This is a genomic window from Hymenobacter terricola, from assembly GCF_017921975.2.
GTDB classification, from domain to species: domain Bacteria; phylum Bacteroidota; class Bacteroidia; order Cytophagales; family Hymenobacteraceae; genus Hymenobacter; species Hymenobacter terricola.
In genome coordinates, this window is the sequence record NZ_JAGEMO020000013.1 from 1 (window position 1) to 57,671 (window position 57,671).

Sequence of the window (57,671 nt, forward strand, 5' to 3'; positions counted from 1 at the left end):
CTACGGCAACTCGGCCGACGAGGTAGCGCAGCGCTAAGCAGCCTGTCGTGGCGAGTGGAGCGCAGCGCTCCACTCGCCACGACAGTTACTTTTTCTCCCACACCTGCTGCCCACCAATCCAGGTTTGCAGTACCTGAGCGCCACGTAGTTTTTCATTTGGTGCGGTAAGCAAGTCAGTGTCCAGCACCACAAAATCGGCCAGCATGCCGGGCTTTATCTGGCCCTTGCGCTTCTCTTCGAAGCCGGCGTGGGCGGCCCAGGTGGTCATGCCGCGCAGGGCATCGGGGCGGCTGATGGCGTTTTCCATCTGGAAACCGCCTTTGGGGAAGTTCTTCGCATCCTGCCGGGCCACAGCCGAGTGGAAGCCGAACAGCGGATTGATGTCTTCCACCGGAAAGTCGGAGCCCAGGGCCAGCTGGCCGTATTGCTTCAACAGCTCGGCGTAGGCGTAGGCCGTTTTCACCCGCTGCGCGCCCAGCCGCTCGCCGGCCCAGTACATATCGGAAGTGGCGTGGGTGGGCTGCACCGAGGGCACGATGCCGAACTGCCCGAACTTGGGCATGTCGGCCGGCGTGATGACCTGGGCGTGCTCGATGCGCCAGCGGCGGTCCTTCTGGCCCTTGAGCGCCTCACCGTAGATGTTGAGGATGATGCGGTTGGCCGAGTCACCGATGGCGTGGGTGTTCATCTGGAACTTCGACGCGGCAATCTGCTTGGCTAAAGCGCGCAGTTGCTTTTCGGTAGAAGTAAGGAAGCCGGTTTCTTTCGGTTTGTCGGCATACGGCTTCACCAGGCAGGCACCACGCGAGCCCAGCGCCCCATCGGCGTATACTTTAAAGGAAGCGATGGTGAGCTGGTCGGTCTGGACAGGGCCTTTTTTCAAGTAATACGCTACATTGGCAGGCGACGCACTTACCATGGCATTGATGCGCAGGTGCAGTTGGCCCTGCTTCTGCAACGAGTCCAGTACGGCGATATCAGTCCTTTGAAGGCCTGCTTCGGCGAGGCTGGTAAGGCCCACGGCGAGACAGTTTTGCTGCGCCTGCAACAGCAGGGGAGTATCTTCAGCGGCGGTGGTGGACGGAGATACGTTGCTCAATAAGCTCTGGGCATTGTCGACCAGCAGACCCGTGAGGCGGCCTTGCGCATCACGTCCAATCACGCCGCCGCTGATGGGGGTGCGAGCCGTGATGCCCGCCAGGTCCAACAGCTTTTGGTTGACGATGCCCGCGTGCCCGTCGACGCGGGCGATGTACACGGGCATGTCTGGAAACAAGAGGTCCAGGGTGTCTTTGGTGGGGAACTGCTTGGTGGGCCAGTCGTTTTGGTCCCACCCCCGGCCAATCAGCCAGCGCGCCTTGGGGTATTTCCGTCGGTTTTCCTGCAGCTTTTGAATGACCTGTGCCCAGGATTTGGTGCCCACCAGATCGGCCTCAGCCAGGCCCATTGCATAATGGTAGAAATGGCAGTGCGCGTCGTAGAAGCCGGGGTAAATGAACTGCCCCTTTGCATCCACCTCTTTCGCGGCCGCATAGCGCGCCTTCAGGTCGGAAGCCGAGCCCACAGCCACAAACTTCCCACCTTTCACCGCGAAGGCTTCGGCCTTGGAAAAGGTCGAATCGACGGTGTAAACGGTGGCGTTGGTGACGAGCAAATCCACCGCCTCGCGCCTGGCCTGGCAGCCGGCCAGCAGCGCCAGGGCCAGGAGCGGCGCGGTTATTTTGGGAAGGAGGAAAGGGGAGAAAAGGGCCATTTGCGAAGTGTAAGCGTTGAGGATAATAACAAAAAGCCCGTCATGCTGAGCGAAGTCGAAGCATGACGGGCTTAAATGCGTCAGATTGGGCGCTGATTACTCGAAGCGCATGTGCTTCACCGACTCGCCCGAAAACTGCAGCTCCTGCAGCGACTCGATGCCGATTTGCAGGTGGCGCTTCACGAAGTCGGTGGTCACTTTCGAGTCCGATTCCGAGGTTTTCACGCCTTCGGGTGTCATCGGGTTGTCGCTCACCAGCAGCAGGGCGCCGTGGGGGATGTCGTTCATGAAGCCGACCACGAAAATGGTGGCCGTTTCCATGTCCACGGCCAGGGCGCGCACCCGGCGCAGGTAGTCTTTGAAGTCTTGGTCGTGCTCCCACACGCGGCGGTTGGTGGTGTACACGGTGCCGGTGTAGTAGTCCAGCTCGTGCTTCTTAATCATGCTGCTCACGGCGCGCTGCAGGCGGAAGGAGGGCAGGGCCGGAATTTCCTTGGGCAGGTAATCGTCGGAAGTACCGTCGCCGCGAATGGCCGCGATGGGCAGCACCAAATCGCCGAGCTTGGTCTTTTTCAGGCCGCCGCACTTGCCCAGAAACAGGGCTGCTTTGGGCTTGATGGCCGAAAGCAAATCCATGACCGTGGCCGCCATCGGCGAGCCCATGCCGAAGTTGATGATGGTGATGCCGTTGGCCGTGGCCGTCTGCATCGGCTTGTCGAGCCCGCGCACTTCCACGCCGAACTGCTCGGCAAACATATACACGTAGTTGCTGAAATTGGTGAGCAGGATGTACTGCCCAAAGTCGGTCAGCGGCACGCCGGTGTAGCGGGGAAGCCAGTTATTAACGATTTCTTCTTTGGTCTTCATAAAGGGTGAATGAGTGGCGGAATGGCTAAGTGAGGGAGTGAGAAAAGGGTGTGCGTTTCGGAGTCACTTAGCCACTCAGCTGCTCAGTCACTCGATACCCGACCCCTACCTTTGGAGGTGATGCAAGCCCTGGACCTGCCGCCTTTCGAGGCCAAACTTACGCAATCGGCCACAAATCAGCCCCTCATCTGGGACGGGCTGCGGCGCAAGCACGTCGTGCTCACGCCCGAGGAGTGGGTGCGCCAGCACGTGGTGCACTACTTAATCGACCACCTGGGCTACCCGCGCGGCCTGCTGGCCCTGGAGCGCGGCCTGCGCTACAACCAGCGCCGGAAGCGCACCGACCTGCTCGCCCTCAACCCCGAGGGCCAGCCCCTGCTGCTGGTGGAATGCAAGGCGCCGTCGGTGGCCATCGACGCGGCCGTGGCCCGGCAGGCCACCACCTACAACCAGACCATCGGCGCGCCGCTGCTGCTGATTACGAATGGCCTGGTACACTACTGCTGGCGGGTTGATTTTGCGACGCGCACCAACGAGCGGCTAGACGAAATTCCGCCGTTTGCCGTGGCCGTGCAGCAGGCCGGCGCCCGCTGAGCGCGGGCTGCCCCACTCAACATAGCGCCGTATAAAACAGGAAGCCCGGCCGCAATTACTTGCGACCAGGCTTCTTTGGGAAAGGAAAACAAGGACCGAGGCCTTAATTTTTCGGCTTCATTTTCATCTTGCCGCGCTTGCCTTTCATCTTGGTGTCGGCCGGCATGGTGGGCGTTTGGGTGACGGTGGTAGTGGCCGGGTCGGTGGTGGTGCTGGTCGACTCCGTAGTGGTAGTAGACGACGGCGTGGGGGTGGTCATCGGCGTAGCGGGCGTGGCCGGCGTCACCGTGGTTTCCTTGGTCGTGGTGGTGTTGGTACTGGTCTGAGCGTTGGCTGAGTAGCCACCCGTAGCAAGTAACAGGGCGAGGAAAAGATGCTGCTTTTTCATGAGCTCAAGGGATTTAGGGTGATGAAAGGGCCAACGTCAATCGGACGCGGCTTTTGAGTTGCCTTTAACGCGGGCAAGGCCAAAAGGGTTGCCAGCTCCTGAATTATGGCTCTTCGCAACCCCTCCAAATTGGAAAATCGGGCGTTCGTTGACTACTTATACAGCCGGTTATCGAGCAAGCCATTCACGTAGAACTGCACGCAGGCGCGCAGCTCATTGCCGTACTGCTGCACCAGCGCGGGGTTGGGGTTGGCCACCGGCTGGTTCGGGATGAAGTGGGTGCGGTAGGGGTAGAGCCGCACCGTGTTGGTATTGGTCAGCTCGGTCACGAAGTCGGAATGCACGAGGTAGTACGAATCGCCGTCGCGGAAAATGGCCCGGCCGGGGCGGGCCGCGTCAAATACCGAGGAGCCGAAGGGCAGCAGCTGGTTTTGCTCCTGGGGCAGCCCCAGCACGTCGAGCACCGTGGCCGGCACATCGGCCTGCTCGGTGATGCGGTGCGGGTTGGCGGGCGGCAGGCCCTGCCCGGGCCGGTACAGCAGCAGCGGCGTTTTGTGGAAGCCCAGCGGGTTCTGGTAGCCGGCCTGGGCTGACTGCGAGGTGTGGTCGGCCGTCAATACAAACAGCGTGTGCGCGTACCACGGCATTTTGCTGGCCGCCTGAAAGAAGCGCCGCAACGCCATATCAGTGTAGCCGATGGTGGGCTGAATGGGCAAGGTGCCCGCCGGAAATTTGCCCTTGTACCGCGCCGGCATCGTGAACGGCTCGTGCGAACTCAGGGTGAACAGCGTGGCAAAAAAGGGCTGCCTGGTAGCGCCCAGCTGCCGATTGAAATACTGGAGGTAAGGCTCATCAAAGATGCCCCAGTGCCCGTCGTAATCGGGGCTGCCGGCGCCGCCGGGGTACTCGTTCAGGCCGTAGTAGTGCTGCATGCCGGCAATGCCGGCAAACATATCGAAGCCCATGGTACCGTTGGTGGCGCCGTGGTACATGGCCGTGGTGTAGCCGTGCAGCCCCAGGATTTCGCCCAGCCCGTGCAGCTCCGCCGTCTGGAAGCTGGAGGTGATGAAGGGCTCATCCATCAGCGACGGCAGGCCCGAAAGCACGGCCGGCAGGGCCTCAATGGAACGCCGGCCGTTGGCGTAGTTCTCGCGCATCAGCAGCGCGCCGGGGCCGGTGGCCAGCGAGTCGAAAAACGGGGTGTAGCCGTGGCCGCCGTTCTCGGTGCCGTTGTATTCCGAGCCAAAGCTTTCCAGCAGCAGCAGCACCACGTTGTCGGGCGTGGGACCAGGGACCCGTTCGGCCGTGGGCATTATGCCCAGTGCGGGCCGCAACGCCGTGGCGGCCCGGAAGTAGTTTTTGCGCTCAATCGGGGCTTCATCCACCGATTTGATGACCGTGAACGTGCTATTCAACGCGAGGTGGCCCAGCACGGCGGGCTGCTGCTCGAAAGCCGTGCCGGTGCGCAGGGGCTTCAGCTGCCAGCCGCCGCGCAGGCCCAGCACCACCACGGCCGCCAGCAGCACAAGCTCAAGTGCCCGCTGCGGCCAGGGGCGCCGGCCCCCTTGCACGGCCAGGTCGGCCCGCGTGGGCATGGGGCACAGCCGCCACAGCAGGTATATCAGGCCCAGCAGCGGAATGGCGAGGTACCAGTACTGCGCCGCAATCTGCCCGGACTGCCGGGCAATGTCGTGGCCAATGGTGCTCCACTCGTTGCTCAGCCGCCGGCCAATAAACTTGTAGTATTCCCAATCAATGATGTTGAGCAGGAAGCCGGGAATGTTCAGCAGCACAAACAGCCCCCGCAGCCACTGCTGCCCGGTGCGGGCCCGCACCGGCACCAGCAGCGACAGCACCACCAGCGGCAGGTTCAGCCAAAGCAAGGCCGATACATCGTAGCGCAGCCCGTGCACAAAAGCCAGCAGCACGGTGCCGGCCCCAATGCCGCTAAACGGCGCCAGGTTGAGCAGGTAAAAGCCCAGTCGCAGCAGCGTGTACACGCCCATCAGCAAGGCAAAGCGGCGCAGCAGCAGGCGAATGGCAGGCGAAGGAAACAAATCAGTTAAAAATTAAAAGTGAAGAGTTAAAACAAAAGCGAGAGCACAACAAAGGAAAGCCTTCCCGACACGTAGTCGGGAAGGCTTTTAACTCATGACTTTTAACTTTTAACTCAGACGGCGGCCAGTTCCAGCACGGTTTCCACGTTCACCAGGGGCAGGCCCCAGGCTTCGGCCACGCCTTTGTACACCACTTCGCCGTGCACCACGTTCAGGCCGAGGCGCAGGGCCTCGTCGCGGCGGCAGGCTTCCTGCCAGCCCTGGTTGGCCAGTTTCACGGCGTAAGGCAGGGTGGCATTGGTGAGGGCCAGCGTGCTGGTGTAAGGCACCGCGCCCGGCATGTTGGCCACGCAGTAGTGCACCACGTCGTCGATGATGAAGGTCGGGTTTTCGTGCGTCGTGGGGTGGCAGGTTTCGATGCAGCCGCCCTGGTCCACGGCCACGTCCACCACCACGGTGCCGGGGCGCATGGTTTTCAGCATGTCGCGGGTGATGAGGTGCGGCGCCTTGGCCCCCGGAATCAGTACCGCGCCCACAATCAAATCGGCCGTGCGCACGGCTTCGCGGATGTTGTACTCGTTCGAATACTGCGTCACCACGTTCTTGGGCATGAAGTCGTCGAGCTCACGCAGGCGGTTCAGGTTGATGTCCATGATGGTGACCTGCGCGCCGAGGCCGGCGGCCACTTTCGCGGCCTGCGTGCCCACAATGCCGGCACCCAGCACCAGTACGTGCGCGGGCTTCACGCCGGGCACGCCGCCCAGCAGAATGCCGCGGCCTTTCAGGGGTTTCTCCAGGTATTTGGCGCCCTCCTGCGGGGCCATGCGGCCGGCCACTTCGCTCATCGGAATGAGCAGGGGCAGGGCGCGGTTGCTGAGCTCCACCGTCTCATAAGCCAGGCAGACGGCCTTGCGCTCAATCATGGCATGCGTCAGCTCTTCGCCGCTGGCGAAGTGGAAGTACGTGAACAGCAGCTGGTTTTCCTTGATGAGCGGGTACTCCTCGGCAATTGGCTCCTTTACTTTGATAATCATTTCGGCCTGTCCGTACACCTCGGCGATGGTGGCGAGCAGCGTAGCGCCGGCTGTTTTATACTCGTCGTCGCTGAAGCCGCTGCCTTCGCCGGCGGTGGCTTGCACCAGCAGGGTGTGGCCGTGCTTGCGCAGCTCGGCTACGCCAGCAGGCGTGAGGCCTACGCGGTTTTCATTGTTTTTAATTTCCTTAGGAACGCCGATTATCATGAGCGGGGTGGTGGAAGTGACGGTTAAACGAAGAGGTAAATTTTCGAGACGCAAAGATAGGGCGGCGCGTTCCGTCAGGCCGCGCAGGATTCCGGCCTTATTGCGGGGCTTCGGCCAGCAGGGCGTTCAGGTCGAGGGCGCGGGTATACATCTGCACCTCGCCATCCGGGCCCAGCGGCCACTGCTCACGGGGCCGGTCCCGGTACAGCTCCACCCCGTTGCCGTCGGGGTCGTCAAGGTAGATGGCCTCCGATACGCCGTGGTCGGCCGCGCCGGTGATGGGGTAGTTGGCGGCCCGCAGCTGCCGCAGCGCGCCGGCCAGCTCGGCCCGCGTGGCGTACAAAATGGCCGTGTGAAACAGCCCCGCGCCCTGCTTGCGGGCGGGCGGGCCACCCAGACTGTTCCAGGTGTTCAGCCCGATGTGGTGGTGGTAGCCGCCGGCCGAAATAAACGCCGCCTGGTTGCCAAACCGCTGCATGACCTGAAAGCCCAGGATGTCGCGGTAAAAGCCCAGGGCTTTGTCAATGTCCGTGACTTGCAGGTGAATGTGGCCGATGCGCGTCTGGGCCGGCACTACATAAGCGGGAACGGGTGCAGGAGTGCTTGCGGTAATTTCCATGATAAATCAGTATTCGATTGCGGAAAGCCATGTACCAACATCAATCCAAAAAAAAGCCCCGCCAAACTGGCAGGGCTTCAAACCTGAATCGACTACAAAATCCGAAAAATCCGTGGTCCTTACTTGAACGGGACGGCCGTGCCGCTTTCCTTCACCATGCTGCTGCCGCTGAGGTCGTGCACGATGGTGGCCTTCAGCGTGATTTTCGCGTCGCCGCTCACGTCATTGGAATTGATGGTCACGGCGTCGCTCACCTGGCCGAGCTGGCGCTGGCTGTACAGCAGCTCGATGACGGCGCTCTGGCCGGGGGCGATGGGCGCGGGGTTGCTCTTGTAGCCCACGCAGTAGCAGCCCGACGTGAGGGCGCCGAGCACCAGCTCGGTTTTGCCCGTGTTGCGGACCGTGAAACGGGCGATGGGCTGCTGGCCGGCTTCCATCTTGCCGAAATCGTGCACGTTGCCGTCGAGCACCAAATGCGGCGACTTAGCCAGCTGGGCCGGCGTAAGGGTCGGCTTAATCTGGTCTTTGGTGAGTACCGTGCCTTTGATGCTGAGGACCTTGCTGGGCTCGGCGGCGTTGCTGGTTACGGTCACCGTTTTGTTGAATATGCCGGGGCGGCCGGCGCTGCTGTACATCGCCTTGATGATGCCGGACTTGCCGGGCATTACCGGCGCTTTGGTCCAGTCCGGGGTGGTGCAGCCGCAGCTGGCCTGCACGTTGGCAATAACCACGGGCTGATTGCCGGTGTTCTTGAACTTGAATTCGTAGGTTGCCATCGTGCCCTCGGGCACGTTGCCGAAGTCGTGGTTGTCGGTTTCGAACTGCATCGCGCCTTGAGCGCGGGCACCGAAGGCAAAGGCCAAAAGGCAAAGAGTGAGAAGTTTTTTCATAATCTGTAAAGCCTGAACTACCGGCCCGGCATCAGCGTAGCTAGGCGGGGGCGGGGTCGAATTAAATAATAAAAACCAGCAGATGAGTCGGCAATGAGGGCCAATAGCGTGCGACCAGCCAAGCCATTGCAGCCCAAATATACGCTCAAACCCCTCGTACCACCCACCCGGCCCCAATTCCGTATTTTTGCACCGCGGCTTCGCCGTTCCGTCCTTCCCGTTCATCCCACCCCTACTTTTTCTTTCGATATGTCCGCCGCTGAAACCGCCGTGTCCGCGCTAGCCGCCCCCCTCACCAAAGCCGATTTCCTCACTGATTACCGCCTGGCGTGGGAAAGCCGCCACGCTTCCTTAGCCGGCCGCAAGGAAGTATTCATGGGCAAGGCCAAGTTTGGCATTTTTGGCGATGGCAAGGAAGTGCCGCAGCTGGCCATGGCCCGCGCCTTTCAGAACGGCGATTTCCGCGCCGGCTACTACCGCGACCAGACGTTTATGGTGGCCATTGGCCAGCTCACCTGGGAGCAGTATTTCTCCCAGCTCTACGCCAACCCCGACGTGGAAGCCGAACCCGCCACCGCCGGCCGCGCCATGAACGGCCACTTCGCCACCCGCATGCTGGACGACGACGGCCTCCTCACCGACCTCACCCAGACCAAGAACTCCTCGGCCGACGTCTCGCCTACGGCCGCCCAGATGCCGCGCCTGCTGGGCATGGCCTACGCCTCCAAGCTGTTCCGCCAAAACCCCGAGCTGCACCAGTTCACGCACCTTTCCAACAACGGCAACGAGGTGGCCTTCGGTACGATTGGCAATGCCAGCACCTCGGAGGGCATGTTTTTCGAGGCCCTGAACGCGGCCGGCGTGCTCCAGGTGCCCATGCTGGTGAGCGTGTGGGACGACCATTACGGCATCTCGGTGCCAGCCGAATACCAGACCACCAAGCAGAGCATTTCGGAAGCCATGGCCGGCCTGCAGCGCGACGGCGAAGGCCAGCCGGGCTTCGAGATTTACGCGGTGCGCGGCTGGGACTACGCCGGGCTGACCGATACCTACCAGCGCGCCGCCGCCGTGTGCCGCGAGCAGCATGTGCCCGTCCTCATCCACGTCACGGAGCTCACACAGCCCCAGGGCCACAGCACCAGCGGCTCGCACGAGCGCTACAAAAGCAAGGACCGCCTGAGCTGGGAAGAGGCCCACGACTGCCTGCACAAGCTGCGCGAGTGGCTGCTGGCCGAGGGCCACGCCACCGAAATGGAACTGGATGAAATTGAAAAGGAAGCCGCCGCCGTCATCAAAACGGCCCGCACGGCTGCCTGGGCCGCCTTCTTCGACCCCATCAAAGCGGAGCGCGACGAGGCCGTGGCCCTGCTCGACCAGCTGGTGGCCGACACCGGCACCGAAAATACGCTCCACGAAATGGTGGAGCAGCTGAAGGTGAACCCCACGCCCATTCGGGCCGATATCGTGCGGACCATGCGCCGCGTGCTGCGCTACGTGCGCAACGAGAAACGCAGCTTTGGCCGCCGCATGGTGCAGCGCCACCTGGAGCAGCTGCTGGCCGAAAACGCCGACCGCTACAACTCCAACCTGTTCAGCCAAAGCGAGCTGGCCGTGGGCAATATCGACGAAGTAGCCGCCACCTTCGCGCCCAATGCGCCGCTGGTGGACGGCCGCGAGGTGCTGCAAGCCTGCTTCGACGCCAACTTCCAGCGCGACCCCGCCATCTTCGCCATTGGCGAGGACGTGGGCAAGATTGGCGACGTGAACCAGGCTTTTGCCGGTTTGCAGGAGAAGTTTGGCGAGCTGCGCGTGACCGATACCGGCATCCGCGAAACCACCATTATCGGGCAGGGCATTGGGGCGGCGCTGCGCGGGCTGCGGCCCATCACCGAAATCCAGTACCTGGATTACATGCTGTACGCCATCCAGATTTTGAGCGACGACCTGGCCTGCCTGCAATACCGCACCAAGGGCGGCCAGAAAGCCCCGCTGATTGTGCGCACCCGCGGGCACCGGCTGGAAGGCATCTGGCATTCGGGCTCGCCCATGAGCATGATTCTGGGCAGCGTGCGCGGCATTCACGTCTGCGTGCCGCGCAACATGACGCAGGCCGCCGGCTTCTACAACACGCTGCTGCGCAGCGATGAGCCCGCCATCGTAGTTGAGTGCCTGAACGGCTACCGCCTAAAGGAAAAAATGCCGGCCAACGTGGGCGAGTTCACGCTGCCCCTGGGCCGCCCCGAGGTGCTGCAAGCCGGCACCGACGTAACGGTGGTGACCTACGGCTCGATGTGCCGCGTCGTGATGGAAGCGGCCAAACAGCTGGCCGAAGTCGGTATTTCCGTGGAAGTAATCGACGTGCAAACCCTGCTGCCTTTCGATGTGGAGCACCTCATTGCCGACAGCCTGCAGAAAACTAACCGCGTGGTGTTTGCCGACGAGGACGTGCCTGGCGGCGGCACCGCCTTCATGATGCAGCACGCCCTGGACGAGCAAGGCGCCTACCGCTTTCTGGATGCGCAGCCGCGCTGCCTGGCCGCCCAGCCGCACCGCCCGGCCTATAGCTCCGACGGCGACTATTTCAGCAAGCCCAACGCCGAAGACGTGTTCGATACCGTGTATGAGCTGATGAGCGAGGCCGAGCCGGGCCGGTTCGCGGAGATTTACTAAGCCCGGAAGGGGCGCTGGCGCTACCGGCCCAGCGTCACTTCCGAGGTGGTGATGACGTTGCTTTGGTGCAGGGCCCGGTCCATGATGCTGATTTCAAACCGCAACCGGTCGCCGGGGTAAAAAGGGGCCCCGTCCACGTTGAGGGGCAAAGTGTATCGCAGCACGCCTTTGAGTGGGGAAGGGCGCGCATCCTTGGCGTCGAGGCGGAAATAGCGGCCATCGTATTCGCCCTGAAAGCCGCCCGCGTTAATGAATTTCACCCAATTAGTGCCATCCCATTTAAACGGCTGAATAAAGTAGTTGTAGGCGTAGCCGCGGTTGTTGTGGCCGCCGGTGGTGGCGTTCCACGGGGCTACCAAAATATCGGCATCGGACAGGCCCAGGTCGCCGTCGCCGTCGCGGAAGTCCAGCGCAAATTTGAGTGAATCGATTTCCGTCTGGCCGGCCGGCCGATTGCGCACCAATTGCAGCGAGTTGAAATCGATGGCTGGCTCAACGGGGTAGTCGGGCGCATTGAGGCAGCTGCTGAGGCCAGTGCCGGCGAGGCAAACAAGGGCGAGGCCGCTCAGGGTACGAAACAGGTTCATAAAGACAGGGAGTGAAAAACAGGAGCACAACGGCCAAATACGGCCCCAAAGTACATTTTTTCCAACGAAAGCAGGGGCTTGTTGGTTCGCCTTGCGTTGCTAACCCCCTGGCCCGGCCATGAGTTTCCGTTCTGATTTCTTGCACCGCCTGCCCCAGGTCACCCCGGCCACGTTTGACGAGGCGGCCCTGGCCCTGTTTCAGCACCAGGCCGCCCACTGCCCGCCCTACGCCGAATACCTGGCGCTGCTGGGCCGCAACCCCGCCGCTGTGACACGTGTGATGGACATTCCGTTTTTGCCCATCGAGTTTTTCAAAACCCACGAGGTGCGTACTTGCCCGCAAGACTGGACGCCGCAGGAGGAATTCCTGAGCAGCGGCACCACCCTGCAACAGCGCAGCCGCCACCTCGTGCGCGAGCCGGCCCTGTACCGTGAAAATGCGGCCCGCATCTTCGAGCAGTATTATGGCCCGCTCACGGGCTGGACGTTTCTGGCGCTGCTGCCGTCGTACCTGGAGCAGGGCAATTCCTCGCTGGTGGCCATGGTGGATTATTTCGCCCGGCAATCGGGCCAAACCCAGCCCGCGTTTTTCCTGCACGACCATACTGCCCTGCGCGCCGCGCTGGCCGATGCGAAGCAAGTAGCCGGCCGCCGTGTCATGCTCATCGGCGTAAGCTATGCCCTGCTGGATTTTGCGGCCGAAACCGGTCCTGTCCCGGAACTGCAAGGCCTCACCGTGCTCGAAACCGGCGGCATGAAGGGCCGCCGCCGCGAGATGATTCGCGAAGAACTGCATGAGGAACTGCAGCGGGCATTTGGCCCGGCCGGCATTCACTCCGAGTACGGCATGACGGAATTGCTCAGCCAGGCCTATTCGCTGGGTGACGGCCGCTTCCACAGCCCTGCGCCGATGCGGGTGCTGCTGCGCGACCCATCGGACCCGTTTTCGATTGGCGATAGAAAGGACGGGGCCATCAATGTGATTGACTTGGCCAATATTGATTCCTGCGCTTTTATTGAGACGAAGGATTTGGCGCGGATGCACCCGGATGGGAGTTTTGAGGTGCTGGGGCGCATGGATAATTCCGACGTGCGGGGGTGTAATCAACTGGTGTAAAGCTATGTTTGCTTTGCCAAACAAGCCTGATTATTGACAGGCAACACGATGAGAACAAAAAGAGCAACAAGAAATGAGGAGCAGATAAAGAGGGGAATTGAAAAAGCCACCTCAGAATTTTCTCAGCATCTTATGTCAAATTCAAAGTGGATTAGGCTTATCAAGAAGCTCGTAGATAATGCCGATAAAGTTTTAAAAATAGAATTCAAGAAAGTTCAACAGAGTGGCATCGGAGTACTATACTTTAATCAGGATACTGAGTTCGGGTTCGATTATTGGCAAAATGGCTTTGAGGGAAATAATTCACTGGGGGGTTGGCTAACTTTTAAAGAAATTGAGTACCTGTTTTTTTCCAAAACGGTTGACTCAGCCAAACATATTGAGCAGGATTTAGAGCAAATTGAGACTTTGATAGAAAGTGTTGGTAAATTCTCTTTAGAAACCGATGAAAAGGGGCTAAAGCTGCTATGTTATAAATAATAAAAGCAGACCAACCATCAGGTGCGGTTTCTAAATTGCACCTGGTGGTTGGCCTGCTTTACTGTACTGCCATAAAGGCGGTCAGTTCTACTTTCCTGCAAACGCCTGCGCGTCGCCTTCCGTAATCGTGTCGTCGCTCATAATGACCAAGCGCTCGACCACGTTGCGCAGCTCGCGGATGTTGCCGCGCCAGTCGAGGCCTTTGAGGTATTCCAGCGCGGCAGTGTCGATTTTCTTGGGCTTGTTGCCGTAGTCGGCGGCGATGTCGTTGAGGAACTTCTGAATCAGCTCGGGGATGTCTTCGCGGCGGTCGTTCAGGGACGGGACCTGGATTAGAATGACCGAGAGGCGGTGGTACAGGTCTTCGCGGAAATTGCGGTCAGCGATTTCCTGCATCAGGTTTTTGTTGGTGGCGGCGAGGACGCGCACGTTCACCGAAATTTCTTTTTCGCCGCCCACGCGGGTGATTTTGTTTTCCTGCAAGGCGCGCAGCACCTTGGCCTGGGCCGAAAGGCTCATGTCGCCGATTTCATCAAGGAACAGCGTGCCGCCGTCGGCCTGCTCAAATTTGCCGATGCGCTGTTTCACGGCCGAGGTAAAGGAGCCTTTTTCGTGGCCGAACAGCTCGCTTTCAATCAACTCGGAGGGGATGGCGGCGCAGTTTACTTCCACCATCGGGCCGTTGGCGCGCTGGCTGAGCTCGTGCAGCCGGCGGGCCACCATCTCCTTGCCCGCGCCGTTGGGGCCGGTGATGAGCACGCGCGCATCGGTGGGGGCAACCTTTTCGATGGCTTTGCGCACGGCGCCGAGGGCGGCCGAGGAGCCCACCATTTCTGAACCCTTGGTAACGGAGAGCTTCTTTTTCAGCGTCTTGGTTTCGGTGACGAGCTTGGTGCGGTCGAGGGCGTTGCGTACCGTCACGAGAAGGCGGTTGAGGTCGGGGGGCTTGGGCAGGAAGTCGTAGGCGCCTTTTTTGGTGGCTTCCACGGCCGTGTCGATGCTGCCGTGGGCCGACACCATGATGAAAGCGGCGTCGGTGCCCATGGCCTGGGCGCGGGTCAGGACTTCGAGGCCGTCCATTTTGGGCATGCGGATGTCGCAGAGCACCACGTCGTACTTCTGCTGGATGAGCATGTCGAGGCCGGCGGGGCCGTCTTCGGCCTGGTCTACTTTGTAGTCTTCAAATTCCAGAATCTCCTTCAGCGTGTTGCGGATGGCTTTTTCGTCGTCGATAATGAGGATGCGGGGCATGGGAACGGGAACGGAAATGGAGGCGAACAGAGTGGCGCGAAGGTAACGAAAAGCGGCGCTTGGAGTTTAAGCGAGTAGAAAACCAATGGGTGGAGCCGCTGGTAATGTAGAGAAGCATATTTGCGTCTCGTCGTCCGTGCCGTTACTGCCGTTGTCATTCAACGATGAGACGCAAGGATGCGTCTCTACACCGGTTTTGAAACTTTACCTTCGTCAATCCAACCCAAATTCCCCTAAATGAAAAACTCGATGACCCGGCCGCTGCTGTTCACGGCCGCCATTGCGGGCAGCCTGTCCCTGTATTCCCTCGTCGGCAAGCCGGTCCTGGCGCCCGACCCCAATAACGCCGGCCTGAAGCTGCCCGCCGGCTTCGGGGCGCTGGTGGTGGCCGAAACCGGCGGCCGCGCCCGGCACCTTACCGTGACGCCCGAAGGCAATATCTACGTGAAGCTGAACCGGCCGAAAGACGGCAAGGGCATCCTCGAGCTGCACCCGGCGGCCACGGGCAAGGCCACGGTCACGGGGGGCTTTGGGGGCTACGGCGGCACCGGCATCTATGCCAAAGACGGCTATCTGTACGCTTCTTCCGACGAGGAGGTGTTTCGCTACAAGCTCGATGCGAAAGGGGAGGTGACCAACCCCGCGCAGCCCGAAAAGATTGTGACGGGCCTGCTGAACCGGGGCGAGCACGAAAGCAAATCCATCGTGCTCGACAACGCGGGCAACCTCTACGTCAACATCGGGGCCTATTCGAACTCCTGCCAGGGCAAGGACCGCCAGAAAGGCTCGATGGGCATTGCCAACTGCCCGCTGCTGGATTCGGCCGGCGGCATCTGGCAGTTCCGGGCCGATAAGGCGGGGCAGACCTACGGCACCGGCACGCGCTTCGCCACCGGCCTGCGCAACGTGGTGGGCCTCGACTGGAATGCGCAGAACAACCAGCTTTTCGTGATGCAGCACGGCCGCGACCAGCTCCACGACATCTTCCCCGAGATGTACGACACCAAGCAGTCGGCCGAGCTGCCCGCCGAGTGCATGTATGCCCTGAGCAAGGGCGCCAACGCCGGCTGGCCCTTCCTGTACTACGACCCCGCCAAGCACGAGAAAATCCTGGCCCCCGAGTACGGCGGCGACGGCCAGAAGCTGGCCGACCCCAAGTACCTGGAGCCCGCCGCCGCCTACCCCGCCCACATGGCCCCCGACGGCCTGCTGTTCTACACCGGCACCATGTTTCCGGAGAAGTACCGCAACGGCGCGTTCATCGCCTTCCACGGCTCCTGGAACCGGGCCCCCGAGCCCCAGAAGGGCTATTACGTGGTGTTTCAGCCCTTCAAGGACGGCAAGCCGAACGGCCAATGGGAGGTATTTGCCGATAACTTCGCCGGCTCGCCCGAGAAGCTGGCTTCGGGCCGGGCCGACCACAAGCCCTGCGGCCTCGCCCAGGGCCCCGATGGCTCGCTCTACGTTTCCGACGACAAGGCCGGGACGATTTATCGCATCATGTACACCAAGAAATAAGGATTTCCGTGAAGCAAACCCTCCTGATTCTCGCCGTGTTGGCCGGGTGTAGCCCGGCTGCTTTCGCCCAGAAAAAGCCCACCCCCAAAGCCACTTCGGCCACTTCCGTCCCCACGGCGGCGGTGCTCAAGGGCAGGGCCGTTTACACCCAATACTGCCTCACCTGCCACCAGGCCGATGGCGGCGGGGTGGACGGCATGAACCCGCCCCTCACCAAAACCGACTACGTGCTGGGCGACAAAACCCGCCTCACCAAAGTGCTGCTCAACGGCCTGCAGGGCCAGGACATCAACGGCGAGGAATACCACAACGTGATGCCCTCGCAGGACTACCTCAACGACCAGCAAATGGCCGACGTGCTGACTTACGTGCGCAACAGCTTCGGCAACAAAGCCAGCGCCGTGACAGCCGCCGAGGTGAAGGCCGTGCGCGCCACCAATAAGAAATAGGTTAGCGTAAGATAAAAAAGACCGTCATGTCGAAAAGACGTTCTGAATACAAAAAGGCCGTCCCGGTACCGGGACGGCCTTTTTGTTTAGCGTGGTGATGGGTCTGTAAGCCGGGTTTTGTCCGCTGCCGAAGCAGCTGCCTCACCATTTATCTAGGCCAGTCCTCGCGGAAAGGCTCCATCAACCTACCCGCTGGCGCCGGACGAGCCGCCCGGTGCCGATGCTTCCGAAGAAGCGCCGGCGTACCAGCTTATTTGGTCTTTCAACCCCTGAGGTTTACCCAGCCGGGACGGTCACCCACCCGCTGGTGCGCTCTTACCGCACCTTTTCACCCTTACCGGCCCCCCGAAGGCGACGTAGGCGGTAATTTTCTGTGGCACTGGCTGTCCTGGGTTGCATGATGCGCGCCAGTCCTTCCCGTTAGGAAGCAGGGTGCTCTGCGTTGCCCGGACTTTCCTCGTCGTCCTTCTTGCGTCGGACGCCGCGGTGAGGCGACCCATCACTGCGGGCAAAGGTACGAGCGGAATGCCGAGGCAAAGCCGCCCGATTAAGCCATGGCCATTTCCGCCGTGGCGGGGCTGATAATGGTGGACACTTCAGCAACGGAATTGGCCGGAAACCCGCCCTGCCGGGCATGCTCGCGGACCATTTCCTCGTTGGCGGCGTTGTAGACGCAGTATATTTTGTCGGCGGTGACGTAGCTGTGGTCCCACTGAATTTCCGGGCCCATGTTGTTCAGCACTCCGCAGGAGGTTTGCGAAATGGCTTTTAGTTGTTCGGGAGTGAGACTTCCGGCGCCGGGAATTTCCCGCTCGATGACGTACTGAGGCATGTTACTACGGGCGTAAGTTGAATAAATAATACTAATATATAGATTACAATTCAAAAAACTACCGCTGGCCAGCAGGGTAATTCGTAACTGCGGAGCCTTCGCGGTTTCCAATGCCTCGGTGCTACTTCCGTTATGTCGCCCCGCTGAGGCTTGACGTTTCGGCGTATTGCAACCTACTTCCCTTCCCACACATTATCCTTCGGGTAGCTGTCCGGCACGAGGGTGCTGCCCAGCGTCACGCGCGTCAGGGGTTGCCTGGTGGGGACGGGGATGGTAACGGACGTGGCGGTTTCCCAGACGCTGATGCTGCGGTGGATTTTCTGGGTGGTGTGGTCGGCGAAGGTGAGGGTGAGGTCGACGGGGACGGGCTTGCTGCCGTGGGCCTGCACCTGGATGTCGTAGCCGGGAGCGGTTTTGGTGACGGCGGCGAGGGCCAGGTCGGGGTAGCCGGCGTCGAAGAACCAGCGCTGCCAGAACCAGTTGAGGTTGCGGCCCGCGCCGGCGTTCATGCTGTTGAAGAAGTCGTAGGGCATGGGGTGCTTGCCGTTCCAGTTCCGGATATAGGTGTGCAGGGCTTTGGTGAACAGCTCATCGCCGAGCATATCCTTCACATAGAGGTAGCCCATGCCGGGCTTGGGGTAGGAGTTGAGGAAGAAGGGCACGCCGCTCTGCTGGGTGCTGAGCGTGACGATGGGCGCGTCGTTTTCGGTGGCGGCATAGGTGGCGTAGCGGGCCACGCCGTAGTCGTCGTCCAGCTTGGGGTCGATGATGCCGGACAGGAGCCACTCGCCGATGGTGGCCCAGCCCTCGTCCATCCAGCCGTACTTGGTTTCGTTGATGCCCATGTAGAAGGGGAACATCGTGTGGAAGATTTCGTGGTCGGTGAGGGTGATGGCGTCGTCGCGGGTGGCGGTGGGGTTGTCGTTCACCATCATGGGGTACTCCATCTGGTCCAGGCCGTCGAACACGGTTTCGTGGGCGTAGGGGAAGGGCCACCTGGGGAAGGTGTAGCTCATGGCCTCCACCGTTTTGCGGCTGAAGTCGATGACTTCCTTGTAGTCCTCGTGCCTGGGATTATACACGGCATCGACGCGGGTGCGGCGCCGGGTGGCGGGGTCCACCACGAGGCTGGTGCTTTGCCACACGTAATGGTCGGCAGTGGCAAATACGAAGTCTGTGACGTTGCGGGCCTCGAAGCGCCAGGTGTTTTGGGCGTTGGGCGCGGTGATGTCGTAGCGCTTCGCGTCCTCGGCGCTGATGATGGTGCTGATGGCGTCCTGCTGCTCGGCGTCGTGGAGGCGCTGGGTGTATTTCTGGGTGAGCACCTGGGTGGCGTTGGTGAGGTCGCCGGTGGCCCAGACCACAAAATTTCTCGGCACGGTGATGGCGGCGCGGAAGGTGCAGAAGTCGTTGTAGAACTCCTGGTCGCCGGTGTAGGGCACGCGGTTCCAGCCGTCAATGTCGTCGTACACGGCGATGCGCGGAAAGAAGTAGGCCACAAAATCGGCCCCCGGCTCAATCTCGCCGGTGCGCTGGTGCGAGCCTTTGTTGAGCGTATAAGTGTAGGTGGCGCGCACGGTGGCAGCCCGGTGCGCCCCGATGGCCCGGCGCAGGGGCACCGTCATATTGGTGACCTCAATGGCCAGCTTGCTCACGTCAAACACCTCGTCGTTGATGCTGAGGGCCGAAATTTTGACGCCGTCGCCAATGTCCTCGGGCGCAAAGGCCTTGACGCGGGGGGCGCCCTTCTGGTAGATATTGGGGTAGAGCTTGAACCAGATTTGCCGCAGCGAATCGGGGCTGTTGTTGAGGTAGTGAATGTCGACGGTGCCGGCCACGCGCCGGGTGGCGGGGTCGAAGGTGACGCTAATGTCGTAGTCGGCGGTGTTTTGCCAGTAGTTGAGGCCAGGCTGGCCGTTTTCGGCGCGGGTGCCCTTGGCGTAGGTGGCTTGCAGGTTGCGGGGCACGGGCAGCGGCTGCTGGGCCAGGGTGGGTAGGGCAAGGAGGTAGAGCAGGAAGGGGAGAAGGCGCATGAGGCGAGGGAGGGAGAAACGAATACAGCCACAAAAGAACGTCATGCCGAGCGCAGCCGAGGCATCTCGCGTGTGGTAGTACTCCAACCGATTGAATTAGTGGTGGCACGCGAGATGCCTCGGCTGCGCTCGGCATGACGTTTACGACGCTCGGCATGACGGTTTCTCAACCCCCAACATTCTGCTATTCCGGCAGGCACGCCACCACGCCGAAGCCCGTGGCCTCGGCTACGTGGTGCAGCGCGCCGCCCACGGCTTCGGCGCGGCGCCGCATGTTGGCCAGGCCGTGGCCGCCGGGGCGGGCGGTGGGGGCAGGGCCGGCGGCATTGTCGCGCACGCTCAGGCAGAGCTGGCCGGCATCGTGGCTCACCCGAATGGTGACCAGCGTGGCGCCCCGGGCATGCTTCACCACGTTGTGCAGGGCCTCTTTAAAGATTAAGTACAGCGTCTGGCACGTGGCCAGGCTGGGGCGCTGCGCGGCGGCGGCCTCGCTCACGGCAAAATCGATGGCCAGCTCCTGGGGCGCGAGCACCTCATGGGCGTGGTCGCGCATATGGGCCAGCACTTCGGGCAGCTCGGCCGAGCTGGCGTGCAGGCCCCACACCACGTCGGCCATCTGGCGGGCGGCGCGGCGACTGGTGTCGCTCAGGCGGTTGAGGCGGGCCAGGGTTTGGTCGGGGGAGGCGACGGTTTCGCGCAGCAGGTCGCTTTGCAGGCTGATTTGGGTCAGCAGCGAGCCCACGTCGTCGTGCAGGTCGGCGGCCAGGCGCTGGCGCAGGGTGGCGTCGCGGGAGGCCAGGCGCCAGGCCACGCGGCGGCGGTACTGCCAGAACAGCCCGCTGCCCAGCAGCAGCAGGGCCCCCGCCGCGCCCACGGTACCTAGCAGCTGCTGGCGGGCCCGCAGGCGCTCCAGCTCCTGCTGCTGGCTACGCAGCCGCACCTGCTGTTGCAGCAGGCTGAGCTGCGTTTGGGTGCGCGAGCGGGCCGCGCGGGCCTGCACGGCGGCCAGCCGGCGGCGCGTGTCCTCGCCGCTCAGGGTGTCGGCGTAGGCAGCGGCCAATAGCTGGTAGCGGTAGGCCGCATGGCCCTGGCCCAGCTGGTCGCTGGCCTGGGCCAGGGCCTGGGCGGCGTCGCGAGCCGTGGGACGCAGGCGTAGCGGCGCGGCGGTGGCCAGGCTGAGGGCGGCGTAGCGGCGGGCGCTATCGGCGCGGGTGGGCAGCCAGGTACGGGCCAGCAGCAGTGCCGCCTGCGCTACCTGCTCGGGGGTGCCGGTGGCACGGGCGCGGTACAGCAGCCCCTGGCTCACGCGGCGGGCCGCCGGGTAGTCGCCCAGGCGCTCGGTCATCTCGGCAATGTTGAGCTCCACGGGCAGCAGGCCCCGCTCATTGTACACCACCCGATAGGCGCCAAGGGTGCGGGTGTAGGCGCGGCGGGCCGCCTGCCATTGCCCCTGCTGGCGGCTGATGTCGCCGAAGCCCAGGTACACGAAGCCGGTGCAGCCGGTGTCGCGCGCCGCCGGGAGCAGGCGGCGGGCCTCCTCAATGTAGGCGCGGGCCGTGGCATACTCGCCCAGGCCCAGCTCGATACGGCCGGCCTGCACCAGCTGCAACAGTTCGGCCCGGCTGTTGTGGATGGCGTGGGCCAGGGTCAGGCCGTCGAGGCTGGGACCCAGGGCGGCGGCGTAGTTGCCCTGCTCGGTGTAGATGCGACACAGGTTATAGTATGCCCGCGTCTGGGTGTAGCGGTTGTGGGTGCGAATGGCCCAGGCCAGCGCCTGCCGGCTGTGGTAGATGGCCGAGTCGTACTGGCTACGGGCGCGGTAGTTGTAGCCCATGTTGAAGTGGGCTTCTACCAGCCCCGGCGCAAAGTGCAGCCGCCGGGCCAGCGCCAGCCCCTGCCGGGCCAGGGCCTGCGCCTGCGGCGGGTCGTTGGTGCGCAGCACAAAGGCCAGGGTGTTGAGGTGGACGACCCGCAGCGTATCGGGCCGGCGCTCGGTGGCCAGGAGACGGCCGAGGCTGTCGCGCACCACCACCAGGCGCTTTAGCGGTAGAGGCAGCCCCTGCGCCCCCGCGCCCCCGCTGCTCAGCAGCAGGAGCGCCAGCCAGCCGGCCAGCCACGGCTGCCATTGCCCCGGTTTCAGGCGTTCTGTTGTTGCGTTCTTCATGAGGGTAGAACTGTTGGTTGCCGCTGCCGGCTACTGCGCCCGGGCGGACGGGCCGGCATCCGGCAGCGGCAATAAGTACGGGCCTGGAAAAAGAACGGAAAGGACAGCCGGAGCGGTTTTCCGCTTGACGTACGGAGGTAGAAACGCAACATTTTGCGTCTCATTGTTGAACGAAATCGTCGGGCGGTGCTTACGCGAGCCGTTCAGCGACAAGACGCAAAACAGTGCGACTCTACCTCCGTACGTCAACCCCTCAACCGCGCTGATTAGCTCACAAGATACGCTCGGCCGCAGGCTGCCCACGAAAAAGGCGGCATTGCTGATGCCGCCTTTTCCAGCGTTGGGGTAGGGGCTGCCGGCCTGCTGAGGCTAGGCGTGGTCGCCGGCCGGCACCAGCAAGGTGTAGGTGGCGCCCTGGGCACTGGCTACCACGTTCTTCCTGAGATAGTAGGCGTAGTAGTCACGCTGCTCGGCCACGGCGGGCTGTCCGTTGGGGCGGTTGTCAAAATAGGGCAGGTGCGTAACAGTAGCCAGGCGGCTAAAATCCTTTTCGCCGGTGCGGCAGCACCAGATTTCTATGGCATCAAAGCCGTTTTTCAGGCCGCCAATACTGGGGTGAATGCCGTCCATCTTCGCCTTGAGCACGGGGGCCTCGGCGGCCACGCGGTCAATGGGCTTGCTGGCGGTAGGGTTTACTTCCAGTAGGTCGAGCACTTCCCTGGGTACGTTCATGGTATTTTTGATTTGCTTCACGCCGGCCCGCACGGCGGCCGAAGTCATCAGCTCCTGCTCGATAAGGTTGCGCTGGGCCGTGTCAAGAGCCTTTTGGGCGGCATCGCGCAGGCCAAACAGGTCCAGCTCGGCCTGGGCAGCCGTGGTGGCTACCCCATAGGTGTTGGCCGGCTGCTTGAGCAGAGTAGTGGCATCGGCCATGTTGTCGACAAAGTTTTGGAGAAACAGCCGGCGCTCGGCTTCGCGGGAAGGATACCAGTCTTGTGCCATGATACTGAAAAAATTAGGTAAATAAACATCCCGGCTTTCGAGGCAGGGCTGCTCAAATGTTAGTCCTAATTCCCACTTATTTACGAAGTCCATATTTAGGAATGACAGTGCCTGAACCAAAAGCTGTTTGCCGACCCCAGGCAAACCCTACAGACCTGCTTTGCTTTCTGAAAATTCCCAAATTGGGCCGCCGTCAGCCCGGTTATTACCCCGCTTCATCCGCATCTTGCCCCGGTTTAGCGAGGCGCCTTTCCTGCCGGCATTTTTTTCCAGATTGCCGGCAATGTTCCGCAGCGGGAAGGCCCGGCGACCCGTTGGAGCTTTCCAGTCTGTCATCAGGCCCTTCCAGCCAGTCATCGTGCTTTCCCAGCCAAGCGCCTTGCCGGCAGTCCCGCGCAGAACGCCCTTCCAGCTGCCAACCGGGCGGGCCCAACGACCAACGGGAAAGGTCCGGCCATCGGCCGGAAGCACCTGCCCGGCCCGTTGGCTATTCTGCTGATGGCAACAGGCGGCCCATCGCCGAGGCCGGCCCAACTGCTCACCCACAAAAAAGCCCCCAACCAAATGGCTGAGGGCTTCTTAAGAGACTATAGGCGCGGGCGGCTACTACCGGGCCTTTCGAAGGGGTATCGCCCAGCAGGCGGGCCATCCGGGCTTGCAGGGTGAGCAGGCTGGCACGGTCGGCGGCGGCGCTGGTTTGCAGGGCGGCCGCGCCGGGCAGGCTAGTCGCGCCGCCGCTTCAGGGCGTGGGCCATCAGCTCGCCGCGGGAGTTCACCTGCAGCTTGCGGTACACGCTGCGGATGTGGTTGCGCACGGTGTCGAGGCTAATGAAGTGGCGGTTGGCAATGAGCTGGTAGCTGAGGCCGTCCTCGATGCCGCGCACGATTTCCAGCTCCCGCGCCGTGAGGGGCTCCTCGGGCAGCAGCGCGGCCAGGGAAATGGCGGGCCGCGCCGCCGGCTGCTGCCGAAACGCCTGCACCACGAAACGCGCCACGCCCGGGCTCATGGGCGAGCCGCCCGCCGCCACCTGCAACAAATGCTCCTTGAGCTGGGCCAGGGGCGTGTTCTTGAGCAAGTAGCCCACCGCCCCGGCCCGCAAGGCCTCAAACACGCGCTCGGCGTCGGCGTACACGCTCAGCATGAGCACCTGGGCCTTGGGGAGGTGCGCCAGGAGCAAGGGCAGGCCCTCGATGCCCGTCAGGCCGGGCAGGCCGATATCAGAGAGGATGAGCTGGGGCGGCGCGGCCGCCGTGGGCAGCTCCTGCAAAAATTCCTCGATGGACTCCGCCACCAGCACGCAGCGAAACTCGGGCTGGGCACCCAAGTACTCCAGCAGGGTTTCGCGGATGGAAACCTGGTCCTCAATGATAGCCAGGGCGAGGGGGAATTGCATGGCACAAAGGTCCACTCCAAACCCACGCGGCGGTATGACATGAACATGTTGATTTTCGGTCTGGCCGCCTCAGAGCCGTACCAAGCCGGCGGGCGTCAGCACCGACTCGCCTTGCCATCGATAGGCCACCAGCTCGCCGCCCTTGGCCACGCTGTAATCGAGGCACACGGAGTGCGGCGTGAGCAGCCGGGGCTTGCCCCGCAGCCAGTAGTGGCCGAAAAACACCGGTGTTTCGTCCTGGTAATAGCTGGCATCGGGCAGGGCCGCTACGTCTACCGGCTGGCCGGCCAGCGCCTCAATAGGTTCCAGGAAATACTCGTGGTAGGTGGCGGCGGCGGGGTTGCGCCACCAGGCGGTGCGCATCATGGTGCGGCGGTGGCCGTCTTTGTCGAAAAAGTGGTGGTCGCCGGGCAGCGCGGTTTCGTGGCCCTTCAGCGTGATTTCGACAGCGTTTAACTCGTCTGAGCCCTTGCGGCTAGCCACCAGCAGGAACTCGGGGGTGAGGCGGGCATCGGGCAGCTGTTCGCGCAGGTAGGCAATGTAGCGGGCATCCCAGCAGGCGTGCACCACGCGCAGCCCCGGCAGCTCCAGAAACAGCGGCAGCCGCATGAACCACGCGAGGTAGTCCTGCCACTCGACAAATAGCTCCTTGGTGCTGAAGGCGCGAATGGTTTCGATGTGCTGCAAAATGTGGTGGGGCCGATGGGGCCGCAGGTGCCCGCCGGCCGGGTCGAGGGTCCAGAAGGCAAGGGCATTGTACTCGTGGTTGCCCATCACGGCCAGGGCGGTGCCGCCGTCCACCATGCCGCGCACCACCTGCAGCGTCTCGCGAATGGCCGGCCCCCGGTCAATAAAATCACCCACGAAAATGACCTGCCGGCCCGCCGCGTGGCGGTAGATGCCCTGCGCATCGGGCGCGTAGTCGAGTTTCTGCAGCATTAGGCGGAGCTCGGCCGCGTGGCCGTGAATGTCGCCGATGAGGTCGTACATAAAGAGGGGATAGAAGAGAGCATGACGTTCGACAATCATTCAGGCAGCGCTGAATCGCTACTTCAGCCGCACCAGCGTGGCGCCGAAGCCGAACTTCTCTTTGCGGGCATCCTCAAAGAACTTAATGTCCTTGTTGCGGCTCAGCTGGCGGTGGATTTCCTTGCGCAGCACCCCGTTGCCCATGCCGTGTATGAACACGATTTCATGCATGTTGGTGGCCAGGGCGCGACTCAGCGCGTCCTCAAAGGCATCAAGCTGCAGGCGCAGGATGGCCGTGTTCGACAATTCCTCCGTGTTATCCGGTCGCAGGGCTTCGATGTGCAGGTCGAACTCGTGAGGAGGAGGCACGACATGGGTGGTCGGGGCGGGGGCCGCCGCCGCTACTACGGCCGCCGGTTTGGCCGGAGCGTCGCCGCTGAGCTGGGCTTTAAGGGCGGCGGCATCCACGCCGGCGGGTTTGGCCGGGGCCGGCACGGGGGCAACGGGCGCTTCCTGAGCCAGCTGCTCGGGTGCGATGGCGGCGGCCGCCTTCTCATCCAGCTGAAAGAGGTAGGCCTCCTTGCCAATCACCGGCGCGGGCCGCTGGCTCGAATAGAACGTGCTGGCCTTGAAGGCCTGGCGCTTGGTGAGCAGCTCGTAGGCCGCGTCGCCGTTGAGGCGCGTAGGCAACAGCTGGAAAATGGCGGCGGGCCAGTTCTCGAAATCCTTCAAATGCAGGAAGGAGAGAGGCTTGGTGCTGGCTTTGGGGCCCAGCTTGTCGGCGGCCAGGGCGCGGTAGGGGCGGGCGCTGGTTTCCTCGCCGTAGGTGTAGAGCACGTCGGCCTCGGTATTGTTGATGAGCGTGACGCCCAGCAGCTCGGGCGACTGGTGCACCAGGGCCAGAAACATGCCTTTGGCCGCAGCCGGCTGCTTGCTGCCGGCCGGCGGGGTGCCGGCCGGTCTGGCCACGCCCGCGCCACTGGAAGCCACCGCCGCCAGAGCTTCCTGCAAGGAAGGTTGCGCGGGCCGGGGCGGGCCGGCCGACGGGGCCGGGCGCTTGCTTTTGTCCTTCTTGCTGGCGTTGGCGTTTTTGCCGGGCACCTGGCCCACGCGGTAGTCGGGGGCGGTACGGTCGAAGGTGTTGCCTTCTTCCTGCGCCACTACCACTACTTCGCGCCGCAGCACGGGGATGGTAAAATCGTTGTCGATGGCCACTTCCACCAGCTCGCTGTCGAGCAGGCGGGTGACGATTCCTTCTTCGGTGCCGGTAAGCAGGCGCACTCTATCTCCTACGTTCATAATATCACGGATTTACGCTGGCTGGAGCAGTTATTAATTGATAAATAACCGCCGCCGGGACCAGACGGGTTCTTCAAAAGTACGGGTAGAATGGGTTGGCTGGGTTTACAAACGGTTTTCAGCCGACCGCAATCCTACATATAGAGGCCGTGGAAGCCGAAACCGTTGCGTCCGTTGTATTCCAGGGCCGGGGCGGGCAGGTGGAAAATGCTGAGCGTGTAGAACACGCGCTTCAGCAGCACGCTGTGGGTGGGAATGCGGCGCAGGTCCACGTCCAGCGACAGGTAGAACTGGCGGTAGGGGTGCAGGCCGGCCGCCGCGTTGGTGCCATCGTCGTTGTACACCATGTCCTCGCCGCCGTAGCCGAATGCTGGTTGCAGCCAGCGCGGCCAGCGGTTGCCGGGCTTGAGGAAGGCGCCCACGTCGGTACACAGCCAGTAGGTCTGGCCGTTGTAATCCTTCAGCCAGCGCTCGGGCACGTTGCTGCCCAGTACGTTGGGCCGCTGCCGGGCGTAGCCGGTGAGGTGAAACGACCATTTGGGCATGATGCGCACGTCGTGCCAGGCCAGCTGCTGCGCCAGCAGCGCCGTGGAACCCAGGAAGTTGGCCGCCAAATCGGTGGCCGAAGCGCCGTAGGCCGGGTCGCGGCCATCGAGGATTTCGAGGGGGCTCTGGATGGCAAACCCCACGAAGGAGCCGTACCAAATGGCTTTTTTCTCGCTCAGGCCGGCCCAGCGCAGCATGTCCACCGCGCCCCGGCTTTCCTGAAACGAGCCCCAGAAATGCCCGCACTTATCCAGCTGCTGCCACTCAGGCAAGTCGTTGAACCAGTGCAGCGGCACGCGCTCGCCGGTGTACCAGGCCGTGGTGAGGCCGGTGTAAATCACGCCATAGCTCAGGGCCGAGCCGCCAATCAGCAGGCGCAGGCGGCGCTTGCGCCGCGCCACCGAATCGACGAGGGCCGGGGCGGCCGCCAGCGGGCCGGTTCGCGCGGCTGCGCTGTCCGTTCGGGGGGACAGCACCTGGGCCTGGCCGCTTTGGGGAAGCGCCAACAAGTAAGCCATCACCCACCCGGCCACGTACCATTGCCGCAGCGGAACCAACAAGCGAAAAAAAAGCGTCATACGGGCGGAAATTGATGGCGAAGATACGCCCTTAAAAGCCCTCAGAATGCTTAAATTCTGTATCTTGCAATTTGGTTTGCCTGCAAAAACAATAAAAGCAAGCCGCTGCAAACGTTTCCACAACCTCCCCCATTCCCGCTTAGTATTTACTTCCTAACTCTTTAGCATCCAATTCCCAATGCAAACATTTCGACGCTTAACTGTGCTGCTGCTCACGCTGGTCGCCTGGACCGCCCAAGCGCAGGTTGTCACCACCCAGCCCGTGTTCTTCACCGACACCACGCCGGTCACCATCACCTACGACGCCACGCAGGGCAACGGCGCGCTGGCCAACTTCACCGGCCCCGTCTACATCTGGACCGGCACCGTGACCAACCTGAGCACCAGCACCACCAACTGGCGCAACGTGCACAGCCCCAGCTTTGGCGTGGCCGATGCCACGGCGCTCATGACCCGCGACGCCGCCAACCCCAACCTGTACCACATCACCTTCACGCCCCGCACTTACTACCCCATTCCGGCGGCCGAAACGCTGCTGCGGCTGGGCATGATTTTCAAGAATGCCGACGGCTCCATCGTGGGCCGGGCCACGGGCGGCGGCGATATTTTCGTGGATGCCGCCCAGGCCGGTCTTACCGCCCGCATCACCAGCCCGGCCCCCGGCACGAACGGCAACCCGCTCTTCGTGAGCCTGAATACCCAGCTGACCGTGACCGGCACTGCCTCCGCCTCGGCCAGCCTGGCCCTGAGCCTCAACGGCACGCAGGTGGCCCAGCAGGCCAGCGCCACCACGCTCACTTCGGCCGTCACCATTGCCCAGGCGGGCCGCAACGTCATTCGCTTCACCGCCAGCAGCGGCACCACGCAGTCCGTCGATTCCCTGGTGGTGGTGGTGGCGCCGGCCGTGGTTACCGCCGCTCTGCCGGCCGGGGCCAAGGATGGCATTACTTATCTGAACGGCGGCACCTCGGTTATTTTGAACCTGACGGCGCCCAACAAGCAGTTCGTTTACGCCCTGGGCGAATTCAATAACTGGCAAACCGCCAACAATGCCTTCATGAACAAGACGCCCGACGGCAACCGCTGGTGGGTGCAAATCAACGGCCTCACGCCGGGCCGCGAATACGCCTACCAGTACCTCGTGGATGGTGCGCTGCGCGTGGCCGACCCGTACTGCGAGAAAATCCTGGACCCGAACGACGACCAGTACATCCCCGCCATCACCTACCCCGGCCTGAAGGCGTACCCCTCGGGCCAGACCACTGGCATCGTGTCCGTGCTGCAAACCAACCAGACGCCCTACGTGTGGACCACCACCAACTTCCAGCGCCCCGCCCGCACCAACCTGGTGGTATACGAGCTGCTGATGCGCGATTTCGTGAACCGCCACGATTACCAGACCCTGCGCGATACGCTGGCCTACATTTCGCGCCTCGGCGTGAATGCCATTGAGCTGATGCCCATCAACGAGTTCGACGGCAACGACAACTGGGGGTACAGCCCCGATTTCTACTTCGCGCCCGATAAGTACTACGGCACCAAGCTCGCCTTCAAGCAATTCATCGACGAAGCCCACCGCCGGGGCATTGCCGTGATTCTCGACATGGTGCTCAACCATTCCACCGGCCAAAGCCCCATGGTGCAGCTCTACGCCACCAACGGCGCGCCCGCGGCCAACAACCCGTGGTTCAACCAGACGGCCCCGCACCCCTACAGCGTTTACAACGACCTCAACCACGAAAGCGCCTTCACCAAGTACTTCTCGAAGCAGGTGATGTCGTTCTGGCTGCAGGAATACCACATCGACGGCTACCGCTTCGACCTGGCCGGGGGCTTCACCCAGAACCCCAGCACCACCAGCACCTACGGCAATTACGACCAGTCGCGCATCAACATCTGGATGGACTACTACCAGCACCTGATTAGCGTCGACCCCAACCTGTACCCCATCCTGGAGCACTTCCCCGACAACTCCGAGGGCACCGTGCTGGCCAACAACGGCTTCATGCTGTGGGGCAATGCCAACTACAACTACAACGAGGCCACGATGGGCTACGTCAGCACTTCGAACTTCAGCTACGGCTACTACGGCAGCACCGCCCAGGGCGGCCGCGGCTGGAACAGCCCGAACCTGGTGACCTACATGGAAAGCCACGACGAGGAGCGCCTGATGTACAAAAACCTCACCTTCGGCAACTCGGCGGGCACCTACAGCACCCGCGACCTCAACACCGCCCTGGCCCGCGAGGAGCTGGCCGCCGCGTTCTTCTTCACCGTGCCCGGCCCCAAAATGCTGTGGCAGTTCGGCGAGCTGGGCTACGACAAGTCCATCTTTATCTGCTCCAACGGCACCCTGCCCACGCCCTATGGCAACGACCAGTGCAAGCTGAGCGCCAAGCAGCCCGTCTGGAACTACTACCAGGACCCCAACCGCCGGCACCTCTACGACGTGTTCCGCAGCCTGATTGCGCTCAAGAAGCGCGAGCCCGTGTTCGCGGCCCCCACCACCTACACCCAGCAGCTGGCCGGGGCCGCCAAAACCATCCACCTCACCGGTCCCACGCTGAGCGTCACCGTCCTCGGCAACTTCGACGTGACCGCTACCACCGTGGACCCCAACTTCCAACGTACCGGCAAGTGGTACAACTACCTGAGCGGCGACAGCATCACGGTGACCAACGTGAACGGGCTCATCACCCTGCAGCCCGGCGCTTATGCCGTCTACACCTCGCGCCGCATCGTGAAAGCCACCCTGCTCGGCACCAAAGCCCGCACCACCGACGCCCTGCGCCTCACGGCCGCGCCCAACCCCAGCAGCAGCACGGCCAGCATCCTGTACGAGCTGGCCACGCCGGCCGCCGTCACCGTCACCGTGCTCAATGTGCTGGGCGCCACCGTGCGCACCGTCAGCAGCAGCGCCGTGCAAGCCGCGGGCGCGCACGACGTCACCCTGCCCGTGCAGGACCTGGCCGATGGTATCTACCTGGTGCGCCTCAGCACCGGCCAGCTCACCCAGACCACCCGGCTGGTGGTGCAGCATTAGCCTGGCCGTCAGCCAGCCATTAATTGGTAATCAAAAAGGCCGGCTCTGCGAAGAGCCGGCCTTTTGGTTTGGTCGAATTACGGACAAGCGTAATTTATTTCACCGGCAATTCATCGTGGTAGGCCACCAGGTCATCAATGGGAGAGCGAATGATTTTACCCACTTCCATGCCGTGGGTTTTGGCCACCTGCGTCAGCACATCGCGGAAATTGTAGCCCACCGAGCCAATGCAGTTGAAGGTATATTCCTGATAGCGCGGGTAGTGCAGCACCAGGTTCTGGAAGAACGTTTCGAACCCGTCGAGCACGATTTCGCGGCAGTAGCTCACGTTGTTGTGGTCGTAGGCAAACTTGGCGAAATTGGCCAGGTAGCGGTTGGGCAGCGGCTGGTTGTAGAGCCGGTCCAGAATCTCGTTGCGCGAACCCAGCGAATACGTTTCGCGGAAAATATCCTGCAGGCCATCGGGCAGCAGGCCCCGCAAGTAATCGCGCAGCAGCCGCTTGCCAAAAAACGACCCCGACCCTTCATCGCCCAGGAAATAGCCCAGCGAATCCACGTTGTAGGTGATTTTTTTGCCGTCGTAAAGGCAGGAATTGGTGCCCGTACCCAGAATGGAGGCGAACCCGGGCTTGTGGCCCAGCAAGGCCCGGGCCGCCGCCAGCAAGTCTTCCGTCACATGGGCCTTGGCATTGGGAAAAAGCTGGCGCATGGCGGCCGCGATAATTTCGGCTTTTTGCGCCGATGATACCCCCGCGCCGTAGAAATACACATCCCGCACTTGGTCGCGTGGCAGCGTGTCGGGCAGGTGTTGATTTAAGGACGCCACAATACCCGCAGTATCGATAAAATCGGGGTTATACCCTTCGGTGTTGAAATACACGCGGTTGTGGGCATCGTCGAGCTGGCACCAGCTGCACTTCGTTGAGCCGCCGTCGGCAATCAGAATCATAAGAAACAGAGTTAGGTTGGGAGGGATGGCGAAAGTACCAACCACTGGGTAAACCCCGTGCTATTATAGAAAATGAACAAACGATTGCAGTAATTATTTTCAACTAAATACGTGATTTATTATGTTTGAATGTACGCAATTACGCTGGAATAGCTACTTTTACTATATTCTCAGCAAATCCCGTAATCGTTTGCCGGTAACGTTGAGCTTTATGCGTTTTTCTCACCAATTTTTCATTTACCTAATTGAATTCCCATGAAAAGAATGTTTACTCTTGCGGCCGCTAGCGTACTAGCCGCTGGCTCGCTCAACGCCCAGGCCCAGGTCACGCTGGATGGCCAACTGACGGCCGCCGAGGTTACCGCCGGCAACTACACGCTGATTGGTAAGTTCACGAATCCCCGCGGCTTCGGTAATGCCGGCTTGCTCAGCCTCTACGCCGCCAGCACGCCCACCAAGATGTACATCTTCGTAGGCGGCACCGTTGAGGCCAATGGCAACGCTTTCCAGCTGTTCCTGGACCTGCCTGTTGTTGCGGGCGTTCCGGTTGGTACGGCCCTCCCCGCTGGCGCAGCCACTACCTCCTTCCAGAACTTCACTGCCAAGTTGGACCTGGCCGCCGACCTGGCCCTGGCCCTGCGTTCCGAAGCCACCGGCTACATGGTCGAAGGTGCTGCCTATCCCACTGCCACTACCGGCAGCTCGGCGAAGCTGACCACCACGGCCGGCCAGTTGGATAACGCCGGCACGCCCCTAACGCTGCCAGCCACCACCACGGTTGGCAACTACGCCCGCTTGCTTGGGGCCCGGGTAGCCTATAAAGTAATGGCCCCCGGTGGGGTTTCTGCTAACCCCGGCAATACTGCTACCACAGCCGGTACTCCGCCAGTTACCACCTTTCCTGCTTCCTACGGCGGCGTCGGTTCCTACGGCTGGGAAATTGAGCTTGACCGAACCGCTGCCGGCCTAACTGGCACGCCGTCGGTATCGCTGTTCGCACTGCAAAATGGCGGTGATGGCGGTTATCCTTCTTCCGACTTCATTCCGCAGACTTCCGTTCCCCTTACCACCAACGGCGGCAACTTGGCCAACGGTGCTTTCGACTTTTCTACGCTGCCCGGCCGTCAGGCTGCTACGGTGGCCTTGGGTGCTACCGGTGGTGCCGTTCTCGGTACCAAAGCGGCTGATGCTGCGGCCATTGCCGTCGGCGTTTTCCCAAACCCCGCCAGTGGCGTGACCACGGTAGCCTACAACGTAGGCAGCCACGCCGACAACGTGAACATCGTGCTGACCGACTTGCTCGGCCGTCAGGTGCAAGTGCTGGAAAGCGGCCTGAAGGCTGCCGGCCTGCAAAGCAAGACCATAAGCACGGCCAACGTCGCTGCCGGTACTTACCTGGTGCGCGTGCAGGTAGGCGACAAAGTTGCCACCAGCAAAGTAGTGGTGCTGTAAGCATCGCCGCTGTCAGAAAGAAAAAGCCCCGTCGTAGATGCGACGGGGCTTTTTCTTTGCTTGGACGGTCTGACGAGAATGGCCGTATATCACTTCCATCTTAGCCCTATGGCTGTTGTAGAACCAAAAAAATTCCTTGAAAATACGTTCATATATGCGTGAATCGTTACAAATTAGCGGTGGCAAAGGCTGCTTAGGGTACTGAGAAACGGTTTTAGCCAGATGTGAGCAGGTTTTGAGTTTGGCCAGGTATTGCCATAACAATACCGGCTGCCGGGCCCAGCCAGTATCAGCGACGTTTTAGACCACGAATCTGTTTCCATTAAAAAAGCCTCCCCAGTAGCTGGGGAGGCTTTTTTAATGGAAACAGATTCGCTTAAGGAAGCTTGGTCAGTGTGAAGGTGGGCTTGGGCTTAGCGTTTGTATTAAGCACTACGCTATAGTTGCCAGCGGTTGGTACGGTGAGGTTAGCACCATTGGCATCCAGGGCACCACCGGCACCACCGTCACCCAGGTTAAGGGTCCAGGCATTGTTGGCCCGGAACTTGAACTCGTTCGAGCCGGCCGCACCGTTCAGCGCAATGGTAGTTTTCCATACCCGGCTGCAGAAGTCGTAGGTCATAGGCGTTTCGGTATTCCAGCCGCCTGGAGTAGCCGAACCAATAATGGCCCAAACATCAGCGGGTAGCGTTTGCGCTTGGTAAGGGGTGGCCGTGATGCCCGCAGTGTTTGACGAAGAAGCAGGATAAGCGTCTCCAACGGTAGCCTTCACGCGCACATCAAGCGGCGTCGCCGATGGCGTACTGCTGATATTACAGTCAAAACTGTTGTAGACGCCATTCAGGTCGGCACCGGTAATCGTCTTAGTGAGACTGGCCCCGACGTTGAAATCCTGCGTGGCGGCAAAATTGGTGCCCCGCTTGGCAAACTGCAGTGTGTAGCTAACAGCCGCTTTATAACCAAAGTCGGAGGGCGTCCAGGTGTAGGTGACGGCATTGCTGGCAGCCGTCGCGCTGGTCAGGGTAGCCGTGGTGGCCGATGCCGTAAGCTGCGGTGAGCTTCCCGGTGTGAGCGTGACCCGGGTTTCATCTTTCTTACAAGCAGTAAGACTGATGGCCAGCAGACCCGCCAGTATCGTTGTTTTAGAGAACCAGTTATACATAAAACGAAGAAGTTAAGGTGGGAATGAATTTCATTGCCAGCCCGGTAACACCGGGCCGGCAATGAAAAGTTTTAATAACCAGGATTCTGTTTCATGTTCGGGTTGGCCGTGATGTCGGACAACGGAATCGGGAAAAGCCTGTATTTGGCATCCACGCTGCGGCCGTTAGCAACCCCGCCCTTCCAGGGCCAGAGGTAAGTGGCATCGGTGAATTTGCCATAGCGGATGAGGTCGGTGCGACGCATCCCTTCCCAGTGCAACTCACGGGCCCGCTCATCCAGGATGAAGTCCGTGGTCATCTGCGCATCGGTGATGTCGGCCGCCGCGCTGGGCGTATTAATGGGCAGGCCAAAGGCACGCCGACGAATCTGGTTCACGTAGCCCAAAGCAGTAGCACGAGTAGCATTGCCACGCGTGGCTGCTTCGGCATAAACGAGCATCATGTCGGCCAAGCGCAGCATTGGAAAGTCAACGCTGGAGAAGTTCAGGGAAGCACCTTGGGCCGTACCATCCGAGTTGACGTTACGAAACTTGGTCACGCCAAGGCCTTGCTTAAACTGGCTGAGGTCGCTGATTTCCAAGGTCTGGCCAACCTGCCAGAACCGGCCGCGCCGGTCCACGGTGGTATCGCCGCCTTGCAGGAAAAATTTGTCAAACAGCGCCCGAGTGCTGCGGATACCACCCCAACCGGTGGTTTCGCCCGCGTATCGCTGCCAGCCAGCGCTAGCACCGTCGATTGAACCGTTTACCAGGAAGGTAGTGCCACCGTAGGTTTGCGTACGCGTGACGTCAAACAGAATCGGCCAAATAACTTCGTTCGTGGCCGGACCTACGTTGTTGTCAGCCAGAAAGAGGCGGCCATAAGCCGACGATGCCGAACTAGCGGTGGTGGCAAGCGAATAACCGCTAGCAATCACGAATTGGGCCTGTTCAGCAGCCTTGGTGTACTGCGGGGTGCCCGTGTACACGCCGGCATTCAGGTACAGGCGGGCCAAGTAGCCGTGCGCAGCGGCCTGGTCAACCCGGCCGTACTCATTGGAACGGGCGGGAGCCAATTGCGTGGTCAAGTCCAATAGCTCGCTTTCGACGAAGGTATAGAGCTGCTGGCGGGTATAGTACGGCGGCGGCGTAGTCCCTACCACGTCGTTCTCCGTTGGGAAGGGGCCGTTGCCGAACAAGTCAATGATATGGGAAAAAGAGACAGCACGCAGAAAGCGAGCCTCCGCCCGATAAAGTTTGGCTTGGGTTACTTCCGCGCTCCCCAGGCGGCTGTTGAGCTTTTCATCCGTCGATTCCCGGAGGAAATCATTACAGAGGCTGATTTCGTAGTAGCACCGGTTGTAAATGCCCCGAATCAGGGGGTTGTTGGCATCCCAGTTTTGGTTGTGCCAGTCCTGAATGCCGGTGTCGTTCCAGGCCACCACGGCTTCGTCGGTGGTCAGCTCTTGGGCGCTCCATAGCTGCCGAATGTAGTCACCGGTACCGCCGTCGATGCTGGTAAGGTCGGGGGTACCGCCGGCACCGCCCAGGCTGGTGAGCGCAAAGCTACCGTAAACCTTGCCCAATACCTTTTTATAGCTGGCCAGGTCCACATACACCCGGTCGGGCGTCAGCTCATACTTCGGTGCCTGGTCGAGGTCTTTGGTGCAGGAAGTGCTGAGGCCGGTCAGTGCCGTACCCAGGGAGAGGGCTGTTAACCCACGGAATAATACGTTCTTCATGAGTAGTGGGAATTAAAAGCCGAGAGCCAGGCCGAGGGTGTAAGTACGGGCAAGAGGATAAAACTTGTTATCAATGCCGTTAGGAATTTCGGGGTCAACACCGGTGTACTTGGTGATGAGGAAGGCATTCTGCACGTTGCCTGTGATACGCAGCGAAGAAGCGCCCAGTACCTTGCCCAGGTTATAGCCCAGCGAAATGTTCTGGCAGCGCAGGAAAGAGGCATTCTCCACGTAGTAATCCGAGAACAGCTGCTGCCGGGTGAAGCCCGTGCTGGTAACGCTGGGGTTAATGTTGTTAAGGAAATTGACCGAGCTCTGCGCGTTAGCGTAGTTGCCCAGGTTAGCGGCGTTGGCGTTATACGCGTAGTTGCCGAGGTTGCTGCGCAGCGTGAAAGCAAAGACCAGCTTCTTATACACCACGTTCGAACTGAAGCCCAGCGTTACGAGCGGTGCCGCCTGCTTGTAGGTATAGTAGTCGTTTGAGGCAGTGCCATTGCCGTCGCGGTCCACGTACACACCCTGCACCGGGCGGCCATCGGGGCCGTACACTTGCTGGAAAACATAGAAAGAGTTGACCGGCTGGCCAACGGAATTGATTTGAATGGTGCTACCGGTACCGCCGGGGATATCGCCGGTCTGGTAGCCGGGGAAGGTTGGCAACTGCGGCCCCAAGTCAGTGATTTTGTTAACATTGTAAGCGCCGTTCACGTTCACGTCCCAGGTCAGATTTTCTGAGCGCAGCACACCGTAGTTCAGGCCCAGCTCGATGCCGCGGTTGCGTAGCGAACCAATGTTGACCGGGAGCCGGTCGGTGTTGTTGGAACCGGCCGGCAGGTTTACTGTGGCCAGCAGGTCGGAAGCAGTGCGCTGGTATACATCCAAGGTAGCAGTCAGGCGGTTATCGAAAAAGCCCAGGTCCAGACCAGCATTATAGGTATTGGTGGTTTCCCAGGTTAGCTGAGCATTGTAGCCCTGCGTGCCCGAGAGAAAGCCCGTAGCGGTGTTGCCAATGAGATACTGCGACCCGGACGAGCCCAGCACGTAGCGCGACTGGGTGTCGTAGTATCCGCCCACGTCTTGCTGGCCCGTGCGGCCGTAGCCGGCCCGTAGCTTCAACTCCGAGAACGTGTTGTTGTCTTTCAGGAAATCCTCGTTTTTGATGCGCCAAGCTAAGCCCACTGCCGGGAACCAGCCACTGCGATAACCCGGACGGAAGCGCGAAGTATTATCGTTCCGCACCGTAGCCGTTAACAGGTACTTGTCTTTTACGTTCGCCGTGGCCCGCCCAAAGTAGGACAGGAGCACCAGCTTGCTATAATAATTTGGCAAGGTCAGTACATCGGTAGAAGTATAGAGCGTGGTGCGGTCCGAGCGGTAGGTCAGGAAGTTCGGGCCCTGGCTGACGAAATCCTGGTAGGCATAGCCACCCTGAACGTCGAACTTGGTGCCACCAACCTGCTTGCCGTAGGCCAGGTAGGCTTCCAACAGCTTCATATCCTTATCCTGGGCATATTCCTTGTACGACCCGTTCTGGCCCGGTACGGCCGACTGACTATTGTAAGTATCCTTGTCGGTGGGGGCAATGTCCTTGTAGCCACGGCCACGCGATACGTCAAGGCCCAGGTTGAGGTTGGCCCGCAGCCCTTCGATACCGTGCACTTTGTAGTCGAACTGCACGTTGCCAATGAGGCGCTTCACCCGGCTGATGTCGCGCGTGTTGTTAATCGCGGCTACCGGGTTAGCAGGCGAGTTGCCTAGGGGATTGCCGTTAGGCTGGATAAACTGGAAGTAACCGCCGTAGCGCGAAAAACGCGACTCGCCCGACGTTACCGGCTGGGTGGGGTCGTAAAGGGCTGCTCCAGCCACTTGGCTGTAATCCGCGAAGCGGTTATCTACCACAGTCCCTTTGGCGTTGATATCAATGCGCAAATGGTTGTCGAGCAGGGTAGGGCTCAGGCTCACCGAGCCCGAATTACGCTTCAGGTTGTTGGTGATGACGATGCCATCCTGATAGAGGTTGCCGTAGGACACCCGGAACGGCATCTTGCCCACGCTGCCAATCAGGCTTACAGTATTGTCGTAGGTGCCAGCGGAGCGATAAATCTCTTTCTGCCAGTCTGTGTTGGCCGTGCCCAGCGTAGCCACTTGCGAAGCCGAGCCGTTGGCTGTTACCAAGCTGCGGAACTCATCGGTCGAGAGCGTCTTATACTGGCGGGCCACCGTCGAAACACCCGTCTGCGAATTCAACTCCACGCGCAGCTTTTCGCCTTGCAGGCCTTTCTTGGTGGTGATGAGGATAACGCCGCCCGAAGCGCGGTTGCCGTAGATGGCTGTGGCCGAAGCGTCCTTAAGTACCGTGAAGGTTTCGATATCGCTGGGGTTAATCAGCGAAAGCGGGTTCGAAGCCCCGTCGAGACCGTTTTTATCCACCGGCACCCCATCGATTACGTACAGCGGGTCGCTGTTGGCGGTGAGCGACGAGTTACCACGGATGCGAATGGTAGATGACGAACCCGGTGCACCACCGGCCGTGGTGATGCTCACGCCGGCCACTTTGCCCTGAATCAACTGCTCGGGGTTAGTAACCTGGCCTTGCACGAATTGCTTCGAATCGACCGTAGCCACTGCACCCGTCACGTCCTGACGGCGTTGCGTGCCGTAGCCCACTACCACCGCTTCGGAGAGTTGAGTAGCGTTTTCGGTCAGGCCGGCCGATACTTCGGCGTTCTGGCCGGCCACTACGGTCACGGGGCGCCGCACCGAATTGTAGCCCACAAATGAAATGACCAGGGTTTGCGGCCCGGCCGGAACGTTCGGGATGTTGTACGTGCCATCTACGTTGGACGAACTGCCCAACGAGGTGCCCTCAATGAGCACCGTTGCGCCGGGGATGCCTTCGTTCTTACTATCAGTAACGCGGCCACTTACCGAGCCGGTTTGGGCGTAGGCTCCCGAAGGGAACCCAAGGCCCGCGAACAATAGCAGAAACAGTAGTTTCGCTAGATAGGTGTGTTTCATGGGAAACAGAGTTGGTGAAAATTGGTGGTGGGAAATTTTTGAAACTTTGGGGCTGCAAGTTACCAATAAATAGCATCTAACGCACTGCTATGCCACTTTTTGAGTTGTTTTTTACCAGTGCCTTATAACCATATAAATTCGCAAAAGTTGCAAGTGTACGGCATGTTTTTTCTGACAATAGGTTTAATTAATATATTGTAAATCAAAAAGTTAAATCATCAACCAGGTAATTAATTTGTGAAGGGATTTGTGAGTAACTTCAGTGCAAACGTTTGTGCGCATTATCTGTTTTGTCTGCCCGTAAGGAAATACTCACTTACTTTTTATTGAACAGCAAGTTGAAGGGCATAAAAAAGAAGCCTGACCGGCGTCAGAAATAAAAAACCGCAGGCGCTTCAACCTGCTTTTTTGGCAGGTGATGAATGGCTCACTGGCCGTCACAACCGGTGGTTGCGTTGGATAGGAGGGCGCGTCACCTTCCTTTCTAACGTGTGGGAAGTGACTGCGGAAAGGCTCGACAGCTGCCGCTCGAATTTCCCGGCCGCCACGGTAGTGACCAAATTGTGCTAAATTGGTACTGACAACCTTGGTCAGGGGCAGCGGATACCTTGCCAGGCCATTCTCTCCTCGTTACTTTTGGCTTTTCCTCAGAGAATGAAAAAGCACTTACTGCTCGTTAGCCTGCTGCTGGCTGCTTCCATGGCCAGTGCGGTGGCCCAGTCCCGGCCCGGAACGCGCAAGCCAGTGCCCAAGTCCAAAGGGCGGGTGGCTCCGGGAGCCAAAGGGAGCGTGAAAGCGCCGCCGGTGTACTCAACCATTGTGACACAGGGCGATAACAGCGACGAAGATGTGAAGCTGCCCGTGCTGGTGAGCAAGGTTAAGCTCAAAAAACCCGTGCTGGTGTACTACGAAGAGGCCGCGCCGGGCAAGTCTGTGCAGCAGCTCATCATGGCTGAGGAGAACCTGGGCCTGCTCAAAACCCTAGACCTGGAACACCTCATGACCCGGCGCGAGGTGTTTGTGGACGGCTTGGGCAACCGCCCGCTGCCGGGCAGCGACGTGAATAAGTATCGCCTGCTGGGCACCAGTGCTGTAGCCGAAGAAACGCGCCGCCCCGCCGGCGACGGCCGCAGCTTTTACTCGCGGCTGAAAGTGCCGTCCTCGGGCGTTTTGTACGTCGTGCTGGAATCGGCCGAAGAATACCGGCACTTCGTGAAAGGCCCGCAAAAAAAAGGCTCACTGCTTGATTTTCAATCCAATGGATTGCCCGGCGTGGATTCGGTAAGGGCCGTGTACACGCTGCGCAAGATGGATTCGGCGGAACGAGGCGCGGGCAGTGGCGAAACCATTCGATGAGCAAGGCCGGCGAATACATGCTGAAAACGGGTATTTGGATGGCATTGCTGGCGGCGGTGGCCGGGCCAGTGGCTGCGCAAAGTGTGCTGAAAATTTCGAAGGTGCCGGCCAATACCCCGCCGGCCGACACGCTGTTCGTGGCGGGCTCGTTTAATGGCTGGAACCCACATAGCGCGGCGTATGCGCTGGCCAAAAAGCCGGATGGCAGTTACCAAATCAGCCTGCCTACCAACTTAGGAAGCATCGAATACAAGTTTACCCGCGGTAGCTGGGACAAAGCGGAAGCCGGTGCCGACAAGCAGCCGCTGGCCAACCGCAAGGCCGATTTGCGGCTATCGACAGAAATTTCCAGCGAAGTGCTGGCCTGGAGCGAGCCCAGCGCGGCAACTTCTAAAAAGCATACGGCCACGTCCCAGGTTCATGTTCTGAGCGAATCCTTTGACATGCCGCAGCTGGGGCGCCATCGGCGCGTGCTGGTATACCTCCCCGCCGATTATGCCCAAAAGCCCAGGCAGCGCTACCCCGTGCTTTATATGCACGATGGCCAGAATGTGTTCGACGAGGCCACCAGCTACAGCGGCGAATGGGGCGTGGACGAAACCCTCGACCGCCTGCGGGCCGCCGGCCAGGACGCCACCGGCAGCATTGTGGTGGCCGTGGACAATGACAGCCAGCACCGGTCCGACGAGTACATTCCGTGGCGCAACGCCGAAATAAAGGCCGGCGGCCAGGGTGGGGCATATGTTGATTTCCTGGTGCTTACCCTTAAGCCTTACATTGACGCGCACTACCGCACCCGGCCCGATGCGGCCCATACCGGCGTGGCCGGCTCCAGCCTGGGCGGGCTGATTTCGGTGTACGCGGCGCTAAAATATCCACGCATATTTGGGGAGGTTGGCGCGTTTTCGCCGGCGTTCTGGGTGTGTAATGATTCGTTGCGGGCCTTTGCCAAAACGCACCCTGCGACACGCATGGCCCGGTTTTACTTTGTGTGCGGCCCAAAAGAATCGGAAACCATGCTGCCGCTGATGACGCAGTGGCGTGATGGGCTGCGGGCCGGGGGCGTGCCGGCCGCCAACCTGTCTTTTCACGCGCCCGCCGATGGACAGCACCGGGAGTGGTTCTGGCAGCGGGAGTTTCCGGCCGCTTATCAGTATTTGTTCCGCCCGGCCTTGAAAACCAGTGCTTCAGCGCCGAAGCCGGGGCGGAAGTAGAGCGAAAATGGCCGTGGCTGTATTTGCAATATTGCTGGCAATAGAAACACTTGTTTGGACGACTCGTATTAAATTTCGGTTACGGTTGCTGAAATTTTAAAAATATCCCAGTATCTTTGCGACGCGTTTTCAGAAAGAGCATTCCCGATATGACCTTACATCGTACTTCCCAGGCTTGGTGGTGGCAGCTCCGAAACATCGGACCGGACTGCCTGTGCGCCTAGTGAAGTCACTGTTGATTTTGCCTTTGACCACAAAAAGCCCGGCCCCAAGCCGGGCTTTTTTCATTTCATTTCGCGGCGAAAATCCTGCATTCGCCGTCTTTGCTTAGCTCATACTTTTGTGCCTTACCAACTTACCACCCGTACCCGCCGCCTGCTTGCCGACATCGTGACTCCGGTGGGCCTTTACCTGCGGCTGCGCGACCAGTACACCAACTGCCTGCTGCTGGAAAGTGCCGACTACCACGGCCAGCAAAATGCCTTCAGCTACCTGGTGTGCGAGCCGCTGGCCACGTTTGAGCTGCGGCGCGGCGGCGAGCTGCGGCAGTCATTTCCCGGCGGGGCCGAAACTACGGAAATGCTGGCCCACCCGCGGCTGGCCCTGGCCCGTTTGCGCGAGTTCGCGGCCGCTTTCACGCCGGCGGCGGATGTGGTCAAATACCCTTTCATCAGCACGGGTTTGTTTGGCTACATCGGGTACGAGGCCGTGCAAAGCTTCGAGGACGTGACGCTGGACCCGGCCAAGGTGCCGGCCGGTGATATTCCGTTGATTCGCTACGCCGTGTACCGCTACGTGGTGGCCTTCAATCATTTCCGGCAGGAGCTGCACTTGTTTGAGCACGGCGTGGCCGGCGCAGCTCCCACCGAAACGGAAGGCCTCGACCGCCTCGAAAACCTGGTGCGCAACCCCAGCGTGCCCAACTTCAGCTTCGCCACGGTGGGCGAGGAGCAGACCAACCAGACCGACGACGAATTTCTGGCCCGCCTCGCGCAAGGCCAGGCCCACTGCAACCGGGGCGACGTGTTCCAGATTGTGCTTTCGCGGCGGTTTCAGCAGGGTTTTTCGGGCGATGAGTTCAACGTGTACCGGGCGCTCCGCTCCATCAATCCTTCGCCCTACCTGTTCTATTTCGACTACGGCGACTACAAAATCTTCGGTTCCTCGCCCGAGGCGCAGGTGCTGGTGCAGGGCCGCGAAGCCAGCCTGTTTCCCATTGCCGGCACCTACCGCCGCACCGGCGACGATGCGGCCGATGCCGCCGCCGCCCAGCGCCTGGCCGCCGACCCCAAAGAAAACGCCGAGCACGTCATGCTCGTGGACCTGGCCCGCAACGACCTGGCCCGCCACGGCACCCAGGTGCAGGTGCGTACGCTGCGCGAAATCCAGTTTTACTCACACGTCATTCACCTCGTGAGCAAGGTGACGGCCGAGCTGGCCGAGGGCACTGATACGCTGCAGGTTGTAGCCGATACTTTTCCAGCTGGCACGCTATCGGGCGCCCCCAAGTATCGCGCCATTCAGCTGATTGACGGGCTGGAACCCACGGCCCGCGGCTACTACGGCGGCTGCCTCGGCCACCTCGGTTTCGATGGCAGCTTCAACCACGCCATCATGATTCGCTCGTTTTTGAGCAGCGGCAGCCAGCTGTATTTCCAGGCTGGCGCGGGCGTGGTAGCGGCGTCCAAGGTGCAGTCCGAATTGGAGGAAGTGCACCACAAGCTGGGGGCCCTGCGTGCCGCGCTACGGGCCGCATCTGAAATCATTTAACAACTATCAATTAGCATTTAACAGCTGTCCAATCTGTGTGAAAAGAATCTGATGAACAGATTGTTAAATGAAAAATCGATTGTTAAATGATAAATGTTAATCGTTAAATGAAATGAAAATCCTCGTTCTCGATAACTACGACTCCTTTACCTACAATCTGGTGCACCTGCTGCGCGAGCTCGGCCACGGTTCCAACCTGACCGTGGCCCGCAACGACCAGCTTACCCTGGAAGCAGTGGACGCCTACGATGCCGTGCTGCTGTCGCCCGGTCCCGGCCTTCCCACCGAAGCGGGACTGATGCCGGCCATCATCCGGAAGTATGCGTCCACCAAGCGCATTCTGGGCGTGTGCCTGGGCCACCAGGGCTTGGCCGAAAGCTTTGGAGCCGAGCTGTATAACATGCCTGCCGTGCTGCACGGGGTGGCCAACGAAGCCGAAGTGGCGGTGGCCGATGAGCGGCTCTTCGCGGGCCTGCCGAATAGGTTTCAGGTGGGCCGCTACCATTCCTGGGCCATCCGCCCCGAGTCTGTTCCGGCCGAGCTGGAAGTGACGGCCCGCGATGCCCACGGCGAAGTCCTGGCCTTCCGGCACCGGCGGTACGACGTGCGGGGCGTGCAGTTTCACCCGGAAAGCATCCTGACCGAGCACGGCTCGCAGATGCTGGAAAACTGGCTCAGCTAAGTTTTGCGTAGTAAAGAACGTCCTGCCAACTGGGCAGAGCATTCTGGAAATAAACAATAAGTTTTGAAACAGATTCTCACCAAACTATTCGACCACCAGCCCCTGACCCACGCCGAGGCCCATGCTGCTATGCGCCAGCTGGGCGAAGGCGGCGCCAACCCCGCCGAAACGGCCGCCTTCCTGGCGGTGTACCGGATGCGGCCTATTACCGTGGCCGAACTGGCCGGTTTCCGGCAGGCCTTGCTCGATTTGAGCCGCGACCCGGAGCTGGGCACTAATGAAGTGGTAGACATTGTGGGCACGGGCGGCGATGGCAAAAACACGCTCAATATTTCCACGCTGGCTTGTTTCATCGTGGCTGGGGCGGGCGTGAAAGTGGCCAAGCACGGCAATTTCGGCGTGTCGTCGGTGTCCGGGGCTTCCAATGTGCTGGCGCATTTTGGGTATAACTTCGAAGCCAGCTCCGACCAATTGCGGCGCCAGCTGGACCGGGCCGGCATCTGCTTTTTGCACGCGCCGGCGTTTCATCCGGCCATGCGCCACGCCGGGCCGGTGCGCCGCGAGCTGGGCCTGCGTACCTTCTTCAACATGCTGGGCCCGCTGGTGAACCCCGCCCGGCCCGCCGCGCAGTTGTTGGGCGTGTTCAGCCTGGAGCTGCAGCGCCTCTACCATTACCTCATGCAGCCCACCGGCACGCGCTACGCCGTGGTGCACACCCTGGATGGCTACGATGAGCTGGCCCTCACCGGCCCGGCCAAGGTGGTATCATCCTTCGAAGGCGAGCGGCTGCTGACCGCCGACACGCTGGGCCTGCCCGCCTGCACCGCCGAAGACCTGGCCGGGGGCAGCACCATTGCCGCCGCCGCCGAGCTGTTCCACCACGTATTACAAGGCGACGGCACCGCCGCTCAGCGCCACGTGGTGACTGCCAACGCCGCCCTGGCCCTGCAATGCGCCCGCCCCGCCCTGGCCTGGGATACCGCCCTGGCCCAAAGCCGCGAATCCCTGGATTCGGGCGCAGCGAAAAGAGCCTTTGAAACCATGCTTTCCGTCAATTGAGAACGAGCAGTTATCAGGGAACGGTTAGGAATTGTCACCGGGTATTTCTTCATCCCAATTTTTCACTGCTCACCGATAACTGCTCACTGCTCACTGCTAACTGTTCACTGTAAAATGTCCACCATTCTCGATACCATCGTGGCGCACAAGCGCCAGGAAGTTGCCCAGCGCCGCGAGCTGGTGCCCGTCAAGCTGCTCGAAACCAGCCTGTATTTCAACTCCCAGCCCCTTTCGCTGCGGAAATATTTGCTACGCGAAGGCGGCAGCGGCCTCATCGCCGAGTTCAAGCGCAAGTCGCCATCCAAGGGCTGGATTAACCAGTATGCGCCGGTGGAACGCACCACGCTGGGCTACATGCAGGCCGGCGCGGCGGCCCTGTCCATCCTCACTGATGCCGAGTTTTTCGGCGGTAAAAACGAGGACCTGACCACGGCCCGCCGCTTCAATTTCTGCCCCATTCTGCGAAAGGATTTTGTGGTGGATGAGTACCAGATTCTCGAAGCCAAGAGCATCGGCGCCGATGCCGTGCTGCTGATTGCCGCCGTGCTCACGCCCGCCGAAATCGACGTGTTGGGTCGATTGGCCCGCTCGCTGGGTCTGGAGGTGCTGCTTGAAGTGCACGACGGCGAAGAGCTGGCCCGCTCCGCCAATGCGGAGGCTGTGAACCTAATCGGCGTCAACAACCGCAACCTGCACGATTTCAGCCTGAGCCTCGACACGTCAATGGCCCTCGCCGAAGCCATTCCCGGGGAATTTGTGAAGGTTTCAGAAAGCGGCATTTCCACCGCCCAAGCCATTGGGCAGCTGCGCGAGGCCGGCTACCGGGGCTTCCTGCTCGGCGAGGCCTTCATGCGGCACGCCCGGCCCGAACGCGCCTGCGCCGCATTGGTGCAGGAAATCGCGGCCCTGCCCAAAGCCGAAACCGTCTCGTAACGAAGTAACTACGCCATTATTGAGCCATGAAAACACCCCGCCCTAACCTGCCTGCTTTAGCTCAAGCCGCCGGCGTGCCCGGCGCGAAGGGGCCGCAACCTGCCGGCCCGGCTGCGCCTTCGCGGCTGCTGGTGAAGGTATGCGGCATGCGTGATGCGGCTGCTTTGGCCGCCGTAGCCGCGCTCGGACCAGATTTCCTGGGCTTCATTTTTGCGCCCAGGTCGCCCCGCTTCGTGGGCGATGCGCTGGCCCCCGAAGTGGTGCGGGCCCTGCCGCCGGCCATCTGGAAAGTGGGGGTGTTTGTGAACGAAACCACTGAGAACATCCTCGCCACGGCCCACCGGTTTGGGCTGGCGGCGGTGCAGCTGCACGGCCACGAAACGCCGGTGCAGTGCGAGGAGCTGAATGACGCGGGCCTGCTGGTGATGAAGGCGTTTGCAGTGGGGGAGGCGGTTGATTTTGCCGCCCTGCTGCCCTACGTGCCGTATTGCGACTTCTTCCTCTTTGATACCAAAGGAGCTGCGCCCGGTGGCAACGGGGCCATTTTCAACTGGAATTTGCTGACGGACTACAACCTGCCGGTGCCGTATTTTCTGGCGGGCGGGCTGGCCCTGGAGCACGCCGCCGAGCTGGCGGCGCTACGCCTGCCGGGCCTGGTTGGCGTCGATTTAAACAGCGGCTTCGAAACCGAGCCGGGCGTGAAAGATGCCGGCCGGGTAGGAGAGATGCTGGCGGCTTTGCGTTTGACGAACGAGAAATGAAGCATGACCGTCTGGAAATAACTTAATATAACCCAATGACTCCTTCCTATCAACAGCCCACGGCCCGCGGCTACTACGGCGAATTCGGCGGCGCTTTCATCCCCGAAATGCTCTACCCCAACGTGGAAGAGCTGCGCACGCGCTACCTGGAAATCATGGCTGACCCCGATTTTCAAATCGAGCTGCAACAGCTGCTGCGCGATTACGTGGGCCGGCCCACGCCGCTGTTCGAGGCCACGCGGCTTTCCGAAAAATACGGCACGCGAATTTTTCTCAAGCGTGAGGACCTCTGCCACACCGGCGCGCACAAAATCAACAACACGGTGGGGCAGATTCTGCTGGCCCAGCGGCTGGGCAAAACGCGCATCATCGCCGAAACCGGGGCCGGGCAGCACGGCGTGGCCACGGCCACCGTGTGCGCCCTGATGGGCCTGCCCTGCGTGGTGTACATGGGCGCAACGGACATCGAGCGCCAGGCGCCCAACGTGGCCCGGATGCGCCTGCTCGGAGCCGAAGTGCGCCGCGTGACCAGCGGCAGCCAAACCCTGAAAGACGCCACCAACGAGGCCATCCGCGACTGGATTGCCAACCCCGTCGACACGCACTACATCATCGGCTCGGTGGTGGGCCCGCACCCGTATCCGGATTTGGTGGCCCGCCTGCAAGCCGTTATCAGCGAGGAGATGCGCAAGCAATTGCTGGAAAAAACCGGTTCCGAGCTGCCCGATTTCGTGGTGGCCTGCGTGGGCGGCGGCTCCAACGCGGCCGGTGCGTTCTACCACTTCCTCGACGAGCCTTCGGTGCGCCTGATTGCGGTGGAAGCGGCCGGGCACGGCATTCATTCGGGGCACTCGGCGGCTACGTCGGTCCTGGGTACGCCGGGCATCATCCACGGCAGCCGCACGCTGCTGATGCAGGACGAACACGGCCAGATTACGGAGCCCTACTCGCTGAGCGCCGGGCTGGACTACCCCGGCATTGGGCCGCTGCACGCATATTTAGGCGCGGTGGGCCGGTCCGAATTCCTGTCCATCACCGACGACGAGGCCCTGGCTGCGGTGAGCGAATTGAGCCGCCTCGAAGGCATTATTCCAGCGCTGGAAACGGCGCACGCCCTGGCGGCCCTCGGCCAGCTCGGGGCCGGCCCCGACGATGTAGTGGTAGTCAACCTTTCCGGCCGCGGCGACAAGGACCTGGATACCTACCTCAAAAACATGGACAAACTGGTGTAGCCCTACGGGTTACGAAACACCGCTATTATGGACCGCATCAAACACGCCTTCGCGAGCAAGCACAACCTGCTCAATACGTACTTCACGGCCGGTTATCCGTCGCTGCACGACACCCTGCCGCTGGCCGAAGCGCTGGTCGGAGCCGGGGCCGACATTCTCGAAATCGGCATGCCGTTTTCTGACCCACTGGCCGACGGCCCGGTCATTCAGGGGAGCAGCACGGTGGCCCTGGCCAATGGCATGAACCTGCCCGTGCTCTTTGCCCAGCTGCAAGGCCTGCGCGCGGCCGTGCCCGATGCGCCGGTGCTGCTCATGGGCTACCTCAACCCGGTGATGCAGTTTGGGGTGGAGGAGTTCTGCCGGCAGGCCGCCGCCGTGGGCGTCGATGGCCTCATTTTGCCCGATTTGCCACTGGATGAGTACGAAGAAACCTACCAACCAATCTTCCAGAAACACGGGTTGAAGGCCGTTTTTCTTATCACCCCGCAAACTTCAGCGGAGCGAATCCGTCGGCTCGATGACTTGTCGGAAGCCTTTCTTTACCTCGTGTCCGGCCCTGGCACCACGGGCGGCACCACGCCCACCGATGTGCCGGCTCAGCAGGAATACTTCGAACGCATCGCGGGCATGAAGCTGCGCAATCCGCGCCTCATCGGGTTCGGCATCGCCAACAAATCGGGCTTCGACCAGGCCTGCCAGCACGCCGAGGGGGCCATCATTGGCTCTGCCTTAATACAAGCCCTGAAAGATGTGGACGATGCGCCTGCCGCCGCCGCCCGGTTTGTGCGCGGCATCAAACAGGCATAATTATTTTTCAAATTTCCTGAACGTCATGCTGAGCGCAGCCGAAGCAACTCGGCTGAGCAACTAATCAATAGCATTGCAACGAAGCGGTCGAGATGCTTCGACAAGCTCAGCATTACGGGCGGATTTCCCCGAACGACAATTCCGTGATAATTCAACTCGAAAAATCGGCTTCCGTGCCCACCATTACCGAGCACCTCAAGCAGCAGGGCTACAAAACCACCGAAGTCACGACCCAGCACGCGCACTACCTGGTGGCCATTGGGAAGAAGGATTTTGATATTCGCACCATCGGCCAGCTGCCGGGGGTGCGCGACGTGCACCGCGTGTCCGACGATTACAAGCTGGTGAGCCGCAAGTGGCGCGTGAAGCCCACCGTGCTCGACCTCGGCGACGGGGTTACGATTGGCGAGGGCACGCTGGCGCTGTGCGCCGGCCCGTGCAGCATCGAGAGCGAGGCCCAGATGGAGAAGGTAATGGACCACCTCGTGGCCAACGGCGTGCGCCTGATGCGCGGCGGCGTGTTCAAGCCCCGCTCGTCGCCCTACGCTTTTCGCGGGCTGGGGCTGGAGGGCTTGCGCGATTTTCACCGCATGGCCCGGGCGCGCGGCCTGAAGATTGTGACCGAGGTGATGCAGGTGTCGCAGGTGGAAGAAATGCACGATTTCGTGGACGTGTTCCAGGTGGGGGCGCGCAATACGCAAAACTTCAACCTGCTCGATGCCCTGGGCGGCGTCGACAAGCCGGTGCTGCTCAAGCGCGGCATTTCGGGCACCATTGAAGAGCTGCTTTCTTCGGCCGAGTACGTGTTTTCGGGGGGCAATGAGAAGCTCATTCTCTGCGAGCGCGGCATTCGCACGTTCGAAACGGCCAGCCGCAATACCTTGGACTTGAACGCAGTACCCATCCTGAAAGCCAAAAGCCACTTGCCGGTAATTGTCGACCCATCGCACGGCATCGGCATTCGGGAATACGTGCCGGCCATGGCGCTGGCCGCCGTGCTGGCCGGCGCCGACGGCATTGTGTACGAAACCCACGAAACCCCCGAAACGGCCGCCTCCGATGGCCAGCAAACCCTTGATTTTGAAGAATCTGCTCGCCTCATTCGGAATCTGCGGCGCGTGTACCAGCTTCGGAGCGAGCTGGAATAACGAAAAATTAATGTGACGAAATGCTTGAATTTCCGGAATCAATTCCTAAATTCGTAACAGTCATGCGCCACCAATTTGTCAATCGTATTATGCTAGTCGCTTGCCCCAAACAGGGCGAGAACGGGCTGCGATTGGCGCTACCGGAGAACGAGGCATGACCCCCGAACTTCACTAGAATCTTTCAAAAGCCCGAATCCGCCAGGATATCGGGCTTTTTTTTCGCCCAAGCAGCTATGTTTAACAAAGCCAACCTTTCGAATACCGCCAACGCTGCCAACCAGGACCAGCTGGTGTGGAAAATGCTCTTTGACCGCCAGACGGCTCTGTTGCACCGGCGGGCGGTGCCGGCGTTCAGCCAGGGCCTGGCCCGGCTGGGGTTGCGGCGCGAAGCCATCCCCGACATCGGGCAGCTCAGCGCCACGGTGCGGGAGCACACGGGCTGGCAGCTGGCCCCGGTGGGGCGGCCGTTTGAGCCGGCAGCTTTTTTTGAGCTGCTGGCCGAGCGGAAGTTTCCGATTGTGACCCGCATCCGGCCCATGCACCGCTTCGATTTCAGCCCCGAGCCGGACTTGTTTCACGACCTTTTCGGGCACGTGCCCATGCTGCTGGACGAAGGCCTGGCCGATTTTCTGCATGCGCTGGCGCTGGCATACCGCGCGCAGCCCGCCAATTCACCGGCCCGGGAACAGCTGTGGGCCCTGTATTTTTTCACGGCCGAGTTTGGGCTGGTGCAGCACGAAGGCCAGCCCCGGCTGTACGGCGCGGGCCTGCTGTCGTCGGCCGGCGAAATCCACCACTGCGTGAATGAGTACACGCCGCGCCCGGCCTTCGACCTGGCCACCGTGCTGCACACGCCGGTAACGGGCACGCGCTACCAGAACCAGTACTTCATGCTGCCCGCGTGGGAACAACTCACCGACTGCGTGGAGGAACTGGCCGGAATGCTGGCGGTGGTGCGGGCGTAGCGGTGCGGCCTGGTAGCCAATCCGTAGCACCGCCGTAGCTTCGCAACATGCTGTTTCAATTCGATGCGCATAGCGCGTTGCTGCTGCCATTTGTGGTGCCGGGGGTGGTGCTGGCCCTGCACCTGCTGGCGCGGGCAGCTCGCCACGGCACCCTGGCCGATGGCCTGCTGGCCCTGCTGCTCCTCCTGAATGTGCTGCCCGTGGCGCAGTGGATGCTGGGCTACGCCGGCTGGTACGACAGCCATAATGGCTATTCTACGGCCATGTTTTACGTGCCGTGGAGCCCCTGGCTGGCTTGGGGGCCTGCCTTTTACCTGTATTTCCGGAGCCTGACCAACCAGGAATTCCGACTGCAGCGGCATTGGCTACACCTACTGCCGGGGCTGATGTATGCGGGCCTATTTGCGGCGGCGGCCCTCTACGACCTGGCCTGGAGCCACAGCTTGCGTGGGCAGCCGCTGCCGTACCACTTTGGGACCAAAGGCGCCGCGGCCGAAGCGCTGGATGCGCTGAGCGCACCCGCCGAATGGCTGGGCTATGCCCTGATGCTGGGCTACGGCCTGGCTACGTTGCGGCTCTTTCGCCGCTATCGGCGTTACCTCGATGACAACTTTTCGGATACGGCGAGGCTGCGGTTTCGGGGGCTGCGCGACTTGTTGGTAGCCGCGCTGCTGGGCCTACTGCTCTGGGTGGGCTTTGAAGTGGTGAACCGGGCCGTGGGCCCCCTTGGCTACGGCGGCTACTGGTACGCCTACTTCATCAACGGAGCCTTAATTTACTACCTTAGCATCGTGGGCTTGCAGGCTAATTTCTCGGCCTTGGTTTCGCTTCGATTTGATTATGAAATGATTGGCGAGGTGAGCGTCCCGGTCACGGCTCCCGTTGTGAGCACGATACCGGCCTTGGCTGTCGCGTCGCTCTCCTTCGCCACTTCGGCTCCGGGGCGCGTGGCTCCCGAAGCTACCGCCCCCGAACCAGCTGCCTTGCGCGCGGCGCCCGACTTTGACCCCGAACTGCACCCGTGGCGCGAAAAACTGCTGCGGCTAATGGCCGATGAGCAGCCGTGGCTGGAACCCGAACTGACACTGGCTGAGCTGGCCCACCGCCTGCACACCAACACTTCGCTGCTTTCGCGGGTCATCAACACCGGTTGCGGGCAAAACTTCAACGACTTCGTGAACAGCTACCGCGTGGCCGAAGCCGAGCGCAAGCTGCAAAACCCGCGCCTGGCGCATTACTCGCTGGTCGGCATTGCGCTGGAGTCGGGGTTCAATTCCAAATCGACTTTCAACCGGGTATTCAAGAAGCTGACGGGGCGCACACCGGGCGAGGTTACACGGCCCAAATCATAAGCCGGGACGGCCCAAGGCGTAAGTTGGAGCGCGGGCGGGGCCGGGGTGGGGGACATTTGGGACATTGTTTCACCAACCCCCAACCAGCACGTTATGACACGCTTCCTCCACCTGCCGGCCACCCGGCGCCACCTGCTTGCGGTCCTGGCCGCGGCCATTCTGCTGCCGCTGCTGAACTATGCGGGCACCATCCATTCCAACCTGTTTATTGAAGCTGGCAAGCAATTTATCTTGGGTGGCGACCAGCGCGGGGCCTTTAAAGTAGCTGCCCGTAACGTGGGTCCGGTGCCCGTCGAGATAAAGGAACGGCCCCGGGGCGGCGGCATTTTTGGCAAGACCACCCTGGCGCCGGGCCAGAAAGGAGTGCTGCAGTTTGGCGCGGGCTCCACGGCCGTACTGCTCAACCCCAGCGCCGAAAAAGCCAACCTTGACCTGACCATCACCGGCGATACCAAACAGCTGGGCATGACCTACGAGCCAGTACAGGCCGGCAGCAGCGTGAAATAACGTACCGAGGACTCGTAGTGTCCGCGGTATATCAGTACCCCCAGCCCAGCCGGCGGTACACAAAGTGCAACAGCCACAGCGGCCCAATCAGCAGAAACTGCAGGTCTTTCAGGAAGCTGGGTTTCTTGCCTTCCACCTTGTGGCCCCAGAACTGGCCCACCCAGGCCAGTGCGAAAATGATGAGGCAAATGGCCCACAGTGGCAACACCGCTACGCCCGCTACCACGCGCAACGCAGCCGCCATTGCCACCCACACCAGCACCATACCCAGCGCCAGCCGGCCGCTCAGCCGCACGTAGTAGACCAGCGCCAGCAGCATCACCAAAGTGCCCCAGTTTAGCCAGGGGCTGATATTCTGAATGGCCGTTGGCACGGGCACCGACCACAGCAGGCCCAGCAGCGAGAACATTATCAGCGGCACGCACACCCAGTGCACCAGCTTGTTGGTGGGGTTCTGGTGGCTTTCGCCGTATTCGGAGAGGAGGGAAGTAAGCGCGGCCATAACGTGGGAATTTTAGGGAGAAAGAGGCTGAAAATTACTCAGAAACCCCGCTATTTCAATTCTGAAAATGCGTTCGGGGCTGGCTCAAGACGAAAAAGGCCACTGGAATTTCCAGCGGCCTTTTTGTCTGTTTTTCGCCCATTTCCTGTTGCGGCCCAACGAGTGTTATTTCACGACCACGCTGCGGGTGAAGACGTGGGTGGCGGTGGCGCCCCGCAGAATGTACACGCCCGGTGCCAGGTCGACGAGGTTGAAGGTGGCAGTAGCCGCACCGTTGTGCAGAGCGATTTCCTGTTGCCGCACGGTCTGGCCCAAGGTGTTCGAAAGGGCAAGCTGGGCGGTGAGGGCATCTTTTGGTAGGGCGGTGAGCTGCACGTTGAGTAGCCCGCTGGCCGGGTTGGGGTACACCTGCACGGCTTCAGCGGGCAACTGGGCCGCGGTGCCCAACAAGCGGGCCTGGCCAAAGTGCAGCACGAAGCGGGTGGCGGCATCATCGGGGCGGCTGGCCTGGAAGGCGAAGCTGGTTTGCAGGCGCAAGTCGTGCCAGAGGCCGCTCTGGCGGTCTTCCAGCCACACGCTCGTGGCGGGGTTGAAGTTCAGCAGCGAGCCCACGCGCAGGCTGTAGGTGCCGGCCTGCGGCACGTAGGTGAGGAGCGGCACCGCAGCCCCGGCGGGCGTGAGCGCCGGCAAGCCATTGATACTGAAGGCCGGGCTGCCGGTGCCCGTGGCCAGGTACAGCAGGTCGCCGCCCGGCACTTTGTAGGCGTCGTAGGCACGGTCGAAGGCGGCGGTGGCCCCGTTTTCGAAGTACACGTAGGTTTCCTCGGTTTGCGCATTGCTGCCCACCAACTCCAGACGCAGCTGCGGCCGCTGGTCGGCGGTGGTTTGGCTGCTGCGCTGCATGGCCACGTTCTGGTAGCTGGTCAGGCGCATGTCGTTGCTGAAGGAGAGCGCGCCGGGCGTGCCGGCCGTGCTGGTGCGCACGAAAAAGGCCTGGCCCACGCCCAGATAGCGGGCCGAGCTGGTGCCGATGCGATTGACATACGCCGCGTAAGAACCCGTGTAGGTGCCCGTCGATTTGAACACGTAAACGGCGTCGTCGAGGCCCGAGGCCTGCGGGTACACCAGGTTCCAGTCGAGGGGCGCGGGATACGGGTTGCCGAGCAGTTGCCAGCCGGCGTTGGCCCCGGTGCCGCGCGTGAGGCCCGTGCGAGGAACCGCGCCGTTGTTGAGCGCACCCAGGAAATCTACCGTGAGGCCGGCGGCCACGTTCACGGTGTAGCCGGTGCCCGGCGTCATGGTGCCGGTAGTGGCGGCCGGCGACGCCCAGCCCCGGTCAAAATCAAGCCCACCGGCGGGGCCGACGCGGCTTTCGTCGTAGCCGAACACCGTGGGAAACGGCGTGGCGGTATTGCCCACCGTGTTGTAAGCGGAGTTGGCCACGGGTGTAAACTGCCTGGTCACGGTCAGGTCATCAAACGTGGTGCTTTGCACCGGCGAAGAGAAGTGCCGGTAGCCCAGGCCGGGGTTCTGGCTGGGGTCGAGGTAGCGCTGCACCAGCACATTACCCGTTACCTGAGCGCTGACATTGTTCACCACCAGGGCCGTGCCCTGGGCATCGGAAAGCAGGGTGCAAGGCTGGGCGTTGGTGGTCAGGTTGCCCTTGAGCACGAGGGTGTGCTGCACGCGCAGCGGGCCGGCCAGGCCTACGCCGGCCGGGCCCACGGTCAAATCGCCGATGTGCAGGCCGCTGCTGCCCCCGAACGTTTGGGGGCTGGCACCCGTGGCGCGCACCGCGCCCAGGCCCTGGCAGAGGCCGTTGGCCGTGAGGGCGCCCGTCAGGGTCAGCTCGCCGCCGGTGTCCACCGTCATTGTATCGCCCGTGGCGATTGTCAGGCTGGCCACGCTCTGGGCCGTGGTGAGCAGGGGCATGCGCACGGCGCTGGCTGGGATGAGGACGTCATCGCTGCCCGTGGGCACGGCGTTGAGGTTCCAGTTGCCGGGCAGCTCGTAGGCCGTGCTCACGGCGCCGGTCCACTGCGTGGTCGGGTTCACGATAACCGTGAGGTCGAAGGAAGTGCTGGCCACTGGTGTGCCATTGTCGGTGGCCTGGAAGCTGATGACGTGCGTGCCGATGTTGCAGGGGGAGCCGGTTACGGTGACCGTGGGGGTGGGACTGGTGCTGCTGTTCATCACCACCGTGGCGTTGCAGAGGGCGTTGGTGTTGTACACAACCGCGGTGGTCTGTCCGGATTCGGGCGCAGCAAACTGCGGGGTGATGGTCGCCGTCTGGCCTTGGTTGAGGGTAATCGTATTATTGGTCGGGAAGCCCGTGGCCGTCGGAGGCAGGTTGCCGGCCGGGGCAATGGTGTACTCCACGCACCGGCCGTCCAGCCAGTTCACTCCGCTATAAACCCCATCGGGGTACGTTGGCTGCGGAATCGCCGCTGAGTTCGCATTAAAACGGCCCGTCTGAATGAAGTTGCCCGTGCCGTTGCCCTGGTTCACGCCCACCGTGGCGGGCGTACCGTCAAACCCCTGGCTGCCACCCGAAGCCGTGCCTGTGGTCCACTGCATGTCGCCGTAGGCGAAGGTGACGTCGGGCGAGGGAGTCGGGGCCGCCGTATTCCGGCGAATAATCAGCTCGAATGTGTTCTTAAGCGTCGCATTTTGGTTAAAAGGAAAGGAGGCCACGTTGTTCCAAAACACCACCAGCCGGTCGGGGAATACCTTGTACCACACCCGGCCGCTGGTTGCGGCGCGGGTATCGACATCGCCCCAGAAGGCCGTGACCATGGGGGTGCTATTGGGAAAGCCCTGTGAAGTATAGGCAACCATGGGCGCCGTAAACGTCAGGTTGCCGTTGTTGTTGATGTAGCAGGAGTTGTAAACCGTGCCGAACAGGGCAAAATTGAAGCCCAGCGAAATCGGTCCAATCGAGTTGTCATCGCCCCGCGGCAGGGCCGTGTAGCCTCCGCTGCTCACCGTGTCAACTTCCTCATAGCACGCCGGCAGGGATATCACCACATTCGTGAGCCGGGCGTGCCGTACCGGGGCCACAACCGGTACCGGGGGCGTTCCAGTGGCCTTGCGGGCATCATAGCCAGGGTCGGTCACCGAAGGGTCGAAGCGCTGCACGTGCGGGGCCAGCACCTGCGCGAAGGCAGCCGGGGCTGGCAGAAGGAAGCAAAAGGCGCTGGCTAGGATGGCTTTCAGCAAGCAAGTAGGACTTTTTTTCATAGACGTGGAATGGAAGCTGCGAGCCGGGCGAGAGAGTAGAAGCAACCCGGAAGCAGACCAGGGCTGCTAAGCAAACGACCGGTTTCTTCTGCGCTCTTTTCGGCGTGGCAACTCGTTTGGCCGAGGCGAAGGCCAATGAGGTGCCAAAACCACAAATCCACATTACAATACTGACTTTCATTGTATTAGAATAATAATTTGCCTGGAGTAGCTCCAATTCTAAGAGTATCGTCTGAAAAGTGGAGCTAAGTAGTGAGCCAATAAATTTTAGCTGATAGCCGCTAGCCTCTTTATTAATAATTCGATAGTAAAATAACTACAAATCTATTTGTATGTACTCAGTTATAGTTGATTACTTGATGCATTTAATGGCTTCTATGTTAGTCGGTTCGGAGGTGGCCATCCGGTCAGTAACAATTCGCCAAAAGGCAGAATAAAAAAAGCCTTCCCGATTGGGAAGGCTTTTTCTCAAAAATAAAACCCGTACCGGCAGTCAGGCCTAAGCCTTTACCTTGAACCGGCCGCGCAGGTAGGCCAGCGCCTGGCCGTGGGCCTTGGCGGCGTATTCCTGGTTGAATTTGGGGTTCGACGGGTTAGCGAAGGCGTGGTCGGCATCGTAGCTTTCCACGGTGAGGCTCTTGCCGGCCGTGGCCATGTCCTTCTTGAACTGGCCCACAACTTCGGGGTTAATCCACTTGTCCTGCGCCGCAAATATGCCCAATACGTCGGAATTCAGCATTTTGAGCTTGGCCACGTCCTTCTCGGGCATGCCGTAATACATCACGCAGCCCACCGTTTGCTTGCCGCCGAGCAGGGCTTCCTGCAGGCTCCAGCCGCCGCCGAAGCACCAGCCGATGCTGGCAAACTGCGCCTTTGGGCCAGCATACATTTCCACGCCTTTGAGAATGGCCACGGCGCGCTCGGTTTTCACCTCGCCCATGTACTTGCCGGCCTCATCGGGGGTGGTGGCCACCTTGCCGTCGTACAGGTCCACGGCAATGACGTTGACGCCGGGCATTTCCTGGGCGAATGCGGCGGCTTCCTTCTTTATGTAGTCGTTCAGGCCCCACCACTCGTGAATCACGAACAGGTATTTGGTGCTGGGCGTGGCACTTTTGATTTCGAAGCCATGGCCGGGCTTGCCGTCGGGCGTTTTAAACTCGATGTTCCTGCCCTCACCTTCGTATTTGTAAGGCAGGGGGGACTCGTGGCCGCCCGAAAAATCCTTATCGGTGGCGAGCATGGCGAAGGCCTCCGTGGCCGAGGCCGATAGGTTGCCGGCGGGCCGGGCACAGCAGCTGGCCATCTTTTGGGCCGATGCCGAGAAAGTCAGGCTCAGCATTGCCGCGCCGAGGGTAAAAAGCTTTTTCATGGATGTTGAGAGAATTGGAACGAATGAGCCTATCCAACAGCTAATCCGGCAAAACTTCCCGCAACATGCGGCGAAGTTTCGGCAGCTCCCGCGCCGCCCGGCTGCGCAACGCCGCCGAAGCGGTGGTG

General features: G+C 61.3%; 47 protein-coding genes and 1 other RNA gene (1 of these 48 running past the window's edge). 21 read left to right on the forward strand and 27 right to left on the reverse strand.

All coding sequences use genetic code 11. The annotated features are described in order from the left end of the window. Positions 1-85: 85 nt before the first annotated feature. Together J4G38_RS11090 and J4G38_RS11095 are read right to left on the reverse strand one after the other, a co-directional pair. A complete protein-coding gene (locus J4G38_RS11090) occupies positions 86-1,753 on the reverse strand; it encodes an amidohydrolase (RefSeq protein WP_210519281.1) in 1,668 nt (555 codons plus the stop codon). A 96-nt stretch (positions 1,754-1,849) separates the two neighbouring features. Next, positions 1,850-2,620, reverse strand: a complete 771-nt coding sequence (locus J4G38_RS11095) for an AMP nucleosidase (RefSeq protein ID WP_210519283.1) — start codon at positions 2,618-2,620, stop codon at positions 1,850-1,852. 120 nt (positions 2,621-2,740) lie between these two features. Between J4G38_RS11095 and J4G38_RS11100 the strand changes: the two genes are divergently transcribed. Continuing rightward, the gene (locus tag J4G38_RS11100; protein WP_210519481.1) at positions 2,741-3,214 is read left to right on the forward strand and encodes a type I restriction enzyme HsdR N-terminal domain-containing protein; all 474 of its coding nucleotides are present in this window, start codon (positions 2,741-2,743) and stop codon (positions 3,212-3,214) included. Positions 3,215-3,317: 103 nt separating this feature from the next. On the opposite strand, the gene J4G38_RS11105 is transcribed toward J4G38_RS11100, so the two are convergent. The 5 genes from J4G38_RS11105 to J4G38_RS11125 form a co-directional block, all read right to left on the reverse strand. Then, positions 3,318-3,602: a hypothetical protein gene (locus tag J4G38_RS11105; RefSeq protein WP_210519284.1), complete on the reverse strand. Its 285-nt coding sequence runs from the start codon at positions 3,600-3,602 to the stop codon at positions 3,318-3,320. A 152-nt stretch (positions 3,603-3,754) separates the two neighbouring features. Beyond that, on the reverse strand, positions 3,755-5,659 hold the full coding sequence (locus tag J4G38_RS11110; RefSeq protein WP_210519286.1) for an LTA synthase family protein: 1,905 nt from the start codon (positions 5,657-5,659) through the stop codon (positions 3,755-3,757). A gap of 113 nt (positions 5,660-5,772) precedes the next feature. Then, complete coding sequence (gene ald / locus J4G38_RS11115; protein WP_210519287.1) at positions 5,773-6,900, reverse strand: alanine dehydrogenase; 1,128 nt, start codon at positions 6,898-6,900, stop codon at positions 5,773-5,775. 97 nt (positions 6,901-6,997) lie between these two features. After that, a complete protein-coding gene (locus J4G38_RS11120) occupies positions 6,998-7,519 on the reverse strand; it encodes a VOC family protein (RefSeq protein WP_210519289.1) in 522 nt (173 codons plus the stop codon). 119 nt (positions 7,520-7,638) lie between these two features. Further along, entirely contained in the window at positions 7,639-8,382 is a 744-nt protein-coding gene (locus tag J4G38_RS11125) for a DUF1573 domain-containing protein (protein WP_226163354.1), read from the reverse strand. A 276-nt stretch (positions 8,383-8,658) separates the two neighbouring features. Here J4G38_RS11125 and J4G38_RS11130 point away from each other — a divergent pair, with 276 nt between their 5' ends. After that, complete coding sequence (locus tag J4G38_RS11130) at positions 8,659-11,079, forward strand: alpha-ketoacid dehydrogenase subunit alpha/beta (protein ID WP_210519293.1); 2,421 nt, start codon at positions 8,659-8,661, stop codon at positions 11,077-11,079. A 20-nt stretch (positions 11,080-11,099) separates the two neighbouring features. Here the strand turns inward: J4G38_RS11130 and J4G38_RS11135 are convergent, their stop codons facing one another. Further along, the gene (locus J4G38_RS11135) at positions 11,100-11,666 is read right to left on the reverse strand and encodes a hypothetical protein (protein WP_210519295.1); all 567 of its coding nucleotides are present in this window, start codon (positions 11,664-11,666) and stop codon (positions 11,100-11,102) included. A 118-nt stretch (positions 11,667-11,784) separates the two neighbouring features. On the opposite strand from J4G38_RS11135, the gene J4G38_RS11140 reads away from it, so the two are divergent. Next, entirely contained in the window at positions 11,785-12,783 is a 999-nt protein-coding gene (locus tag J4G38_RS11140; RefSeq protein WP_210519296.1) for a long-chain-fatty-acid--protein ligase, read from the forward strand. 48 nt (positions 12,784-12,831) lie between these two features. After that, complete coding sequence (locus tag J4G38_RS11145) at positions 12,832-13,263, forward strand: hypothetical protein (protein WP_210519298.1); 432 nt, start codon at positions 12,832-12,834, stop codon at positions 13,261-13,263. Between the two features lie 87 nt (positions 13,264-13,350). Here J4G38_RS11145 and J4G38_RS11150 read toward each other — a convergent pair whose 3' ends face one another. After that, entirely contained in the window at positions 13,351-14,514 is a 1,164-nt protein-coding gene (locus tag J4G38_RS11150) for a sigma-54-dependent transcriptional regulator (protein ID WP_210519300.1), read from the reverse strand. Between the two features lie 237 nt (positions 14,515-14,751). Between J4G38_RS11150 and J4G38_RS11155 the strand changes: the two genes are divergently transcribed. Both J4G38_RS11155 and J4G38_RS11160 read left to right on the forward strand, forming a co-directional pair. Continuing rightward, the gene (locus J4G38_RS11155; protein ID WP_210519302.1) at positions 14,752-16,032 is read left to right on the forward strand and encodes a PQQ-dependent sugar dehydrogenase; all 1,281 of its coding nucleotides are present in this window, start codon (positions 14,752-14,754) and stop codon (positions 16,030-16,032) included. Between the two features lie 8 nt (positions 16,033-16,040). Beyond that, positions 16,041-16,481: a c-type cytochrome gene (locus tag J4G38_RS11160; protein ID WP_226163355.1), complete on the forward strand. Its 441-nt coding sequence runs from the start codon at positions 16,041-16,043 to the stop codon at positions 16,479-16,481. Positions 16,482-16,571: 90 nt separating this feature from the next. On the opposite strand, the gene rnpB is transcribed toward J4G38_RS11160, so the two are convergent. From rnpB to J4G38_RS11210, 10 genes are all read right to left on the reverse strand, one after another. Next, positions 16,572-16,984: RNase P RNA component class A (gene rnpB, locus J4G38_RS11165), an RNA gene on the reverse strand. 44 nt (positions 16,985-17,028) lie between these two features. Next, a complete protein-coding gene (locus J4G38_RS11170) occupies positions 17,029-17,313 on the reverse strand; it encodes a DUF4242 domain-containing protein (protein WP_210519304.1) in 285 nt (94 codons plus the stop codon). A gap of 173 nt (positions 17,314-17,486) precedes the next feature. Beyond that, positions 17,487-19,346, reverse strand: coding sequence for a M1 family metallopeptidase (locus tag J4G38_RS11175; protein ID WP_210519306.1), 1,860 nt, complete (start codon positions 19,344-19,346; stop codon positions 17,487-17,489). 184 nt (positions 19,347-19,530) lie between these two features. Next, positions 19,531-21,510 carry a tetratricopeptide repeat-containing sensor histidine kinase gene (locus tag J4G38_RS11180; RefSeq protein WP_210519308.1) on the reverse strand — a complete coding sequence of 660 codons (1,980 nt, stop codon included), beginning with the start codon at positions 21,508-21,510 and terminating at the stop codon, positions 19,531-19,533. Positions 21,511-21,879: 369 nt separating this feature from the next. Further along, positions 21,880-22,512 carry a hypothetical protein gene (locus tag J4G38_RS11185; protein ID WP_210519310.1) on the reverse strand — a complete coding sequence of 211 codons (633 nt, stop codon included), beginning with the start codon at positions 22,510-22,512 and terminating at the stop codon, positions 21,880-21,882. Positions 22,513-22,659: 147 nt separating this feature from the next. Next, positions 22,660-22,983 (reverse strand): hypothetical protein, encoded by a 324-nt coding sequence (locus J4G38_RS11190; RefSeq protein WP_210519312.1) that lies wholly within the window; start codon positions 22,981-22,983, stop codon positions 22,660-22,662. Between the two features lie 251 nt (positions 22,984-23,234). After that, positions 23,235-23,906 carry a response regulator gene (locus J4G38_RS11195; RefSeq protein WP_210519314.1) on the reverse strand — a complete coding sequence of 224 codons (672 nt, stop codon included), beginning with the start codon at positions 23,904-23,906 and terminating at the stop codon, positions 23,235-23,237. A gap of 69 nt (positions 23,907-23,975) precedes the next feature. Then, the gene (locus J4G38_RS11200; RefSeq protein ID WP_210519316.1) at positions 23,976-24,896 is read right to left on the reverse strand and encodes a metallophosphoesterase; all 921 of its coding nucleotides are present in this window, start codon (positions 24,894-24,896) and stop codon (positions 23,976-23,978) included. 57 nt (positions 24,897-24,953) lie between these two features. Then, positions 24,954-26,174 carry a Smr/MutS family protein gene (locus J4G38_RS11205; protein ID WP_226163356.1) on the reverse strand — a complete coding sequence of 407 codons (1,221 nt, stop codon included), beginning with the start codon at positions 26,172-26,174 and terminating at the stop codon, positions 24,954-24,956. A 134-nt stretch (positions 26,175-26,308) separates the two neighbouring features. Next, complete coding sequence (locus tag J4G38_RS11210) at positions 26,309-27,298, reverse strand: DUF2279 domain-containing protein (RefSeq protein ID WP_226163357.1); 990 nt, start codon at positions 27,296-27,298, stop codon at positions 26,309-26,311. 178 nt (positions 27,299-27,476) lie between these two features. Here J4G38_RS11210 and J4G38_RS11215 point away from each other — a divergent pair, with 178 nt between their 5' ends. After that, positions 27,477-30,341: a DUF4961 domain-containing protein gene (locus tag J4G38_RS11215; protein ID WP_210519318.1), complete on the forward strand. Its 2,865-nt coding sequence runs from the start codon at positions 27,477-27,479 to the stop codon at positions 30,339-30,341. Between the two features lie 94 nt (positions 30,342-30,435). On the opposite strand, the gene J4G38_RS11220 is transcribed toward J4G38_RS11215, so the two are convergent. After that, positions 30,436-31,290, reverse strand: coding sequence for an N-acetylglucosamine kinase (locus J4G38_RS11220; protein WP_210519320.1), 855 nt, complete (start codon positions 31,288-31,290; stop codon positions 30,436-30,438). Between the two features lie 255 nt (positions 31,291-31,545). Here J4G38_RS11220 and J4G38_RS11225 point away from each other — a divergent pair, with 255 nt between their 5' ends. Then, a complete protein-coding gene (locus J4G38_RS11225; RefSeq protein WP_210519322.1) occupies positions 31,546-32,742 on the forward strand; it encodes a T9SS type A sorting domain-containing protein in 1,197 nt (398 codons plus the stop codon). A 376-nt stretch (positions 32,743-33,118) separates the two neighbouring features. On the opposite strand, the gene J4G38_RS11230 is transcribed toward J4G38_RS11225, so the two are convergent. The 3 genes from J4G38_RS11230 to J4G38_RS11240 all read right to left on the reverse strand — a co-directional run bounded on the left by J4G38_RS11230 (position 33,119) and on the right by J4G38_RS11240 (position 38,643). Next, positions 33,119-33,904, reverse strand: a complete 786-nt coding sequence (locus J4G38_RS11230; protein WP_210519324.1) for a SusE domain-containing protein — start codon at positions 33,902-33,904, stop codon at positions 33,119-33,121. 71 nt (positions 33,905-33,975) lie between these two features. Next, a complete protein-coding gene (locus J4G38_RS11235; protein ID WP_210519327.1) occupies positions 33,976-35,625 on the reverse strand; it encodes a RagB/SusD family nutrient uptake outer membrane protein in 1,650 nt (549 codons plus the stop codon). A gap of 12 nt (positions 35,626-35,637) precedes the next feature. Continuing rightward, positions 35,638-38,643: a SusC/RagA family TonB-linked outer membrane protein gene (locus J4G38_RS11240; RefSeq protein WP_210519330.1), complete on the reverse strand. Its 3,006-nt coding sequence runs from the start codon at positions 38,641-38,643 to the stop codon at positions 35,638-35,640. 654 nt (positions 38,644-39,297) lie between these two features. On the opposite strand from J4G38_RS11240, the gene J4G38_RS11245 reads away from it, so the two are divergent. The 13 genes from J4G38_RS11245 (at position 39,298) to J4G38_RS11305 (ending at position 52,429) form a co-directional block, all read left to right on the forward strand. After that, positions 39,298-39,999 carry a hypothetical protein gene (locus tag J4G38_RS11245; RefSeq protein ID WP_210519332.1) on the forward strand — a complete coding sequence of 234 codons (702 nt, stop codon included), beginning with the start codon at positions 39,298-39,300 and terminating at the stop codon, positions 39,997-39,999. Further along, entirely contained in the window at positions 39,996-41,213 is a 1,218-nt protein-coding gene (locus tag J4G38_RS11250; RefSeq protein ID WP_210519334.1) for an alpha/beta hydrolase-fold protein, read from the forward strand. Before J4G38_RS11245 ends, J4G38_RS11250 begins: the two co-directional genes overlap by 4 nt. A 342-nt stretch (positions 41,214-41,555) precedes the next feature. Then, positions 41,556-42,983, forward strand: a complete 1,428-nt coding sequence (locus J4G38_RS11255) for an anthranilate synthase component I family protein (protein WP_210519336.1) — start codon at positions 41,556-41,558, stop codon at positions 42,981-42,983. 112 nt (positions 42,984-43,095) lie between these two features. Beyond that, complete coding sequence (locus J4G38_RS11260) at positions 43,096-43,665, forward strand: anthranilate synthase component II (protein ID WP_210519338.1); 570 nt, start codon at positions 43,096-43,098, stop codon at positions 43,663-43,665. A 63-nt stretch (positions 43,666-43,728) separates the two neighbouring features. Beyond that, complete coding sequence (trpD, locus tag J4G38_RS11265; RefSeq protein WP_210519340.1) at positions 43,729-44,724, forward strand: anthranilate phosphoribosyltransferase; 996 nt, start codon at positions 43,729-43,731, stop codon at positions 44,722-44,724. A gap of 114 nt (positions 44,725-44,838) precedes the next feature. Continuing rightward, positions 44,839-45,657, forward strand: coding sequence for an indole-3-glycerol phosphate synthase TrpC (gene trpC / locus J4G38_RS11270; protein WP_210519342.1), 819 nt, complete (start codon positions 44,839-44,841; stop codon positions 45,655-45,657). 26 nt (positions 45,658-45,683) lie between these two features. Further along, positions 45,684-46,418, forward strand: coding sequence for a phosphoribosylanthranilate isomerase (locus J4G38_RS11275; protein ID WP_226163358.1), 735 nt, complete (start codon positions 45,684-45,686; stop codon positions 46,416-46,418). A 35-nt stretch (positions 46,419-46,453) separates the two neighbouring features. Further along, the gene (gene trpB / locus J4G38_RS11280) at positions 46,454-47,650 is read left to right on the forward strand and encodes a tryptophan synthase subunit beta (protein ID WP_210519344.1); all 1,197 of its coding nucleotides are present in this window, start codon (positions 46,454-46,456) and stop codon (positions 47,648-47,650) included. A gap of 27 nt (positions 47,651-47,677) precedes the next feature. Continuing rightward, positions 47,678-48,457: a tryptophan synthase subunit alpha gene (gene trpA / locus J4G38_RS11285; protein WP_210519346.1), complete on the forward strand. Its 780-nt coding sequence runs from the start codon at positions 47,678-47,680 to the stop codon at positions 48,455-48,457. A 143-nt stretch (positions 48,458-48,600) separates the two neighbouring features. Beyond that, on the forward strand, positions 48,601-49,605 hold the full coding sequence (gene aroF, locus J4G38_RS11290) for a 3-deoxy-7-phosphoheptulonate synthase (protein ID WP_226163359.1): 1,005 nt from the start codon (positions 48,601-48,603) through the stop codon (positions 49,603-49,605). 233 nt (positions 49,606-49,838) lie between these two features. After that, complete coding sequence (locus tag J4G38_RS11295) at positions 49,839-50,570, forward strand: phenylalanine-4-hydroxylase (RefSeq protein WP_210519350.1); 732 nt, start codon at positions 49,839-49,841, stop codon at positions 50,568-50,570. Between the two features lie 47 nt (positions 50,571-50,617). After that, a complete protein-coding gene (locus J4G38_RS11300; RefSeq protein WP_210519352.1) occupies positions 50,618-51,922 on the forward strand; it encodes a helix-turn-helix domain-containing protein in 1,305 nt (434 codons plus the stop codon). Positions 51,923-52,015: 93 nt separating this feature from the next. Then, on the forward strand, positions 52,016-52,429 hold the full coding sequence (locus tag J4G38_RS11305; protein ID WP_210519355.1) for a hypothetical protein: 414 nt from the start codon (positions 52,016-52,018) through the stop codon (positions 52,427-52,429). A gap of 31 nt (positions 52,430-52,460) precedes the next feature. On the opposite strand, the gene J4G38_RS11310 is transcribed toward J4G38_RS11305, so the two are convergent. The 4 genes from J4G38_RS11310 to J4G38_RS11325 form a co-directional block, all read right to left on the reverse strand. After that, entirely contained in the window at positions 52,461-52,931 is a 471-nt protein-coding gene (locus J4G38_RS11310; RefSeq protein WP_210519357.1) for an Mpo1 family 2-hydroxy fatty acid dioxygenase, read from the reverse strand. Positions 52,932-53,096: 165 nt separating this feature from the next. After that, positions 53,097-56,171: a nidogen-like domain-containing protein gene (locus J4G38_RS11315; protein WP_210519359.1), complete on the reverse strand. Its 3,075-nt coding sequence runs from the start codon at positions 56,169-56,171 to the stop codon at positions 53,097-53,099. A gap of 499 nt (positions 56,172-56,670) precedes the next feature. Then, complete coding sequence (locus tag J4G38_RS11320) at positions 56,671-57,543, reverse strand: dienelactone hydrolase family protein (RefSeq protein ID WP_210519360.1); 873 nt, start codon at positions 57,541-57,543, stop codon at positions 56,671-56,673. A 40-nt stretch (positions 57,544-57,583) separates the two neighbouring features. After that, positions 57,584-57,671, reverse strand: partial view of a hypothetical protein gene (locus J4G38_RS11325; RefSeq protein ID WP_210519362.1) — the end only. The gene runs 458 nt beyond the window's last position; only the last 88 of its 546 coding nucleotides appear in the window; the start codon falls outside the window, past its right edge — the gene reads right to left on this strand; it ends in the stop codon at positions 57,584-57,586.

Excerpts from the sequence above, each read along its gene's own strand:
- J4G38_RS11090 (WP_210519281.1), bottom strand. The coding sequence starts at position 1,753 with ATGGCCCTTTTCTCCCCTTTCCTCCTTCCCAAAATAACCGCGCCGCTC.
- J4G38_RS11095 (WP_210519283.1), bottom strand. The coding sequence starts at position 2,620 with ATGAAGACCAAAGAAGAAATCGTTAATAACTGGCTTCCCCGCTACACC.
- J4G38_RS11100 (WP_210519481.1), top strand. The coding sequence starts at position 2,741 with ATGCAAGCCCTGGACCTGCCGCCTTTCGAGGCCAAACTTACGCAATCG.
- J4G38_RS11105 (WP_210519284.1), bottom strand. The coding sequence starts at position 3,602 with ATGAAAAAGCAGCATCTTTTCCTCGCCCTGTTACTTGCTACGGGTGGC.
- ald (WP_210519287.1), bottom strand. The coding sequence starts at position 6,900 with ATGATAATCGGCGTTCCTAAGGAAATTAAAAACAATGAAAACCGCGTA.
- J4G38_RS11120 (WP_210519289.1), bottom strand. The coding sequence starts at position 7,519 with ATGGAAATTACCGCAAGCACTCCTGCACCCGTTCCCGCTTATGTAGTG.
- J4G38_RS11130 (WP_210519293.1), top strand. The coding sequence starts at position 8,659 with ATGTCCGCCGCTGAAACCGCCGTGTCCGCGCTAGCCGCCCCCCTCACC.
- J4G38_RS11135 (WP_210519295.1), bottom strand. The coding sequence starts at position 11,666 with ATGAACCTGTTTCGTACCCTGAGCGGCCTCGCCCTTGTTTGCCTCGCC.
- J4G38_RS11140 (WP_210519296.1), top strand. The coding sequence starts at position 11,785 with ATGAGTTTCCGTTCTGATTTCTTGCACCGCCTGCCCCAGGTCACCCCG.
- J4G38_RS11145 (WP_210519298.1), top strand. The coding sequence starts at position 12,832 with ATGAGAACAAAAAGAGCAACAAGAAATGAGGAGCAGATAAAGAGGGGA.
- J4G38_RS11150 (WP_210519300.1), bottom strand. The coding sequence starts at position 14,514 with ATGCCCCGCATCCTCATTATCGACGACGAAAAAGCCATCCGCAACACG.
- J4G38_RS11155 (WP_210519302.1), top strand. The coding sequence starts at position 14,752 with ATGAAAAACTCGATGACCCGGCCGCTGCTGTTCACGGCCGCCATTGCG.
- J4G38_RS11170 (WP_210519304.1), bottom strand. The coding sequence starts at position 17,313 with ATGCCTCAGTACGTCATCGAGCGGGAAATTCCCGGCGCCGGAAGTCTC.
- J4G38_RS11175 (WP_210519306.1), bottom strand. The coding sequence starts at position 19,346 with ATGCGCCTTCTCCCCTTCCTGCTCTACCTCCTTGCCCTACCCACCCTG.
- J4G38_RS11180 (WP_210519308.1), bottom strand. The coding sequence starts at position 21,510 with ATGAAGAACGCAACAACAGAACGCCTGAAACCGGGGCAATGGCAGCCG.
- J4G38_RS11185 (WP_210519310.1), bottom strand. The coding sequence starts at position 22,512 with ATGGCACAAGACTGGTATCCTTCCCGCGAAGCCGAGCGCCGGCTGTTT.
- J4G38_RS11195 (WP_210519314.1), bottom strand. The coding sequence starts at position 23,906 with ATGCAATTCCCCCTCGCCCTGGCTATCATTGAGGACCAGGTTTCCATC.
- J4G38_RS11200 (WP_210519316.1), bottom strand. The coding sequence starts at position 24,896 with ATGTACGACCTCATCGGCGACATTCACGGCCACGCGGCCGAGCTCCGC.
- J4G38_RS11205 (WP_226163356.1), bottom strand. The coding sequence starts at position 26,174 with ATGAACGTAGGAGATAGAGTGCGCCTGCTTACCGGCACCGAAGAAGGA.
- J4G38_RS11210 (WP_226163357.1), bottom strand. The coding sequence starts at position 27,298 with ATGACGCTTTTTTTTCGCTTGTTGGTTCCGCTGCGGCAATGGTACGTG.
- J4G38_RS11215 (WP_210519318.1), top strand. The coding sequence starts at position 27,477 with ATGCAAACATTTCGACGCTTAACTGTGCTGCTGCTCACGCTGGTCGCC.
- J4G38_RS11220 (WP_210519320.1), bottom strand. The coding sequence starts at position 31,290 with ATGATTCTGATTGCCGACGGCGGCTCAACGAAGTGCAGCTGGTGCCAG.
- J4G38_RS11225 (WP_210519322.1), top strand. The coding sequence starts at position 31,546 with ATGAAAAGAATGTTTACTCTTGCGGCCGCTAGCGTACTAGCCGCTGGC.
- J4G38_RS11230 (WP_210519324.1), bottom strand. The coding sequence starts at position 33,904 with ATGTATAACTGGTTCTCTAAAACAACGATACTGGCGGGTCTGCTGGCC.
- J4G38_RS11235 (WP_210519327.1), bottom strand. The coding sequence starts at position 35,625 with ATGAAGAACGTATTATTCCGTGGGTTAACAGCCCTCTCCCTGGGTACG.
- J4G38_RS11240 (WP_210519330.1), bottom strand. The coding sequence starts at position 38,643 with ATGAAACACACCTATCTAGCGAAACTACTGTTTCTGCTATTGTTCGCG.
- J4G38_RS11245 (WP_210519332.1), top strand. The coding sequence starts at position 39,298 with ATGAAAAAGCACTTACTGCTCGTTAGCCTGCTGCTGGCTGCTTCCATG.
- J4G38_RS11250 (WP_210519334.1), top strand. The coding sequence starts at position 39,996 with ATGAGCAAGGCCGGCGAATACATGCTGAAAACGGGTATTTGGATGGCA.
- J4G38_RS11260 (WP_210519338.1), top strand. The coding sequence starts at position 43,096 with ATGAAAATCCTCGTTCTCGATAACTACGACTCCTTTACCTACAATCTG.
- trpC (WP_210519342.1), top strand. The coding sequence starts at position 44,839 with ATGTCCACCATTCTCGATACCATCGTGGCGCACAAGCGCCAGGAAGTT.
- J4G38_RS11275 (WP_226163358.1), top strand. The coding sequence starts at position 45,684 with ATGAAAACACCCCGCCCTAACCTGCCTGCTTTAGCTCAAGCCGCCGGC.
- trpB (WP_210519344.1), top strand. The coding sequence starts at position 46,454 with ATGACTCCTTCCTATCAACAGCCCACGGCCCGCGGCTACTACGGCGAA.
- trpA (WP_210519346.1), top strand. The coding sequence starts at position 47,678 with ATGGACCGCATCAAACACGCCTTCGCGAGCAAGCACAACCTGCTCAAT.
- J4G38_RS11295 (WP_210519350.1), top strand. The coding sequence starts at position 49,839 with ATGTTTAACAAAGCCAACCTTTCGAATACCGCCAACGCTGCCAACCAG.
- J4G38_RS11300 (WP_210519352.1), top strand. The coding sequence starts at position 50,618 with ATGCTGTTTCAATTCGATGCGCATAGCGCGTTGCTGCTGCCATTTGTG.
- J4G38_RS11305 (WP_210519355.1), top strand. The coding sequence starts at position 52,016 with ATGACACGCTTCCTCCACCTGCCGGCCACCCGGCGCCACCTGCTTGCG.
- J4G38_RS11310 (WP_210519357.1), bottom strand. The coding sequence starts at position 52,931 with ATGGCCGCGCTTACTTCCCTCCTCTCCGAATACGGCGAAAGCCACCAG.
- J4G38_RS11315 (WP_210519359.1), bottom strand. The coding sequence starts at position 56,171 with ATGAAAAAAAGTCCTACTTGCTTGCTGAAAGCCATCCTAGCCAGCGCC.
- J4G38_RS11320 (WP_210519360.1), bottom strand. The coding sequence starts at position 57,543 with ATGAAAAAGCTTTTTACCCTCGGCGCGGCAATGCTGAGCCTGACTTTC.